45 protein-coding genes, 1 tRNA gene and 1 rRNA gene are annotated in these 51883 nt (G+C 37.4%); 6 read left to right on the top strand and 41 right to left on the bottom strand.

Going from position 1 to position 51883, the window contains the following annotated elements; all coding sequences use genetic code 11:
- Positions 1-378: 378 nt before the first annotated feature.
- From lysS to pth, 12 genes are all read right to left on the bottom strand, one after another.
- Entirely contained in the window at positions 379-1887 is a 1509-nt protein-coding gene (gene lysS, locus RZ55_RS01545) for a lysine--tRNA ligase (protein ID WP_034532490.1), read from the bottom strand.
- A 64-nt stretch (positions 1888-1951) separates the two neighbouring features.
- Positions 1952-2962 (bottom strand): tRNA dihydrouridine synthase DusB, encoded by a 1011-nt coding sequence (gene dusB / locus RZ55_RS01540; protein WP_034534372.1) that lies wholly within the window; start codon positions 2960-2962, stop codon positions 1952-1954.
- Between the two features lie 75 nt (positions 2963-3037).
- Positions 3038-3928, bottom strand: a complete 891-nt coding sequence (gene hslO / locus RZ55_RS01535) for an Hsp33 family molecular chaperone HslO (protein WP_057175592.1) — start codon at positions 3926-3928, stop codon at positions 3038-3040.
- A gap of 65 nt (positions 3929-3993) precedes the next feature.
- Complete coding sequence (gene ftsH / locus RZ55_RS01530) at positions 3994-5982, bottom strand: ATP-dependent zinc metalloprotease FtsH (protein WP_057175591.1); 1989 nt, start codon at positions 5980-5982, stop codon at positions 3994-3996.
- Between the two features lie 117 nt (positions 5983-6099).
- On the bottom strand, positions 6100-6642 hold the full coding sequence (gene hpt / locus RZ55_RS01525; protein ID WP_034532486.1) for a hypoxanthine phosphoribosyltransferase: 543 nt from the start codon (positions 6640-6642) through the stop codon (positions 6100-6102).
- Between the two features lie 21 nt (positions 6643-6663).
- The gene (gene tilS / locus RZ55_RS01520) at positions 6664-8031 is read right to left on the bottom strand and encodes a tRNA lysidine(34) synthetase TilS (RefSeq protein WP_057175590.1); all 1368 of its coding nucleotides are present in this window, start codon (positions 8029-8031) and stop codon (positions 6664-6666) included.
- A gap of 79 nt (positions 8032-8110) precedes the next feature.
- Positions 8111-8569, bottom strand: a complete 459-nt coding sequence (locus tag RZ55_RS01515) for a S1 domain-containing RNA-binding protein (protein WP_034532485.1) — start codon at positions 8567-8569, stop codon at positions 8111-8113.
- A gap of 95 nt (positions 8570-8664) precedes the next feature.
- Positions 8665-9042, bottom strand: coding sequence for an FtsB family cell division protein (locus tag RZ55_RS01510; protein ID WP_034532484.1), 378 nt, complete (start codon positions 9040-9042; stop codon positions 8665-8667).
- A gap of 87 nt (positions 9043-9129) precedes the next feature.
- Positions 9130-9402, bottom strand: coding sequence for an RNA-binding S4 domain-containing protein (locus tag RZ55_RS01505; RefSeq protein WP_034532483.1), 273 nt, complete (start codon positions 9400-9402; stop codon positions 9130-9132).
- The gene (locus RZ55_RS01500; RefSeq protein ID WP_057175589.1) at positions 9399-10976 is read right to left on the bottom strand and encodes a putative polysaccharide biosynthesis protein; all 1578 of its coding nucleotides are present in this window, start codon (positions 10974-10976) and stop codon (positions 9399-9401) included. Before RZ55_RS01500 ends, RZ55_RS01505 begins: the two co-directional genes overlap by 4 nt.
- The gene (mfd, locus tag RZ55_RS01495) at positions 10966-14496 is read right to left on the bottom strand and encodes a transcription-repair coupling factor (RefSeq protein WP_431354838.1); all 3531 of its coding nucleotides are present in this window, start codon (positions 14494-14496) and stop codon (positions 10966-10968) included. Before mfd ends, RZ55_RS01500 begins: the two co-directional genes overlap by 11 nt.
- An 18-nt stretch (positions 14497-14514) precedes the next feature.
- Positions 14515-15072: an aminoacyl-tRNA hydrolase gene (gene pth, locus RZ55_RS01490; RefSeq protein ID WP_034532481.1), complete on the bottom strand. Its 558-nt coding sequence runs from the start codon at positions 15070-15072 to the stop codon at positions 14515-14517.
- 190 nt (positions 15073-15262) lie between these two features.
- On the opposite strand from pth, the gene RZ55_RS01485 reads away from it, so the two are divergent.
- Entirely contained in the window at positions 15263-16213 is a 951-nt protein-coding gene (locus RZ55_RS01485) for an L-lactate dehydrogenase (RefSeq protein ID WP_034532480.1), read from the top strand.
- A 151-nt stretch (positions 16214-16364) separates the two neighbouring features.
- Positions 16365-17006: a cyclic di-AMP binding protein CbpA gene (gene cbpA, locus RZ55_RS01480; RefSeq protein WP_053792474.1), complete on the top strand. Its 642-nt coding sequence runs from the start codon at positions 16365-16367 to the stop codon at positions 17004-17006.
- Between the two features lie 57 nt (positions 17007-17063).
- Here cbpA and RZ55_RS01475 read toward each other — a convergent pair whose 3' ends face one another.
- The 4 genes from RZ55_RS01475 to RZ55_RS01455 all read right to left on the bottom strand — a co-directional run bounded on the left by RZ55_RS01475 (position 17064) and on the right by RZ55_RS01455 (position 22018).
- Positions 17064-17417: a type II toxin-antitoxin system PemK/MazF family toxin gene (locus tag RZ55_RS01475; protein WP_034532478.1), complete on the bottom strand. Its 354-nt coding sequence runs from the start codon at positions 17415-17417 to the stop codon at positions 17064-17066.
- A gap of 314 nt (positions 17418-17731) precedes the next feature.
- On the bottom strand, positions 17732-18850 hold the full coding sequence (gene alr, locus RZ55_RS01465) for an alanine racemase (protein WP_053792472.1): 1119 nt from the start codon (positions 18848-18850) through the stop codon (positions 17732-17734).
- A gap of 102 nt (positions 18851-18952) precedes the next feature.
- Positions 18953-20479, bottom strand: coding sequence for a DEAD/DEAH box helicase (locus tag RZ55_RS01460; protein WP_034532475.1), 1527 nt, complete (start codon positions 20477-20479; stop codon positions 18953-18955).
- 168 nt (positions 20480-20647) lie between these two features.
- Positions 20648-22018, bottom strand: a complete 1371-nt coding sequence (locus RZ55_RS01455; protein ID WP_057175588.1) for a UDP-N-acetylmuramoyl-tripeptide--D-alanyl-D-alanine ligase — start codon at positions 22016-22018, stop codon at positions 20648-20650.
- 201 nt (positions 22019-22219) lie between these two features.
- Between RZ55_RS01455 and RZ55_RS01450 the strand changes: the two genes are divergently transcribed.
- Complete coding sequence (locus RZ55_RS01450) at positions 22220-22681, top strand: low molecular weight protein-tyrosine-phosphatase (RefSeq protein WP_053792470.1); 462 nt, start codon at positions 22220-22222, stop codon at positions 22679-22681.
- Positions 22682-22724: 43 nt separating this feature from the next.
- On the opposite strand, the gene RZ55_RS01445 is transcribed toward RZ55_RS01450, so the two are convergent.
- The 5 genes from RZ55_RS01445 to RZ55_RS01425 form a co-directional block, all read right to left on the bottom strand.
- On the bottom strand, positions 22725-22970 hold the full coding sequence (locus tag RZ55_RS01445; RefSeq protein WP_034534394.1) for a type B 50S ribosomal protein L31: 246 nt from the start codon (positions 22968-22970) through the stop codon (positions 22725-22727).
- A gap of 102 nt (positions 22971-23072) precedes the next feature.
- Positions 23073-24347 carry a UDP-N-acetylglucosamine 1-carboxyvinyltransferase gene (locus tag RZ55_RS01440; RefSeq protein ID WP_034532472.1) on the bottom strand — a complete coding sequence of 425 codons (1275 nt, stop codon included), beginning with the start codon at positions 24345-24347 and terminating at the stop codon, positions 23073-23075.
- Between the two features lie 161 nt (positions 24348-24508).
- A complete protein-coding gene (locus RZ55_RS01435; RefSeq protein ID WP_057175587.1) occupies positions 24509-26125 on the bottom strand; it encodes a CTP synthase in 1617 nt (538 codons plus the stop codon).
- A gap of 188 nt (positions 26126-26313) precedes the next feature.
- Positions 26314-26850 carry a DNA-directed RNA polymerase subunit delta gene (gene rpoE, locus RZ55_RS01430; RefSeq protein ID WP_373301492.1) on the bottom strand — a complete coding sequence of 179 codons (537 nt, stop codon included), beginning with the start codon at positions 26848-26850 and terminating at the stop codon, positions 26314-26316.
- 88 nt (positions 26851-26938) lie between these two features.
- The gene (locus RZ55_RS01425; protein WP_051592206.1) at positions 26939-27379 is read right to left on the bottom strand and encodes a DUF1934 domain-containing protein; all 441 of its coding nucleotides are present in this window, start codon (positions 27377-27379) and stop codon (positions 26939-26941) included.
- Between the two features lie 163 nt (positions 27380-27542).
- Here RZ55_RS01425 and RZ55_RS01420 point away from each other — a divergent pair, with 163 nt between their 5' ends.
- Together RZ55_RS01420 and yidA are read left to right on the top strand one after the other, a co-directional pair.
- Positions 27543-28889: an HD domain-containing protein gene (locus RZ55_RS01420; protein ID WP_053792467.1), complete on the top strand. Its 1347-nt coding sequence runs from the start codon at positions 27543-27545 to the stop codon at positions 28887-28889.
- 17 nt (positions 28890-28906) lie between these two features.
- The gene (gene yidA / locus RZ55_RS01415) at positions 28907-29719 is read left to right on the top strand and encodes a sugar-phosphatase (protein ID WP_034532468.1); all 813 of its coding nucleotides are present in this window, start codon (positions 28907-28909) and stop codon (positions 29717-29719) included.
- 47 nt (positions 29720-29766) lie between these two features.
- Here the strand turns inward: yidA and RZ55_RS01410 are convergent, their stop codons facing one another.
- The 16 genes from RZ55_RS01410 to trpS all read right to left on the bottom strand — a co-directional run bounded on the left by RZ55_RS01410 (position 29767) and on the right by trpS (position 45203).
- On the bottom strand, positions 29767-30117 hold the full coding sequence (locus RZ55_RS01410) for a DUF3899 domain-containing protein (protein ID WP_051961162.1): 351 nt from the start codon (positions 30115-30117) through the stop codon (positions 29767-29769).
- Complete coding sequence (locus RZ55_RS01405; RefSeq protein ID WP_034532467.1) at positions 30117-31097, bottom strand: ribose-phosphate diphosphokinase; 981 nt, start codon at positions 31095-31097, stop codon at positions 30117-30119. Before RZ55_RS01405 ends, RZ55_RS01410 begins: the two co-directional genes overlap by 1 nt.
- Positions 31098-31230: 133 nt before the next feature.
- Positions 31231-32604, bottom strand: coding sequence for a bifunctional UDP-N-acetylglucosamine diphosphorylase/glucosamine-1-phosphate N-acetyltransferase GlmU (gene glmU / locus RZ55_RS01400; RefSeq protein ID WP_034534398.1), 1374 nt, complete (start codon positions 32602-32604; stop codon positions 31231-31233).
- Entirely contained in the window at positions 32604-33449 is an 846-nt protein-coding gene (gene purR, locus RZ55_RS01395) for a pur operon repressor (RefSeq protein WP_034532465.1), read from the bottom strand. Before purR ends, glmU begins: the two co-directional genes overlap by 1 nt.
- Before the next feature lie 120 nt (positions 33450-33569).
- Entirely contained in the window at positions 33570-34418 is an 849-nt protein-coding gene (gene ispE / locus RZ55_RS01390; RefSeq protein ID WP_034532464.1) for a 4-(cytidine 5'-diphospho)-2-C-methyl-D-erythritol kinase, read from the bottom strand.
- A 133-nt stretch (positions 34419-34551) separates the two neighbouring features.
- On the bottom strand, positions 34552-34803 hold the full coding sequence (locus RZ55_RS01385; protein ID WP_034532463.1) for a Veg family protein: 252 nt from the start codon (positions 34801-34803) through the stop codon (positions 34552-34554).
- A gap of 89 nt (positions 34804-34892) precedes the next feature.
- Positions 34893-35780 carry a 16S rRNA (adenine(1518)-N(6)/adenine(1519)-N(6))-dimethyltransferase RsmA gene (gene rsmA, locus RZ55_RS01380; RefSeq protein ID WP_034532462.1) on the bottom strand — a complete coding sequence of 296 codons (888 nt, stop codon included), beginning with the start codon at positions 35778-35780 and terminating at the stop codon, positions 34893-34895.
- A 3-nt stretch (positions 35781-35783) separates the two neighbouring features.
- The gene (gene rnmV / locus RZ55_RS01375) at positions 35784-36335 is read right to left on the bottom strand and encodes a ribonuclease M5 (RefSeq protein WP_057175586.1); all 552 of its coding nucleotides are present in this window, start codon (positions 36333-36335) and stop codon (positions 35784-35786) included.
- A complete protein-coding gene (locus tag RZ55_RS01370; RefSeq protein WP_057175585.1) occupies positions 36335-37102 on the bottom strand; it encodes a TatD family hydrolase in 768 nt (255 codons plus the stop codon). Before RZ55_RS01370 ends, rnmV begins: the two co-directional genes overlap by 1 nt.
- A 77-nt stretch (positions 37103-37179) precedes the next feature.
- Entirely contained in the window at positions 37180-39216 is a 2037-nt protein-coding gene (gene metG / locus RZ55_RS01365) for a methionine--tRNA ligase (protein WP_057175584.1), read from the bottom strand.
- A gap of 74 nt (positions 39217-39290) precedes the next feature.
- The gene (locus RZ55_RS01360) at positions 39291-40142 is read right to left on the bottom strand and encodes a DUF72 domain-containing protein (protein WP_057175583.1); all 852 of its coding nucleotides are present in this window, start codon (positions 40140-40142) and stop codon (positions 39291-39293) included.
- Positions 40143-40161: 19 nt separating this feature from the next.
- Positions 40162-40866 carry an NAD-dependent protein deacylase gene (locus RZ55_RS01355; RefSeq protein ID WP_171819650.1) on the bottom strand — a complete coding sequence of 235 codons (705 nt, stop codon included), beginning with the start codon at positions 40864-40866 and terminating at the stop codon, positions 40162-40164.
- 16 nt (positions 40867-40882) lie between these two features.
- Entirely contained in the window at positions 40883-41845 is a 963-nt protein-coding gene (locus tag RZ55_RS01350) for a hypothetical protein (RefSeq protein WP_057175582.1), read from the bottom strand.
- On the bottom strand, positions 41845-43110 hold the full coding sequence (locus RZ55_RS01345; RefSeq protein ID WP_057175581.1) for a hydroxymethylglutaryl-CoA reductase, degradative: 1266 nt from the start codon (positions 43108-43110) through the stop codon (positions 41845-41847). Before RZ55_RS01345 ends, RZ55_RS01350 begins: the two co-directional genes overlap by 1 nt.
- Before the next feature lie 109 nt (positions 43111-43219).
- On the bottom strand, positions 43220-44152 hold the full coding sequence (locus tag RZ55_RS01340; protein ID WP_034532451.1) for a Ppx/GppA family phosphatase: 933 nt from the start codon (positions 44150-44152) through the stop codon (positions 43220-43222).
- Between the two features lie 31 nt (positions 44153-44183).
- Positions 44184-45203, bottom strand: a complete 1020-nt coding sequence (trpS, locus tag RZ55_RS01335) for a tryptophan--tRNA ligase (RefSeq protein WP_057175580.1) — start codon at positions 45201-45203, stop codon at positions 44184-44186.
- A gap of 330 nt (positions 45204-45533) precedes the next feature.
- Between trpS and helD the strand changes: the two genes are divergently transcribed.
- Complete coding sequence (gene helD, locus RZ55_RS01330; protein ID WP_057175579.1) at positions 45534-47840, top strand: RNA polymerase recycling motor HelD; 2307 nt, start codon at positions 45534-45536, stop codon at positions 47838-47840.
- A gap of 76 nt (positions 47841-47916) precedes the next feature.
- On the opposite strand, the gene ppk1 is transcribed toward helD, so the two are convergent.
- The 4 genes from ppk1 to rrf form a co-directional block, all read right to left on the bottom strand.
- A complete protein-coding gene (gene ppk1, locus RZ55_RS01325) occupies positions 47917-50070 on the bottom strand; it encodes a polyphosphate kinase 1 (RefSeq protein WP_057175578.1) in 2154 nt (717 codons plus the stop codon).
- On the bottom strand, positions 50054-51445 hold the full coding sequence (locus tag RZ55_RS01320; protein ID WP_051961159.1) for a DUF2252 domain-containing protein: 1392 nt from the start codon (positions 51443-51445) through the stop codon (positions 50054-50056). The genes ppk1 and RZ55_RS01320 overlap by 17 nt, the downstream gene beginning before the upstream one ends.
- A 228-nt stretch (positions 51446-51673) precedes the next feature.
- Positions 51674-51746 (bottom strand) — tRNA-Thr (locus RZ55_RS01315).
- Between the two features lie 46 nt (positions 51747-51792).
- A 5S ribosomal RNA gene (gene rrf / locus RZ55_RS01310) occupies positions 51793-51883 on the bottom strand; the annotation flags it as partial.

The raw sequence follows: 51883 nt of genomic DNA, 5'->3' as shown, positions 1-51883 counted from the left end.
CTTCGCAATGTTTAATTCTTACAACCAAGTTGTAAGTTCCTTACACATCATCGATTATCAATCTTGTTCAGTTTTCAAAGATCTACCATTTATATGTCTAAATTACGACTTCTTAATTGTATCAAAGCTGTGAAACAATGTCAACAACTTTTTTCAAGCAATCAAATTTATTAACGTTATCTCTTAACGACAACAATAAATATTATGCCACGTAACCGTTGTTATGTCAACAACTTTTTAAATTTATTTTTTTCGAGCTGTTCGTCTTTCAAACAACATTTAATATACTATCAAGTTTGTGGAACATCGTCAACCACTTTCAACAAAAAAAGCGTAAAGAATTGAAATTAATCAATTCTCTACGCTTAGTTGTAGATCTTAGTCTTGTTCTGAGTTGTCTTCTGGTCTCATTGTTGGGAATAGTAGAACATCTCTGATTGATTCAGCGTCAGTTAATAACATAACTAGACGGTCAATACCGATACCTAGTCCCCCTGTTGGTGGCATACCGTATTCTAGAGCTTCAACGTAGTCTAAGTCGACTGGTTGTGCTTCATCGTTACCATTAGCCTTTTCAGCAGCTTGAGCTTGGAATCTTTCCTTTTGATCGATTGGATCATTTAGTTCAGAGAATGCGTTAGCATATTCCATACCTTCAACATATAGTTCAAAACGGTCAGTAAATCTTGGATCATCAGCGTTCTTCTTAGCTAATGGTGAGATTTCTACTGGGTGACCGTAGATAAATGTTGGGTTCTTAATTTCTGGTTGAACCTTTTCTTCGAAGAATTCGTTGATAATGTGGCCAACAGTCCAGAAATCTTGGTATTCAATGTTGTTCTTGTCAGCAAGTTTTCTAGCTTCTTCTAGACTCATTTCTTTCCAGAAATCAATTCCAGTAAATTCTTTGATTGCGTCTACCATGTGTAAACGTTCGAATGGCTTGTTAAAGTCTACTTCTTCACCACGGTAGTTAATAATACCGTTGTCAGTAACAACCTTAGCAGCTGCCTTGAAAATACCTTCAGTTTCATCCATGACATCATGGAAGTCGAAGTATGCAATGTATGATTCTAATTCAGTAAATTCTGGGTTATGGTTTTGATCCATACCTTCATTTCTAAATACACGACCGATTTCGTATACACGTTCCATACCACCAACGATTAAACGTTTTAAGTGTAGTTCTAGTGCGATACGTAGGTATAAGTCGATGTCTAATGCATTGTGGTGAGTAATAAATGGACGTGCACTAGCACCACCAGCTTGGTTGTGTAGTACAGGTGTTTCTACTTCAGTACAATCCATTTCGTTGTCAAGGTAGTTTCTGATTGCAGAAATAATCTTGCTACGTTTTTGGAAACGGTCAAAACTATCACGGTTTGAAATCAAATCAAGATATCTTTGACGGTATTTTTGTTCCTTGTTTTGTAGACCATGGTACTTGTCTGGCAATGGACGCAAAGCCTTTGATAAGAAAGTTACATGAGTAGCCTTAACAGTTAATTCACCCATGTCTGTCTTAATTAGTTCACCTTCGATACCTAAGTGGTCACCTAAGTCGGCACGCTTGAAGAAATGGTAGTTGTCTTCACCTACTTCATCTTTTCTTACGTATAGTTGAATTCTACCGGTACGATCTTGTAAATCACCAAAACCTACCTTACCTTTTCCACGTTTTGCAACCATACGTCCAGCGATAACAACTTTTAGATTTTCTTCCTCTAGTTCTTCTTTAGTACTATCGTTGTACTTATCGTGTAATTGTTTAGCTAAATGAGTACGTTCAAAACGGCTACCGAATGGGTCGACCCCTTCTTCTCGTAATTCATTCATCTTTTGGCGACGAACTCGCAATTGGTCATTCATTTGCTTTTCTTGTGCCACAGTAAAACCTCCATCAGAATAAATTATTTTATATTAACATAATACCATAAAATAATTTAAAAAATTACATTTCACTTAAATCTGCATTTTTTGCTGCTCTTTTATGAGTCTTTTCAAGGAAATTGTCGAAAATATCATCCATTTCTTCTTCAGTCTCTGCATTGTTTAAAGCTACCTTAGCTCTAGCTGAGTGAGAAATCCCCTTTAGGTAGTATGCAGCTTGGCCTCTAAATTCACGAGGACCAGTAAATTCACCTTTAACACCAACTAAACGGTGTAGATGTTCCTTAGCAGTTGCAATCTTTTCATCAACTGTAGGTTCCTTCAATAGTTCACCAGTTTCTAGGTAGTGTCTGGTTTGTTGTAGCATCCATGGGTTACCTTCAGCGGCACGACCAATCATTACGGCGTCTGCTCCAACTTCGTCTAACATCTTCTTAGCTTCTTGAGGAGTTCTAACGTCCCCATTACCCATAAATGGAATTGTTAAAGCATCAGCAACTTGTTTTAAAACATCCCAGTCAGCGCTACCAGTGTACATTTGTTTTCTAGTTCTACCGTGCATTGCAATCGCTGAAGCACCGGCCTTTTCTGCCATCAATGCATTTTGAACTGCGTATACGTGGTCTTCATCCCATCCAGTTCTCATCTTAACAGTAACTGGTTTCTTAACAGCGTCAGTAACGTATGAAACCATTTCGTATACTTTGTTAGGATCCAATAACCATTTTGAACCGGCATCAGTCTTAATAACCTTGTTTACAGGACAACCCATGTTGATATCAATGATATCGGCATCAGTTTCTTGGTCGATAAACTTAGCCCCTTCGACAAGGGTTTCCTTAGTACCACCAAAAATTTGAATACTCATTGGGTGTTCCTTTGGATCAATATCTAACATACTTAGAGTCTTCTTGTTCTTGTGCATTAGACCACGATCAGAAATCATTTCACAAACAACAAGTCCGGCTCCCGATTCTTTACAAATCATTCTAAAAGCAGTGTTAGTAACCCCAGCCATTGGAGCAACAACTACTTGATTGGGGATTGTAACATCTCCGATTTTCCATTCCATTTATATTCACCTCAATATTAAACACGTTTAGCATGATAAATATCATATCACACTAAAATTAAAACTGCATACTTACTATTCTTTTGAATCTGAATTATCGGACAACAATGCTCTCAAGTCGTCTTCGCTGTAGTTATATTCGGTTTCACAGAAGTTACAGATAACCTTTGCTCCATGGTCTTCGTCAATCATGGCTTGGATTTCCTTATCGTTTAAACCGGCAATCTTTTCACCGAATTTTTCCTTTGAACAATCACACTTAAATTCTACAGGCATGTTTTGTAGGATATCGATGTTATCTTCACCAAAGATTAGTTTCAAGATGTCTTCTGGTTTTTGTTTTGATAGGAATAGTTCTGAAATCATTGGAATTGACTTCAAACGTTCTTCTAGTTTGCTGATTGCATCATCTGATGCGCCAGGTAATACTTGAATTAAGTATCCACCGGCAGCACCAATGGTTCCATCTTCATTTACGTATACAGATACACCAACAGCTGATGGAATTTGTTCTGATTGCGCTAGATAGAAAGTAAAGTCATCTCCAATTTCACCTGAAACTAGTTGAACGTTACTTACGTATGGTTCATCGCCACCTAGATTCTTCATTACTTCTAGGCTACCTTGTCCAACGGCACCACCAACATCTAGTTTGTGGTGTTTGTTTAATGGTAAATCAACGTGTGGGTTGTGAATGTATCCCTTAACGTGACCATTTGCATCGACGTCAACCAAGACTGGGCCGGCAGGGCCATCACCCAATACCTTCACAGTCATTGTTTCCTTACCCTTTAATACTGATGTAGCTAATAATAAACTAGCTACCAATGAACGACCTAATACCGCTGAAGATACAGGCCATGTTCTATGATCTTTTTGTGCTTCGTCAACTACGCCAGTAGCTTCCATTGCGTATGCTCTAAACATACCGTCTTTAGTGACACTCTTTGTTAAATAGTCTGCCATTTTTTATTCCTCCATAATCACCTAAAAAAGCGTGAGTCAAATAAATTCAACCCACGCTCTATTAGTTAGTCTTCATCATTATCTTGATGTTGATTTTCTTTTTGTTCTAGTTGTTCTTTGCTTTCTTCAAAAGAAGCATCTTCGTTATCATTTGAAGTGTTTTCTTCTGGCATCTTACCAGTACGGTATAAACTCAAGATTTCCTTTTCGTCTAATGTTTCGTACTTAAGCAATGCGTCAGCGATTACCTTATGTTGTTCACGGTGTTGTTCAATAATGTCATGAGCTTGACCATGAGCTTCATCAATTAATCTTCTTACTTCTTCATCGATAACAGAAGCAGTCTTTTCAGAATATCTTCTTGCGTATGGGTCATCGTTTGGATTTTCCAATTGAACAGTTCCTAGCTTTTCACTCATACCATATTGAGTAACCATAGCGCGAGCTAAGTTAGTAGCTTGTTCGAAATCATTAGAAGCACCTGAAGACAATGAGTCGAAGATAATTTCTTCGGCAGTTCTACCACCCATTAGACCAGCAAGTTGTTCCATTGCGTTCTTCTTAGATAGCAATTGTTGATCTTCTCTTGGAAGCATAATTGCGTATCCGCCGGCACGTCCACGAGGAACGATAGTTACCTTGTGAACTACACGAGCATCGTTTAGAACTAAACCAACAATTGTGTGACCAGCTTCGTGGTTGGCAACAATGTTTTGTTCTTTTTGACTAACAACTTTATCTTTCTTAGCTGGACCAGCAATTACACGGTCTTCAGCTTCATCCAATTCTGATGGACCAATTTCAGACTTGTTTCTTCTAGCAGCTAATAAAGCAGCTTCGTTTAACAAGTTAGCTAAATCGGCACCAACAAAACCTGGAGTTTGTTTAGCAATTTCATGCAAGTCAACGTTATCAGCGATTGGCTTGTTCTTAGCATGTACCTTTAAGATTGCTTCTCTGCCCTTAACGTCAGGTCTACCGACTAGTACCTTACGGTCAAAACGACCTGGACGAGTCAAGGCAGGATCCAATACGTCAGCACGGTTAGTTGCGGCAATTACGATAACACCATCATTACCTGAGAAACCATCCATTTCAACCAATAGTTGGTTCAATGTTTGTTCTCTTTCATCATGGCCACCGCCCATGCCGTTACCACGTTTTCTACCAACAGCATCAATTTCATCGATGAAGATGATTGCTGGAGCTTCTTTTTTAGCCTGTGTGAATAAGTCACGAACACGACTAGCACCTACCCCAACAAACATTTCAACGAAATCAGAACCTGAAATTGAGTAGAATGGAACGCCAGCTTCACCAGATACGGCTTTAGCTAATAAAGTTTTACCAGTTCCTGGAGGTCCTTCTAATAGGACACCATGAGGAATTTTAGCACCTAACTTGGTGAACTTCTTTGGATCCTTTAAGAATTCAACAATTTCAACAAGTTCCTGCTTTTCTTCTTCTTCACCAGCAACGTCTGTAAAACGAACATCACTCTTGGTTGGTTTAGCCTTTGACTTGCCAACACCCATGATGCCGCCCTTGCTACCATTCTTACCACCCATTTGGTTCATCATAACGAAGAAGAAAATGATGATGATTAGCATTGGTAGTAATGATAAGATTAGGTTTGACCAGAAACCGCCGTCAGTATCGGCAGCCTTGGCACCCATCTTAACGTTATTCTTCTTAGCGTAGTTTGTAATTTCATTAATAGTACCGTTGTTCTTCAAAACCTTAGTCTTGAATGATGAAACCTTAGTTTCACTCTTGGTATTACTGAATAAAATGCTACCAGAATTGTTTGATTTAACGCTTTGGGCCTTTCTGTATTCACCAGAAACAGTGTAAACACCGTTTTCTGGTTGAATTGAAAAGCTCTTAATTTTGTTATCTTTTAGTTCTTGAACAAACTGACTAGATTGTAATTCTTTGTTTTGAGGTTGACCGTTCTTTGATGTGACAAAGAAAGTAACTCCCAAGACAATCAAGAAGCACACTATGTAGAACAGGCTGTTCTTGAATAATCCTTTATTATTGTTATTACGCATCAATTGCCTCCTGTGTTCAATGCTTGTTTATGTATTAAAAATAACATGGTGAGACCCGCCAATTTTTCAATACATTACACGAAGCATATATTATCATTTTTCAGAAGAATTAACCATTTATTTGTCTGAATAAACCTCTGGTTTTAATACTCCAACATATGGAAGGTTACGATACTTACCTTGGTAATCTAAACCATATCCAACTACGAATTCGTTTGGTACTTCTAGACCAACGTAATCGGCTTTGGCTTCGACTACTCTTCCTTCAGGCTTATCCATTAAAGTACATACCTTAATTGATTTAGCACCACGTTCAGCTAATAGGTCTTCTAAATATTTCAATGTTCTACCAGTATCGATAATATCTTCAATGAAAATAACATCCCTACCGTTAACATCCACATCAATATCTTTCATTAATTCAATGGTTCCGCTTGATGCAGTACCTCCATGGTAGCTTGAAACGTCAATAAAATCGATGTCCATGTATAGGTCCATTTCTCTGACAATATCTGTCATGAAGAAAATAGCACCTTTCAAAACACCAACCACCACTGGTTTTCTGTCTTTGTAATCAGTTGTAATTTGTTGACCTAATCTGCGACAAGCGTCTGTGATGTCTTCCTTACTGTATAAGGTTTTTAGAATGTCGTTGTTCATTAGTTTCTCCTTCCACATACTTTATTTAATGATTAATGTATAAACTCTAGCGTTAGAGTTATCGATAGATACAGATTCACTGTAGCCTAAAACGGCTAATAGCCTTCCCTGATCAGTCATCAAACTCTTGGCAGATTGCCTCTTATCAACAGGTACCTTCTTGTTAATAAAGAGTCGCTTAGCCGTTTGATGGCCACCATTTTTAAGCGTTATTCTATCACGATTTTGCGTCTTTTGTACAATCAATGGGAATTCTGAATCCAAAAGATTAAAACGAGAAACTCTTCTTGCTTCATCATCTGAAACATTGGAATTATCCGTAATCATCCACTGGATATCATCTTCGAAATACCATTTATTCAATGTTACCACAAAATAATCGTTTTTAAATCCAGTTATTTGGTTTTGATTGATATTTTCGATTAAAAATTTTTCATATTCCTTTTTTATGCTCAAATTGTTCGATAACTCAACGACACCCTGTGGCTTTTCATCATTATTAAGTAGTGAAGTTACCTGATTAACAATGTCGACGTTTAAACCATCAACCACTTCTTGATCAATTAGATAATCAATTAATCCGGTTTGAACGTATTTGGGCAGCTTCAAGAATGCACCTAACTCGAAAGTGCTGGTATCAACACTGATATCATTTGCTAACTTCTCAAAGAAGAAATCGTTTTGTTTCTTCATTGAGTTCAGTTGGTGTGAGAAGTCATTAATGTGTTCAATCCCACGATTGTTTTCTGATTCGATAAATGGAATCAACTGATGTCTAATTCGGTTTCTGGTGACATCTAGTTTTTGATTAGTGTCATCCTCGTACCATTTAATAGATAAGGTTTGCATGTATTGCGTTAGTTCTTGCTTGCTAAAACCCAGTAGTGGACGAATCAAGCGACCATTATTAAACTTACGACTTTCCTTAATCCCGACTAGGTCCTTTACAAACGATCCACGAATTAATCGCATCAAGACTGTCTCAGCTTGGTCATTGGCATGATGTGCTGTTAATAATATACGTGAATTAGTGTCTTTAGCGACATTTGAAAAGAAGTCATACCTATATTTTCTAGCTGCCATCTCAATTCCGTTACTTGGATGGAATTGTTCTTCCCAGTTACCAACTTCAATTTTGACGTTATGGCTTTGACAGAAGTTTCTGATATATTGTTCTTCCTCTGCGCTTTGTGCTCTTAGGTGGTGGTTCACGTGAGCAACGATAATTTCTGGTCGATTCATCTTTGGCAAGTTCATCATTAGGTTAAGCAATGCCATTGAATCGACGCCAGCGGATACCGCGACAACCACAGAGTCTGACTCATTAAACCAATTCTTACTCTCAATCAATCGATTAAATTTTTGCTGGGTCATATTTTGTTCCGGCATTAATACCGTCCCCTTTTAGTCTCTTTTTTGGTAAAAATAAAATGATTAAGGTAATCTACCCCAATCATTTTTTATTTGGTTAACTACGGCGACCGCCACGGCCTCCACGCTTACCTTCAGTATTTTTCTTGATTGTAGCTAGTCTGCTTTCACTTTCCTTTAGGAAACTGTCCATTAAGTCATCAAAACTAGCCTTGTTATTTTTATGGTTATCATTGTGATGACGGTTATCACCAAACTTACCATGATTTGAATGTCCATGGGCCATCTTTGGTTGTTCTCTTCTTTGTGGTTCGGCAGGCTTATCAACTGCTTTTCTGATTGATAAAGCAATCTTACCATCGTCACCAACACTTAGAATCTTAACTTTAACGTCATCGCCAACTTTTAATACATCTTTGATATCTTTGATATAGCCATCAGAAATTTCACTAATGTGAACCAATCCTGTTTTGTGTTCGCCTAGATCAACAAAAGCACCAAAATTAGTGATTCCTGATACTTTGCCGGAAACTTTTGCTCCAACTTCAATTGCCATAAAAAAATTTGTCCTCCTAATAATGATTAGTAACTTTAGTATAGCACCATTTAAATGATAATTGTATAAAAAAAATGGTATTTTTTCATACCATTTTAATTTTGAGTTACATCCTTTGAAACATCCCCTGGAAGGCTGTAAACAGTCTCTCCCGGCTTGGTGTAGTAATATTTTTCACGAATTACTTTTTGGATATAGTCCTTATCGTGTAACTGCTTAATATTTTGTTTTAGTTTTTGATTATCAATTTTACTCTTCTTAAGTTCTTTCTTAGTTTGAACCTGTTGTTCAGAAACGTTGCTAATCTTAGATTTAGTTATAAAGATTTGCGCAACCAACATTAAGATAACAACGAGGAAAAAGCTTACCAGGATAATTCCACGTTTTTTTCGACTGCGTAAAATTTCTTGATGTCGAGATCGCTTGATCTTCGTGTATTGATTATTCAATTGATGAACCTTATCAACATCCATGGTATCCCCTCCTCAATTTGCTACTTAATAGTATAGATGATTCTTAAAAAAAATAAATAGATAATTAATTTTGTAACTAAATTTTAATTATTCAGCGTTGAAATCTCTTTCGTATTGTTCATCCAAAACGGTGTACATTCTATCTGCATCAGCCTTTTTGGTGGTTTCAAACAATTGGTTAACTTGAATGGTTAGGGTCTTGTTACCAAACTTAATCACTAACTTATCATTTGAATTAACATTTGATGATGATTTTGCCACACGGTCGTTAATGGTAATACGACCTTGATCAGCAATATCCTTTGCTACCGTTCTTCTCTTGATAATTCTTGAAATCTTTAAAAACTTGTCTAATCTCATTTCGACATCCACCTATCTATAAAGTTATTTACTAATGGCACTGATTGCCATTCTTGATATGTTAATAGTTTCCATTTAATCGCTAAGACACCAAAGACGGCTGCACCGATTGGAACTAAGAAACATAGTGAGAAGATGGCACTCAATCTTTGACTGTGAACCAAATGAATTGATCCAAATAGGTTCATCAAAATCATTTCAACGACCAACATCACTATAGCAATCACAGTTAACTTCCATAAGAAGCTCCACTTGTTTTCAATTTTAACGATGTCAATTGGTGCAAACTTCACTTCCACGATTAGCATTAATAGCAAACTAATCACAGTGGAAATGCTTGCACCGGCGATTCCCATGTGGGCAACCATTTCCTTGGTAAGCAATATCTTAGCTGCTAACCCTAATATAATCGCGATAATGGTAATTTTAAAGTGATTTGCACTTTGCAAAATACTACTATAAATCGTAATCATCGTTGTTAGAACCACACTAATCATAAAGATACTAATTGTGGTGTTTTGTTGACCACTGTTAAATAGCAAACGGTTAATTAGTGGCATCAAGCTAATCATCCCTACTGCCACTCCGACGGTCATAAACATGCTGACCCTAAGCATTTCGGATGCTAGGTTATGAAACGACTTCATTTGTTTCTTGGAATAGGACAAACTTAATGATGGCAAGATGGCAGAAGCAAATGATGTAGCAATTACCAACCCTAATTGAACTAGTGGCTGGCCACGATCATAGATTCCCTTGACCGCCTGTGAATCAATCAAGTTCAATCCGTTTAATAACAATCCTTTACGGACGGTAAACGAATCAACTAGTTGCATTAAGACCATTAGCGATGAAAGCATGCAGATTGTGCCACCTTCAAACAATAATCGTTTCAACAATGATTGATACGACATTACCTTTTGACTCGGTAGTCGCTTAATATCCACCGCGTAGTAGCGAATTAATATAGCCACCGAGAAAATCTCAGCAACTGGCGTTGCCACCATTGCATACGTTCCAATTGTATATGGATCCACGTGGTGTCTAACCCCAACGTATGCAGCAGCAATGATTAACCCAACTCGAATCACTTGTTCTACTACCTGTGAATAAGCGGTTGGCTTCATAATCAATGTTGCCTGGAAGTAACCTCTTAAACATGCCAAGATTGGCATCATTAAAAACATCCAGCTGACTGCTCGAATCAAACTATCTAATCTGATGTCACCCATTAGAGCAGCAATCGATGTTGCCTTAATCTGGCAGATGATAAATATCAACCCACCAAAGATTGAAAGCACGATAAATAGCTGCCTTAGAAGTGCTTTTTTCTGCAATGTTGTTTCCTGCTCAGCGATAACACGTGAAATAATTATTGGCATCCCACTTAAAGCTAATACCATTCCAATTCCATAGATTGGATAAACCTGTTGGAAAACGTAGAATCCAATGTTTCCCACTAAGTTTTGAAATGGCACACGGTAAACGGCACTTAGTACCTTACTAATCAAAGAAGCGATTGATAAAATCATCGCACCCTTCATTATCACTGATAGTTTATTGTCATTTTTCATTTGTTAAGTTTCCTGTATGTTCTTTATCTAATGCTTCGACAAACTTACTCAATTCACCTAACCACTTTTGTTCATCCATATTAGGTTGAATGATTAAGGTAATTTGCATCTTGTTGTTAGCAGTACCAACCATTGATCTAAACTCTGTTTGCGCAATTGCCTTTAGCACTTGCTTACTGTCATAGAATTGAGTTCCAATCGTTGATAGAGTGACTGTGATTTGTTTTGGTGTTTGTCTAATCTTTTCAATTAACGATGAGTCGGCATACATCTTAATGCGACTGATTGTTAATAGGTTTTCAACCGCAGTTGGATAATCACCGAAACGGTCAATTAAATCAGACTGTAGTTCACGATATTGATCGTCGTTTTGCATTTGTCTAATTCGCTTGTATAATTCAATCTTTTGTTTTTCATCTTGAATATATTCACTAGGCAAGTATGCTTCCACGTCCATTTCGACTGTTGTATCAACTCGTTGTTCGGCACGACGACCACGTTTATTTGCCACGGCATCGGCTAACATTTGAGTATACATATCATAACCAACCGAATCGACGAATCCTGATTGTTGCTTACCTAAAAGGTTCCCGGCACCACGAAGTGATAAGTCACGCATGGCAATCTTGAAACCAGAACCCAGTTCGGTAAAGTCCCTGATAGCTTCCAAACGGTTTTCTGAAACTTCGGTCAACACTTTGTTTGGTTTATACATAAAGTACGCATAAGCGACACGGTTAGAACGACCGATTCGTCCACGAATTTGATACAACTGGGATAGTCCCATGTGATCAGCATCTTCGACAAACAACGTATTGGCGTTTGGAATGTCGACCCCAGTTTCGATGATTGTTGTGGTTACTAACACGTCGTATTCACCGTTAACAAAATCATAGAGGATAGTTTCCAATTGGTTTTCGGTCATTTGACCGTGAATGTAAGCAATTCTAGCATCTGGAACCAATGTTTGTAACTTCATGACGGTGTCTTCAATGTCTGAAACACGGTTGTGCATGAAGAAGACTTGGCCACCACGATGCATTTCACGGGTGATCCCCTCACGAATTGCTCCTGCATTTTCTTCCATTACGTACGTTTGAATTGGGTAACGGTTTGCTGGTGGCGTTTCAATAACTGAAAGGTCGCGAACTCCCATCATCGACATGTTCAAAGTTCTTGGAATTGGGGTTGCTGTTAGTGTCAAAACATCAACATTAGATTTTAATTGTTTAATCTTTTCCTTGTGTTTAACACCAAAGCGTTGTTCTTCATCGACCATCAATAATCCTAAGTCGGCGAACTTGATGTCATCAGATAGCAAACGATGAGTACCAACAACGATGTCGATTGATCCATCTAGTAAACCTTTTTTGGTTTCTTCAACCTGCTTCTTGGTTCTAAAACGAGATAGCACTGCTACTGAAACTGGGAAACCTTCAAAACGGTTCACCATTGTTTCGTAGTGTTGTTGTGCCAACACGGTAGTTGGTACCAAAAATGCCACCTGTTTACCTGCTTCGATCGCCTTAAAGGCAGCGTGCAATGCTACTTCGGTCTTACCGTAACCAACATCCCCAACTAGTAAACGATCCATTGGATGTGGTTGTTCCATATCCTTTTTAATTTCTTCAGAACTCTTGACCTGGTCAGGTGTTGGTTGGTATGGGAATGCCCCCTCAAATTCTTCTTGGTACTCGTCATCTTCTGGAAAGGCGTATCCTACCTGGTTGGAACGTTTAGCGTATAAGTCAATTAGGTCATCGGCGATATCTTCAATCTTTCCTTGAACCTTTGACTTCGTCTTTTGCCATTCACTTCCACCCAACTTGTTAACACGTGGGTGTTTGTCTTCGGATGAAACGTACTTTTGAATCAAGTTTAATTGAGTAACCGGAATGAATAACTTGGCATTCTTTTGGTAAGCAATGGTCATGTAGTCTTGGTGCTTACCATCGACTTCCATGGTCTTCATCCCTTCATACTTACCAATCCCGTGGTTAGCATGAACGACATAGTCGCCCGGTTTTAAATCAGCGTAGCTCTTGATTCGTTCCGCGTTAGAAAATGTTTGACGACGTGGTCGTTTCTTGTGGACGGTCGTAAACATTTCTGATTCGGTAATTACCGCCAATTGTTTGATTGGCAATTCAAACCCATTCTTCAAGCGTTCACTGACCACTTGGACTTGATGTTCTAAAATGTTGTCACTGGTGGTTTGAACGGATTCGATTTCAAAGTCAGTCAATGTTTGCGATACCTTTTGCATTCTGGCCTTGTCCTTCACCAAAATCACAACGGTGTCATCTTGTTTGTGCCATCTATCAATTTCAGTCTTCAATAGTGGCATTTGACCGAAGAACTTTTGCATTGGACGAACCTTAATATCATTTAATTGGGTTAACTTAAGGTTCCCAATCCCCTTTTGGAACAATGACATTAAAATTTCTGCCTGGTTAATTTTGTGGAAGTGTTCTCTAAAGTCCACGCTAAATAAATCGGTGGATGCAATTTCACCATGGTCAAACTTGTCATTAGCCCATGATTGTTCTTCTTCGACTAGTTGTTGGCTGTTTTCTAAGATACGACTGTAGTCATCGAATAAAACGACACCATCATCATCCAGATAGTCAAAGATGGTCGTTTCGTTTTCATACATTGCCTTAGCATACATTATCCAATCTGGATCAATAATCCCTTCATTGGCATCATCAATCATGGTTGAAACAGCATCACTTAGGCGTTGCTTTAGTTCGTCGTTATCCAGTTTGGCTAAACGTTTATCACGTAGTTGTGTTAAATTAGCAACTGCTTGTTGTCTTTGTGCTTCGTTTAATACCATATCAGTCGCTGGTAGTACCGATATGGTTTCAATATTTTCCAAACTTCTTTGATTAGATACGTCAAAATATCTCAATGAATCGACATCAGTATCGAATAAATCAATTCGAACTGGATATTCTGAGTTCAATGGATAAATATCGATAATTGATCCACGAAGTGAAAATTCACCTGGTGCTGCCACCATCTTTTCAGGTGTGTAGCCCATTTGAAATAGTTTGTTTCTTAATTCATCTAAATTAACTTCATCGTCGATCGAGATGGTTAAATTAGCATCAGAAAAATCGCCAGGTTCCGGCAAAATACGTTTGGTACCGGAAACAGACGTTACGATAATCTTAGGTTCATCGCTTAATAGCTTTGATAAAGCTTGCACACGAGTGGCCTTGTATTCAGGTGAACTGGTGGCAACTTCTGCGGCTAAGACTTCTTCGACTGGAAATTCTAATACATCATCTTCGGAGACAACATTTTGTAAATCTTCAACAATATCATCACATCTGGATAAAGTATCAGTAACAATCAAGAAGTTTTTCTTTGTTGACATAAACAATGCAGCAATCATCATTGTCTTCGCAGAACCTGATAAACCAGTCACTAACTGACGATGTTTGGGTGCTAAATCATTAACAATCTCATCATATTGTGGCAGTTGTGTGAAAAATTGACTTAATTCCAAAATAGTTATCCCCTCTAAATATTAGTTGTACTTGTTTTCTAGCTTGTTGAATTCTTCCCCATCGATAAATTCTTCTAGTGCTGAAACACTGTTGTCAATTGCTTGGTTTAATCCTGGTTTTTGGTCGTCTGTAAAGTGACCTAATACATAGTTAACGACGCTTTCCTTGGTTGGGTGGTCTGTTCCCACCTTTATACGGTTAAACTTGTCGGTGCCTAAATGAGCAATTAAACTCTTAATTCCATTGTGGCCACCGGCTGATCCATGGTTTCTCAATCTTATTTTACCGATTGGTAAATCCATATCATCATATATTACTATTAAATCACTTAAATCTAACTTAAAGAACTTCATTAAAGGTCCAACTGAACGACCTGATTCGTTCATAAATGTTAGTGGTTCAACTAGCATAACCTTCTCCCCGTTAATGTTAGTTGATCCAATCTTTGCTTCCATCTTTTGTGTTGATAGTTCAACGCCATGCTTGTCGGCAAACTCATCTACTACCATAAAACCAGTGTTGTGTCTGGTTTCCTTATATTGTGGTCCAACGTTTCCTAATCCCACAATCATCTTCATAAAAAATCCGCTCCTTTTTTCGCTCAATTAATATGTAAATTATATCATAGTATGCAATTCGATATTTATCCCGTCGCTTATAGAAATATAGAAAACTATTCGTTTTTTTAGCGCTTTGTAATTACTAATTTCCAAATTAATGATATAATTCAGATGTAGATTTAAATATGTTTTTGAAGGGATGATTATTGTGGCTTTAAAACATCAAAAAGTTGTTTTAGTTGGTGACGGTGCCGTTGGTTCTTCATACGCATTTGCTATGATGCAACAAGGACTAGGCGAAGAATTCGTCATCGTTGATATTATTAGAGATCGTATCGAAGGAGACGCACTTGACTTAGAAGATGCTCAAGTATTTACTGCTCCTAAGAACATTTACGCTGGTGATTACAGTGACTGTGCAGATGCTGACTTAGTTGTTATCACTGCCGGTGCACCTCAAAAACCAGGTGAAACTAGACTAGATCTAGTTGGAAAGAATCTAAAGATTCTTTCATCAATCGTTCCTGAAGTTGTTAAGTCAGGATTTAAGGGTATTTTCTTAGTTGCTGCTAACCCAGTTGACATCTTAACTTACGGTGTTCAAAAACTTTCAGGTTGGCCAAAGGAAAAGGTTGTAGGTTCAGGTACTTCATTGGACACTACTCGTTTCCAAGTTGCTGTTGCTAAGAAGTTAGGTGTTAACCCTGCTGACATTAACGCATACATCATGGGTGAACATGGTGATTCAGAATTTGCTGCTATTGACGAAGCAACTGTTGGTTCACGTCCTCTATTAGACGTAGCTAAAGATGCTGGCGTAAGCAAAGATGACTTACTACAATTAGAAGATGAAACTAGAAACAAGGCATACACAATCATCAACAAGAAAGGTGCTACTTTCTACGGTGTTGCAACTGCCCTAATGAGAATTTCACGTGCTATCTTACGTGACGAAAACTCAGTACTACCTGTTGGTGCTCCAGTTAACGGTGAATATGGTTTAAGCGATATCTACATCGGTACTCCAGCTGTTGTTAACGCATCAGGTATTAAGCAAGTTATCGAAGTTCCTCTAAGCGATGAAGAAAAAGCTAAGATGGAAGCTTCAGGTAAGACCTTAAAGGAAACTGCCGAAAAAGGTATGGAAGCTTTAAAATAATCGATTAACTTGATTAGATATTAAGTCGAGGTGCACTTTGCTCCCCGGCTTTTTATTTTGGGCAATTGTTGATTTATCGCCACAAAGTCATCAATTTATGTTAAAATTAGATTATGAGAAAAATTCTAATAATTAAAAAGGAGGTTATGTTATGCTATTGAAGTCATTGGTTAAACCTAAAGGCAGTTTAGTTACCGTTTCAGAAAACGTTTCATTAGAACAAGCTCTTGAAACGTTGGAAGAATCTGGTTACAGATGTATTCCTATCTTAGACGAAACTGGAACAATCTTTAGAGGTAACATCTACAAGATGCATATCTACCGTCACAAAGCTAACGGTGGTGATATGTCTCAACCTGTTACCACATTATTAAAGAATGCCACTAAGTTCATCAATGTTAATTCAGCCTTCTTCCACATTTTCTTTTCGATTAAGGATTTACCTTATATCGCTGTATTGGATGATAATAATCGTTTCTACGGTATCTTGACCCACACCCGTTTATTGGACATGCTTTCACAATCATGGAACGTAAACGTTGGCAGCTATGTTCTTACAGTTCTAGCTCCTGGTAACCGTGGTGATCTAGAATCAATGTCTAGAATCATCACTAAGTACACCGCAATCGCCAGTGTTATCAGTTTAGACGGTCAAGAAGGTGAATTGGTACATAGAGTTATGTTCACCCTTCCCGAAGAGGTAGATAAGAAATTGTTAAAACGAATCACTGCTGCGTTAGAACGTAAAGGTTTTAAGATTGCAGAGATTGAAGATTTAGCGGACGAGAAATAACATTATCGAAACAAAAAAGGATGCGAATTAAATTCGCATCCTTTTTTTATGTATGTTTTACTGTACACCAATACTTAATTTCAATGACTCGTCCACTCGTTTCATAAACTTATCACTTAAGTGATCTACTCGATCATGTAATCGTTGTTTATCAATTGTTCTAATTTGTTCTAATAGGATAACTGAATCTTTTTCGATTCGGGTCTTATCAGCACTAATAGCTACGTGAGTAGGCATCTTTGGCTTTGAAATTCTAGCAGTAATTGCGGCAACAATCACGGTAGGACTGTAGTGATTCCCGATATTGTTTTGGATGATTAATACCGGTCTCATTCCACCCTGTTCGGAACCAACAACTGGTGATAGGTCAGCATAAAAAACGTCGCCACGTTTAATTTCAACGTTAGCCATTCTAACATCCCCTATCTATAATGAATTCATCTGAATTCTAAAACGTAATGTGATGCACACTTGAGGTTTCACAAAAAGTGAACTCCTTTGAAATAGCACGATTAATATCGGTCATCTCAGTGTACCCAGCAATTAAATTCTGGACTATCAAATAATCGTTAAAACATGGATTAACCACAATCCTAGTATGTGTATCAATTGAAACATTCATTCTAGGATGTGATATTTTTGCTTCGTTACTTGATGTAGCTGTGCTTAGAAGTGAATAAACATATCGATTCTTAGATTGCATTGATTAATCCTCTTAAAACGGGTTATTCTACCACAATGCGTGGTAGTCTATCAGTGAGTAAGCAAGCCACTTCATAATGAATTGTATCACAATATGACGCAATGTCTTGTAAAGTAATCTTTTCTTTACCGTCTTGACCCACAATTGTAACTTTTGTGCCCGGCTTCACTGGTTCGTCTAGTTTAATCATTAATTGATCCATGCAAACTCTACCAACGATTGGGCAGAACTTGCCGTTCACTAATAGTGAGAAGCCTTGTAATGCACGCACGATTCCATCGGCATAACCAACTGGAACTGTGGCAATCCATTCAGGTTCCTTGGATGTGTACGTCGCGCCATATCCAACTGAACGGCCTGCATCAATTTTCTTACAGTAGACAACTTCTGTTGTTAAACTAAGTGCTGGTTTTAATTCGTATGGTAGGTCTAGTTCCCCACCAGATGGATTTAAACCGTATCCAGCAACACCAAATCTAATCATGTTGCAGTTAAACTCACTATGCCACAAGCTAGTAGCTGAATTAGACACATGTATATACTTTGGTAATGTATCTATAACAGAAATTAAATCATTAAATCGTTCAACTTGCAAATCAAAATACTTTACGTTATGTGTATCAGCGGTTGAGAAGTGTGTAAAGATTCCTTCAAAGTTCAAGTTATCCGATTGATTCAAGAAAGCAACCGCTTCTTTAAGTGAATCTTTGTCTTGAAAACCAATTCTCCCCATTCCAGTATCCAAACCGATATGAACATTTAGCTTTGGTAGATCTTTTTGAGCTAATTGTTCATCGGCTGCTCTCAACCAATCAATGGATGAGACAGTGGCCGAAATGTTTCTTTCTGCCATTAATGATGCATGTTCTACATCGGTGATTCCTAACACTAGGATGGGTTCGTCAAAACCAGCATCCCTTAGTTGTAATGCTTCATCTAAAATGGCTACACAAAAACCATCGGCGCCGGCCTTCTTCGCTTCGTGTGCTACTGCGACCGCCCCGTGGCCATATCCATTGGCCTTTACGACCATGAATAAGTATTCGTTATTTTTTAAACGTTTCTTTTCGTTACTAATATTATGATATAAAGCACTCTTACTAATTAGTATTTGTGCATTTCTATGAGTTCCTACTACCATATTAATCTTTCCTCCAATTAATAATGGGCATTTCCTTTTATTGTAGTTCTTTATGTAAAAAAAAGCTATTGACAAATTTTCATATCAACAGCTTTTTTGTTATTAATCTTTGTTTTTAATTGTGAATGACTTGTTTGGGCGTTTGTGGTTTGATGAACGGTTACCCTTCTTGTGATCATCTCGGTGGTTGCCACCGCCATTACCATTGTAACGACGACGGTTGCCGCCACCATTTCTGTTACCACCACGTTTGAAACCGCCACGACGGTTGCCACCACCACGGTGATATCCACCACCATGACCGCGCTTATTCTTGTTAGGAAGTGGCTTTTCAGCAGTGATGTGAACCTTAACTTGGTTTCTAGTCATCTTGCTTAATAGCACTGATACTAATTCCTTAGCATCGTATTTTTCTAACAATTCGTCAGAAGCTTCTGAGAATGGTTCCATCTTAGTCTTTTCGATTAATGAACCAATTTCCTTAGTGGCTACTTCTAGTTGACCCTTCAATGCTTCATCAGCTGAAGGTGGCTTAAGAGGTAACATTCTAACCTTAGTTAGCTTTTCAATATCTCTTAAGTAACTAGTTTCGTTTGGTTCAACAAAAGTCATTGAAACACCATGACGTCCAGCACGACCGGTACGACCAATTCTGTGAACGTAACTTTCTGAATCTTGAGGAATATCGTAGTTGTATACGTGAGTAACACTTGAGATATCAATACCTCTAGCAGCAACGTCGGTTGCAACTAAAACGTCAACCTTGTCATGCTTGAAGTCCTTCATGATTTGTGAACGACGGTTTTGAGTTAAGTCACCATGAATTCCTGCTGCACGGTATCCGCGTAGTAGAAGTCCCTTAGAAACTTCGTCAACACGACGTTTAGTACGACAGAATACGATAGTTACCTTAGGTGCTTGGATATCAAAGAATCTAGTCATGATATCAAACTTTTCAAATTGTTTTACTCTGATGTAGTATTGATCAACTAAATCAGTAGTTAATTCTTTAGCCTTGATAGTAACTTGTTGAGGGTCCTTCATGAATTGAACACCAACACGTTTGATTTGTGGTGGCATAGTTGCAGAGAATAACAATGTTTGTCTTTCTTCTGGAACTTGTTTTACGATGCTTTCAATATCATCTAGGAATCCCATGTCCAACATGTCATCGGCTTCATCTAGAACCAATGTCTTAACATGGTCTAATTTTAATGTACGTCTGTTGATATGATCCAATAAACGTCCAGGAGTACCCACAACAACTTGTGGTTTACGCTTTAAGCTTTGGATTTGTCTTCTGATGTCAGAACCACCAAAAACCGATACAGCCTTAACGCCCTTTTCTTTTCCGAAACGACTAATTTCGCCTTGAGTTTGAATAGCTAGTTCACGAGTTGGTGAAATAACTAAAGCTTGCACGTTTGGATTGTCTAAATCAACGTGTTCAATAATAGGAAGAGCAAAAGCAGCTGTCTTACCTGTACCTGTTTGTGCTTGTCCTAAAACATCCTTACCTTGTAGGGATAAAGGAATTGTTTCTGCTTGGATTGGAGTGGCTTCCTTAAAACCCTTGTCTTCAATCGCTTTTAATAGATCTTCTGAAAGACCTAATTCTCTAAACTTCAAATATGTTTCCTCCTAAACGAAACATTCAATATAATACCGTCATTAGCTAAGGAAGAGTCCGTTCCCGTTAATGCGCTAATCACTTGATTATAAAAATTCCGTGTTCTAAAAAATGTAACTAGACTAATATAACCCTTTTGGGTCAAATTAGCAAATGAATTACCTATATTAATTTGTTAGTTTATCTAATAGTTTTTCTAAATGAATTCCGTGACTAGCTTTCAATAGTACTTGGTCGCCTTCATAAATTTCAGCATTTAATTGATCGTATAAATCATCCAATTGGTCGGACTTAAAGTAGAAAAGGTTTTCTGATGGATAAACTGAGCTTAACTTGTCGTACAAGTACTTCATATCAGGACCAATTAAGTACACACTTTGCACTTCTTTTGGATCTAATACTTCGGCTAATGATTCGTGTAATTGAATTGATTGATCACCTAATTCCAACATGTCACCTAAAACGGCAATTTTACGGCCATCAATCTTTTCTTGAGTAAATGCGTTCACTACTTCTTTAACAGCAGTAGGATTTGAATTATAAACGTCTGAAAGGATCATTTCGTGTTTACTTCCTTCAATCCATTCAGTACGGTTATTAGTCAAATTAACATTCAATAATGCCTTTTGAATGTTTTCTTCTCTAATTCTGTAAAGGTCACCAATGGTAATGGCTACCAATGCGTTGTTAACATTGTATTCACCAATCATTGGAATCTTGAATTCAACATCTGAATACTTATTAACCTTAAATGTGGTTTGTACTTCTGTTCCAGCAATATCGTAAGCATAAAAATCATCATCTTTATTCAAACCAAAAGTGCGTTTGAATGGTAGTGATTCGCTGCGACTTGCTAATAGTGGTTCGTCACCGTTATAAACGAAAATACCATCTTCCTTTAATCCGTTGACGATTTCCATCTTGGCATCAGCAATCTTATCACGAGTACCAAAGAATTCAATGTGAGCTTCACCAATCATTGTGATGGCTGCAACGTCTGGTTCAACTAAGTGACTCAAGAAATCTAGTTGCCCCGGACGATCCATGCCCATTTCAACAACCAATACTTCGGTGTTTGGTTCCATATCTAAAATGGTCATTGGCACACCAATTTCGTTGTTGAAATTGGCATGAGTCTTAGTGACGTTGAATTGAGTGGATAATACTGAAGCCACCATATCCTTGGTAGTAGTCTTTCCATTACTTCCAGTAATTGCGACAACCTTAGGATTAATTTTAGCCAAGTAGTATTGGCTTAATCTTTGTAGTGCTTCTAATGTATTATCTACAACGATAATTGGAAAATCTGTTGGATCATTTTCGTGGTCTTTTTGGCAGAAAGTTGCTACGGCACCATTATCAATTGCACTTTGAATGTAGTCGTGACCATCGTTTTGACTAACAAGTGGCACAAATAGTGCCCCGTCTGTTAGTTCCCTGCTATCAAAAGCAACACTAGTAATATCAATATCTTCATATTCGCTAATATCATTTTGCGCAGAAACAGCACGAGCAACTTCTGTAAGTGACATTTTCATATCTAATAAATCTCCATTTCATCAGTTCGATAAGTGTTACACATATTATAACATGAAACGAGAAATTATTTTAAACCCGTTTTGCCAATCCATTATGAGACAATCCTTTGTTTTTAATGAGGTCTTATAAAAACTATTAACTAATTGTCAAAACACTGTTAATATGTTTAATGGATAATAATTAATGGGGACGTGACTACTTTGAAAAAAGTCTTATTTGTGTGCCATGGAAACGTTTGTCGTTCTGCAATGGCTCAGGCCATTTTTAGCAAGATCGTAAAAGAGCGTGGATTGGAAAATGAAATCGCGGTTGATTCTGCTGCGACAAGTACCGAAGAAATCGGTAATCCGCCACACCCAGAAGTTCGTAAATTGTTGGACCAAAAGCAAATTAGCTATGCAGGTCAACATTCAAGACAAATCGAATCATCTGATTTCCAAAAATATGATTTAATCATTGGAATGGATTACGAAAACATGAACAACCTGCTTCACTGGGCTCCTAAGGACCAAGCCCACAAGATTCATCTTTGCTTAGATGTTATCGATGGAATGCAGGGTAAAGAAATCGCAGATCCTTGGTATACCGGTAACTTTGATTTAACCTTTAATCAAATTAACGAAGCGATGCCAAAATGGATTGACTATGTGTTAAATATGTAAAAAAAAAAAGACATATCCGAAACGGATATGTCTTTTTTTATCTTTACTTGAAACCGTATTTCTTGTTGAAACGATCCACAGCACCATCGGCTTGAGTGAACTTTTCACGGCCAGTGTAGAATGGATGAGAATCTGAAGAAATTTCAAGACGTACTAATGGGTATTCATTACCATCATCCATAGTGATAGTTTCAGCTGAGTTCATAGTTGAACCAGCCATGAATTTAAAACCAGTACTTGTATCTTGGAATACCACTTGGTGGTATTCTGGATGAATTCCTTGTTTCATTATAAATCGCTCCTTTGCCCTGTATCATATGTTGATTCAGAGATTATCGTTTAGTCGACTTGATTATAGTAACACTAAATAGAAGTTAATTCAACACGAAAATTAACTTTCGTCGTTAACTAATTCAACGACAGCATTTAGATTAGTTAGCTTATCAATGATGTTGTCATAGCCTCGTAAAATGTTGTCTGCATTATCAATCACAGTGGTTCCTTGTGCCATTAAACCAGCAATCATTTCTGATGCTCCGGCACGGATTTCCCCCGCTTCAATCTTTGAACCAACAAGTGCGTCAGTATGACTTACGATGATGGTACCGTTACCTTCATCGTATCTAATCTTGGCACCCATCTTCTTTAGTTCTGAGATGTGCTTGGTTCTCTTTGGATAAATAGTGTCAATGATTGTACTATCACCAGCGGCCATTAGTAGTAGTGGCGTAATTGGTTGTTGTAAATCAGTGGCAAATCCTGGATATGGCATTGTCTTAATTTCGATGTTCTTAAGTTCTTCAGTCTTTGGAACGTAGATACTATCTTCATTAATTTGTAGATCAATACCCATCTCTTGTAACTTAGCAATGAATGATTCCAAATGTTCTGGAATCACGTTTTGAATTTTCACACCGTCACCGTAGGCTGCAGCCATGGATAGGTATGTACCTGCTTCGATTCTGTCAGGGATAATGATGTGAGTGTTCTTGGCACGAAGTGATTCAACCCCTTCGATTCTAATCACATCTGTACCAGCTCCCCTAATCTTGGCACCCATGTTATTCAAGAATGTAACGACATCAATAATTTCTGGTTCCTTGGCAGCATTTCTGATGACAGTTGAACCCTTGGCTTTAACGGCAGCTAAAATAGCATTGATGGTTGCCCCCACTGACACAACATCTAAAAAGATTTGTGCTCCGTGTAAACCATCTTCGTCGGTTGTGATGATGATTTCATCCCCATCATTTTCAACCTTTGCCCCCATTGCTTCGAAAGCCTTGATGTGTTGGTCAATTGGTCTAGGACCGATGTTATCTCCACCAGGGAAAGTAATCTTAGCACGACCAAAGCGTCCTAATAGTGCTCCCATGAAGTAGTATGATGCTCTTAAACTTTTAATTGCCTTACTTGGTAAGGCACTTTCATTTATTGTTGTTGGGTCGACGTTTAATATTCCATCGGCAAAATCTGATGAGACATTCATTGATTCCAAAATCACCATTAGATTGTGTACATCTAAGATGTTTGGCACCATGTCGAATTGCACTGGTGTGTCGGCTAGAATAGCTGCTGGAATTAATGCAACAGTACTATTTTTAGCTCCACCAATGGTCACATTACCAGATAAACGATGGCCGCCCTTTATTATCATTTTATTCATTGTTTAAATTCCTCGCTTACAGTTTCACTAAATAATAGTGAACAATAACAATATTAAATAATAAATATTAAAAATACAATAGTTTAGGCTAAATTAAACATACATTTAATAAAATCAACAAAAAAGGCCGGAAAATTTCCTGGCCTTTTCTGTAAAACATATTATTTGTTGTTTTCTTCATGTTGTTCGTGTGCAGCTGCAACGAATGCCTTGAATAATCCTTCAGGTCTAGTTGGACGTGATAGGAATTCTGGGTGGTATTGAGCAGCAACGAAGAACTTGTTAGTAGGAATTTCAACAACTTCTACCAAGTGATCATCTGGAGAAGTACCGGCAATAACTAGACCGTGAGCTTCCATTTCTTCTCTGTATTCGTTGTTGTATTCGTAACGGTGTCTGTGACGTTCTGAAATTTCAGCTTTGTTACCGTAAGCTGCAGCAGTTACAGTACCAGGTTTTAGCTTACATGGGTAAGAACCTAGACGTTGAGTACCACCCATACCATCGATATCAGCTTGGTCAGCCATTAAGTCAATGATCTTGTGTGGAGTCTCTGGGTCAATTTCAGTAGTGTTAGCATCTTTGTAACCTAATACATCACGAGCAAATTCGATACTTGCAATTTGCATACCTAAACATACACCTAGGTAAGGCACGTCGTTTTCACGAGCGTACTTAACTGCAGTAATCATACCTTCGATACCACGGTCACCGAAACCACCAGGAACGATAATACCGTCAGCATCGCCAAGTAATTCTTCAACGTTATCTTCAGTAACTAGTTCTGAATTTAACATCTTTAGGTTAATCTTTGCATCAACTGGGTAACCAGCATGACGTAATGATTCAGTAATTGAAATGTAAGCATCCTTTAGTTTTACGTATTTACCAACTAAAGTAATGTTAACAACATTCTTTAAGTTTTGTACTTTTTGTTCTAGTGCCTTCCATTCAGTCATGTCAGCCTTAGGAGCATCAATACCAAAGTGGTCAACAACTTGTTGATCCATACCTTGAGCTTCTAGCATCAATGGAACAGTGTAAAGTGTTGGAGCATCTTTTGATTCAACAACAGCTTCTGGCTTAACGTCACAGAATAGAGCAATCTTTCTCTTCATTGCATCAGTGACGTCTTGTTCAGTTCTAACAACTAATAGGTTTGGTTGGATACCTAAACCACGTAGTTCTTTAACTGAGTGTTGTGTTGGCTTAGTCTTCATTTCGCCAGCAGCACGTAAGTAAGGAATTAAAGTGGTGTGGATGTAGAATACATTTTCATCCCCTACTTCGCTCTTCATTTGACGAATAGCTTCTAGGAATGGTAGTGATTCGATATCACCAACAGTACCACCAATTTCAGTAATTACGATATCAGCGTTTGATACCTTAGCTGCACGCATGATTTTTTCTTTAATCATACCAGTGATATGAGGAATAACTTGAACAGTTGCACCCAAGTAGTCACCGCGGCGTTCTTTTCTCAATACTTCTGAATAAATTTTACCAGTAGTTACATTTGAGTATTTATTTAAGTCATTATCAATGAAACGTTCATAGTGACCTAAATCAAGGTCAGTTTCAGTACCATCATTAGTAACAAACACTTCACCGTGTTGGTATGGGCTCATAGTACCTGGGTCGACGTTAACGTATGGATCAAACTTTTGAATAGTAATGTTGATTCCACGGTTTTTTAATAAACGTCCTAGTGATGCAGAAACAATTCCTTTTCCTAGTGAAGAAACAACCCCACCAGTAACAAAAACATATTTAGTCATGTAAAAAAACTCCTCATAAAATCTATTAGGGTAAAAATTAAAAACTCCCTATTCATTGAGAATAGGGAGTCATTGATTACTATAATCGATCAATTGTCCTTACAAACTCTTTTGTAAGGAGCCCAAAAATAATATTACATTGTTCTAGGTTTATAGTCAAGAAATATAATTATTATTTCTAGGAAAAATTAATCTTTAGAATCATCGTCGATGTCATCGTCATCATCGTGTAATTCTGACAATTCGCCTTCGATACCATCAGGGATGTTATCGTCGTCAACATCGTTCTCTTCGTCAATTTCATCTAAATCTTTGTGATACTTGTCGGTTTCGTCGACACCTTCATCGGCATCTTCAAATTCGTCGTCTTGGTCTTCTGGATCATCATCATCGTAATCGATAACATCATCATCATCAGAAGCATCAGCTAAGAATGCGTTAACCTTACGACGCTTTTTCTTTCTAGGACGATCGATATCTTCGTCTTCAGGATGAACTGTAGCTTCATCGATTGAATCATATGGATACCAAGTTCTTAGTCCCCAAAGATTATCACCTAAAGAAATAAAACTACCATCAACGTTCATATCTGTGTAGAACTGTACCAATCGTTTACGAATTTCTTCATCAGAATCACCCAAGTATTTTTGGATTTCGTTGGCGATATCAGCAAAGGCCATTACTTCCCCACGTTCAGAAAGAATTGCGTGAGCAACTTCGACCATTGATAATTCTTTTTTGTCTTTACCTTCTAAGGCTTGTAATTTCAAATCGGTGCACGTCCTTTCAAAATACTATTAATATCATACCTTTTTAAGCAGAAAATTGCAATGTAAGATTGTATTCTCCTACAATCATTCCGCCAGAATGTAATTCATAGTCAATCCCAAGCTTACCATTCATTATATCTTCATTATAATCGTAGTTTAACTCTTTTGTTTTGACCAAAATTTTTATTGGACCATACTCAGTTTGGTAAATTGTGTCGTGATCTTTGTTTTCATCAAAAATCATTCTAGAGTGATGTCCACCATTGGCTTGGCGAGTTAATTGAACATGTTCATCGGTAATTTTCAAAGTAACGTTTGCTACTGCTTGATTATCTTGATGTTCGGTGAAGCGAAGGTATAGTCCGTTGTTCATTTGAACCAGGCTACCCACTTCTTCAAATATAAAGTCTTCGCGCTCTGCATCTTGGAAAATAGTTGTCTTTAAGTTCACAACAACCTTTTGAGCATTTTCATTTTTATCCATCACACTGACTCACCTTCCCTCATTTCATATATCACAAACTAATATTATATACGGACATGTCCATAAATGCATTAATTAATGGTCGGAAAATTAATTATTTCATTTAAAACTTTGTTATAATAAGCATAAATAACTTATATATAGATAGTAAGGAGGTAAGAATTTGGAATACCAAGAAAAACTACTACCTCGAGAAAAGGTTTTTCGAGATCCGGTTCTTAACTACATTTACGTACAACACCAAGTCATTTTGGACTTGATTAATACTAAAGAATTCCAACGATTAAGACGAATTAAACAATTAGGTCCTGCTTCATACACATTCCATGGCGCAGAACATTCAAGATTTACCCACAGTTTAGGAGTGTACGAAATTACCCGCCGCATCTGTGATGGTTTCCTTAGAAACTATCCTAGTAAAGTTGCCGGCGATGGCCTTTGGGATGATTCTCAAAGATTAGTTGCACTATGTGCGGCATTGCTTCATGACATCGGACACGGTGCCTACTCACATACCTTTGAACACATCTTTGGTACCAACCACGAAGCAATCACCCAAGAAATCATCACTTCTGAAAAGACAGAGGTTAACCAAGTGTTGAGTAAGATTAGTCCTAGTTTTCCAAAAGAAGTCGCTAGTGTAATCGACCACACTTATCCAAACCAACAAGTGGTCCAAATGATTTCTAGTCAATGCGACGCCGATAGAATGGATTACCTACTAAGGGATGCCTACAACACCGGTGCCAACTACGGTAACTTTGACTTAACCAGAATCTTACGTGTGATGAGACCTTACGAAGGTGGTATCTGTTTTGAAATCAACGGGATGCATGCCGTCGAAGACTACATCATCTCCCGTTTGCAAATGTACATGCAAGTGTACTTCCACCCAGTATCACGTTCAATGGAAGTTATCCTAAGTCACCTACTTCAAAGAGCCAAGGAACTAGCCAGTCAATTGGATAAAAACGACCGACTAACTCCACATCTATTAATGCCCTTCTTCAAGAATGACTTTACTATCGATGACTATTTGAAACTAGATGATGGTGTTCTAAACACCTACTTCATTAACTGGATTGATTCAGATGACAAGATTCTATCTGATTTAGCTGATCGTTTTATTAACAGAAAGCCACTTAAATCTGTAGAATACAATAATGAAACTGAATCATTAATTCCAACCATGCAAAAATGGATTCAAGAAGCTGGTTTCGAAACCACCTACTACACCGCCGTTAACAACAGTTTTGATTTGCCATATGATGCTTACGATCCAAATAAAAAGCATCATGCTACACAAATTGAACTTAGAAGAAACGATGGTACAATGATTGAACTATCCAAGATTTCCCAACTAGTTAGCGCCGTTACCGGTAAGCACTTGGGGGATGAACGATTCTTCTTCCCTAAGGAAATGTTATCCAAGGATAGTGATATCGATTTATTCGAACCAGTTTATCAAGAGTTTCAAAAACACATTAAAAACGATGAATTAATTAAGTAAGTAAGGAGGATTTCTCCATGAGTGAAATCAAATTAATTGCCATTGATATCGATGGTACCCTTTTAAACGAAGAAAACATTTTAGCTCAAGAAACAATCGATGCTGTTACTGAAGCAAGAAACAATGGCATCAAAGTAGTTCTATGTACTGGTCGTCCTTTAACTGGTGTTAAACCATACCTAAAGAAACTAAACATTTCTGGTAACGACGAATATGCCATTACTTTCAACGGTGCGCAAGTGCAAGATGCAGACGCTAACATCATCGAAAAATTCGATTTAGATTACAACGACTTCGTTGGACTAGAAAAACTAAGTCACAAGCTAAACACTAACTTCCAAATCGAAACTACCGACTACATCTACACCACTAACCGTGACCTAAGCCCTTACAGTGTGGCTGAAAGTTACCTTGTAAGAATGCCAATTCGTGTGCGCGAACCACAAGAAATCACTGATGAAACTGAAATCGTTAAGGCAATGCTAATCGCTGATCCAGATATCATTGATAAGGCTATTCCAAACATTCCAGAAAACTTCTTAGACCACCTAACAATGGTTAGAAGTGAACCAGTATTCCTAGAATTCGTTAACCAAAAGGCTTCAAAAGGTGCTGCTCTAAGCAAACTTGCTACTCGTTTAGGTTTCAACGCTGAAAACGTAATGGCTATCGGTGATCAAGGTAACGACATTAGCATGGTTACCTACGCCGGTACTGGTGTTGCTATGGGTAATGCTGCTGACGACTTGAAGAAAGTTGCCAACAAGGTTACTAAGACAAACAAAGAAAACGGTGTTGCATACGCCATTCGAAACTTTGCTTTAAAATAATTAATCATAAACAAAAAGAACTCACTTCAATGAAGTGAGTTCTTTTTTTATAGTGTGATAATGATTGCAAAAGCAATCCAGATAATTCCAATTATCAACGTTAACTGTGCAAATGGACGTACCACAATTTTGGCATTCTTAATGCCACCAATTTTATCGGCCGGAATCTTTTCGTTTTCAAAACGTTCATCGTCTCCCTTGCGGTGAAAAATGCGCCATCCAGTGAAAAGATGTCCCTTGGATAATACTCCAATCAAGCCAATGACTGTGAATAGTAACCCTATCAAGAATAGGTAGTTACTAATCGTAATAGCACTAACTTTAAGCACCATTGCTATTAAAGCAACGACGATTCCAGCTAACGCTATTAGCAGTCCTAATCTTTTTGGTTTATTCATTATTCTGCATTACTTCTGAAACGGTTGCTGAATAATGGACTAACGGCACGATCTTCGTTAATACGCTTAATTGCGTCACCGATTAATGGAGCAACTGAGATTTGTTCAATCTTATCAATTTGCTTTTCTTTTGGTAAGCGAATTGTATCAGTAACAACTAGCTTCTTAATTGGTGATTGTTGGATACGATCAATTGCAGGACCTGATAATACAGGGTGTGTACAACATGCGTATACTTCTTTAGCTCCAGCATCCATCAATGCTTGAGCACCTAAAGTGATAGTACCAGCAGTATCAATCATGTCATCAACCATCAAACATGACTTACCTTTAACATCACCAATGATGTTCATGATTTCAGCAACGTTTGCCTTAGGACGACGCTTGTCGATAATGGCAATTGGTGCCTTTAGGAATTCGGCCAATGCACGGGCACGAACTACACCACCATGGTCAGGTGAAACTACGACTGCGTTTGAGTCCCAGCCGTGGTTAATAAAGTGATCAGCTAATAATGGTGCACCCATCATGTGATCAACTGGAACATCGAAGAAACCTTGGATTTGAGCAGCATGTAAGTCCAATGCAACTACACGGTCAATTCCAGCAGTTTCTAGCATGTTAGCAACTAGCTTTGCTGTAATTGGTTCTCTAGAACGAGCCTTACGGTCTTGTCTAGCGTAACCATAATATGGGATTACCACATTAATTGTCTTAGCACTTGCACGTCTAAGAGCATCAATCATAATCATTAATTCCATTAAATTATCATTAACGGGAGCTGATGTAGATTGAATGATATAACAGTTATCCCCACGGATACTTTCTTCAATGTTAATTCTAATTTCGCCATCGCTAAATCTGTCAACGGATGTTTCACCTAAATCAACACCAACACGATCAGCAATTTTTTCTGCCAAAGGAATGTTAGAGTTTAAAGCGAAAATCTTCAATTTAGGATCAGAATATCTTTCAGCCATAAGTCCTCCACCTAACAATAAATTCTATAATTCGTAACTATATTCTTAATTCACAGTTAATTTTACACTATAATTGATAATTTTTCATTCAAAAATTATACAAATAATAAATAAAATATCATTGGATTATCTCTTAATCAGCATATGGAAGCTTTTTGAAATATCCTGGTTTGTTGGTTTGACGTTGTCTAGCAATCGCCATATCGTATTGTTTTACATCGTCTGTAATAGTTGAACCAGCAGCAATAAATGTGTGGTCATCAATGTGTAATGGCGCAATCAAGTTAGCATTGCTTCCGATAAATGAGTTGTCACCCACTTCGGTATTGTGCTTGTTCTTACCATCGTAGTTAGCAAAGATAACACCACAACCAACGTTGATGTTCTTGCCTAGATGAGCGTTACCAACGTAAGTTAAGTGACCTACCTTAGTACCTTCATCAATTTGGGCCTTCTTCACTTCGACGAAGTTTCCAAGATGAACGTTTTCACCAATCTTAGCTTCTGGACGAAGATGTGAGTATGGTCCAATGTTTGATCCTTCCATCATTTCTGATTCTTCAAGTAATGATGATGTCACAGTCACGTTGTCGTGAATGATACAGTCTCTGATTTCTGAGTTAGCACCAATCTTACAGTCACTACCAATCTTAGTATGACCACTGATGTGAACACCAGGTTCGACGATTGTGTCTTGACCAATTTCAACGCCAAAGTCGATGTATGTGTCATTTGGATTTGGCATAGTAACACCGTTTGACATGTGGTATTCATTAATGCGTTGTTGCATCACTTGATTAGCCTTTGAAAGTGCAATCCGATCGTTTACACCCATTGATTCATCAAAGTCTTTCATTTGGTAAGCACCAACGTTCTTACCTTCTTCTTTGAAGATACCAATAACGTCTGGTAGGTAGTATTCGCCTTGCGCGTTATCGTTTTTAACCTTCTTTAGAGCTTCGAATAATTCATGGTTGTCGAAAACGTAAACACCGGTATTAATTTCATCGATGTTTTGTTCGGCAACTGAGGCATCTTTTTGTTCAACAATCTTGTTAACGTTACCCTTGTCATCTCTAACAACACGACCATAACCAAATGGGTTAGGTGCTTTTGAAGTTAGTACTGTTGCAACTGCACCACTTTCTTCGTGTTGAGTAAACAAGTGATCAAAAGTTTCAGCGGTAAATAATGGAGTGTCTCCACTAACAACCATTGTTGATCCATCAACGTCTTCTAGAATGTCAGCGGTCTTTTTAACTGCATCCCCAGTTCCTAGTTGTTTTTCTTGTAATGCATATTGGCTTCTGTCACCTAGTTGAGTTTTAACGTCTTCCGCACCAAAACCAACAACAGTAACAATGTTATCCATATGAATTTTTTCAACTTGTGTTAATACACAATCAACCATTGTACGACCACAAACTTGATGCAAAACTTTGTATAGTTTTGACTTCATTCGCGTACCTTTACCGGCAGCTAAAATAATTGTATTTCTAGTCGTCATTATTCTTCCTCCTTGGTGATGTCACTGAAGTTATCGTAGGTAAAGTTACCCAGGTCAACTTTAATATCACCGTTATTAGTATCAATCTTGAATAATGAAGTGTAATCGTCTTCGCTAATCTTACGTTGACCTTCGTAGTCACGTTCAGCAACGAATGCAATTCCGGCAACTTCACTATCGAATTCTTTGATTAAACTACATAGTCCATCGGCTGATCCCCCACCACGTAGAAAATCATCTACGATTAAGACGTTGGAATTAGCTGGTAAACTACGTTTTGATAGAACCATCTTTTCGATTCTCTTTTGGGAACCAGAAATATAGTTCACACTAATAGTTGAACCATCGGTAATTCTAGAATCATGTCTAGCAATAACGAATGGAACGTTTAATAAGGTTGCAACACTTTGTGCAACCGGAATTCCCTTAGTGGCAACAGTTAGGACAGCATCAATCTTCTTGTCACTGTATAATGTCGCAATAATTCGACCAATTTGTCTCAAAATTGATGGACGGTTAAGTAGGTCGTTCATATATACGTATCCACCAGGTAAAACTCTTGAATTGTCAGCTAATGCTGATTGAACTTCGTCAATAAATTGACTAGCTTCTTGTTTTTGAATGCCGGGCATGAACATACTTCCACCAGCGGCACCGGGAATGGTTTCCAATACACCAGTTCCTGTTTCCATAAATGTTTTTCGTAAAATGGTTAGGTCTTCACTAATAGATGACTTAGCAGAATCATAACGATTTGCAAAAAAAGTCAATGGTACTACCGTATTAGGATTCTCCATTAAGTAGCGAGTCATATCTACTAGACGCGCACTACGCTTTGCTTTCATTCTTTCACCTCATTAAGTAAAAACTACATCTAAATTTTATCATAATGTTCGGGTTTAAGATACTTTTTAATCTAAATAATCAAAAAATATCCGTTTAAGTTTTCACCTAAACGGATATTTTTAGACAGGTCTTACAATATAGACCTCAGAACAGAAACCACGAATGCTGTTAAAAATGTGTTTTGCTTGGCTTTCTGTCCTACAAATTCCAAAGACAGTCGGTCCAGTTCCACTCATTTGGGCACTGTCAGCACCGTATTTCTCGAACTTCTCTTTAATCTTTTTAATCTCACTGTGATGCTTTGAAGACAATGGCTCCAAGACATTTCCCATGTGAGAAACGATTTGATCATAGTCTTGTGTCTCAACCGCTGCTGCCAATTCATTAACATTGACATGTTCTAGTTTATCATAATCAATCTTGTTTAAGATTTCCGGTGTCGAAACACTAACTTTTGGTTTCACAATTACGAAATACATCTTTGGCAGTTTTGGCATTAACTCAATGTTATCACCCTTACCGGTTACCATCGCAGTCTGACTGTATACACAATAAGGAACGTCTGAATCAAGTTGCAATCCGAATGTTGCCATTTCTTGATCGGTCATATGTAGGTCCCAGAGACGATTCAGGCCTCGAATAACAGCCGCAGCATCAGATGATCCTCCACCCATTCCGGCAGCAACAGGAATATTCTTTCTGATATGGATATCCACTTTTTGTTGGATTCCAAATTTCTTTTTAAGTAGAAATGCTGCTTGATATGCTAAGTTGCGATGATCTTGCGGTAAAAACACACGATTACAGTGAACGGAAATCCCGTTTCCCTTTTCGGTAACAATCTCGACGTAATCAGATAATTCAATCGAGGTCATTATCATATTCCACTCAATTTTGCCGTCTTTGTGACGATACGGCGTATCCAAGCCTAGGTTAAGTTTGGCGCATGCTTTCTCTACGGTTCTCAAGTATCACACCCCCAATTTAACTAAATTATTTAATAACATTATACTAAAGTTAAAATGAAAAGTCAGTGAAACTTTCGGATTTTGTCAAAACTGCAAAATAAAAAGAGCTAATAAACATTATTAGCTCTTAGTTTTAAGCTTCTTCACTTACTTCGTCGGTAAAATCCATTTCGATGTTCTTGGTTAGAATATCAGTGTAACTGTAAGATACTCTCTTAAGATTTTCATCTTCCTCTAACTCAACAACAAACACTGCAGGGAATGTTTCGGCTAGCATCCCATGTCGTTCTAATGTTTTGTTTCTTCCTACTTGAACAGTTACAACAACTTTTTCGCCTAGGCGAGTGTCCAAGTGGCTCTTAATGTCAGTCAAACTGGTTGGCATAATATTCACCTCTCTAGTAGGTTCATTATACCACGGAAAATATTAAAAATCAAAATTATATCACAGTGTTTTTTAATAATCAAATAATATTATACCAATTTTATTGAATGGAATTTATTCGTTAAATCGACGTATTGATCAACGGTTAGTTTTTCAGGACGAATGCTTGGTTGAATGTCGAATTCATCTAAGACACCTTGGACCTTTTCCTTGGTTTCGGCGTCCTTACCGAACAATCCTTGGAGGTTATTCCATAGAGTCTTTCGACGGTGGGCAAAGCATCCCCTTACAAAACTAGCAAATGTCTTTTCATCGAAGACTTCGTTTTCAATGGTTTCTTTTCTTTCCAAAGTTACGATTGCTGAATCAACATTTGGTGCCGGGATAAATGATTTTCTTGATACCTCAAACGCTAGTTTCACATCATTTAGGTATTGGATAATCACTGATAGTGAACCGTAATCCTTGCTACCTGGTTTAGCTTCTAGGCGTTGAGCAACTTCTTTTTGCATCATAACGGTAATGTTGTCGAATTCAGCATTTCCCTTCAATAGATCCAAAATGATTGGAGTTGTGATGTAGTAAGGTAAGTTAGCAACAACCTTAATTGGACGTTCGTTGTTGAACTTTTCTTCGATAATAGCGGGTAAATTAGCTTGTAGAATGTCTTGGTTAATCACTTCGACATTATCATAAGGACTAAGTGTTTCATCCAATACAGGCAATAAATTTTGGTCAATTTCAAACGCTAAAACACGTTTTGAACTGCGAGCTAGGAATTCGGTTAAACCACCGATACCTGGTCCAATTTCGATGACATTATCTGTATCTGTTAAATGCGCAGCATCAACAATCTTAGTTAAAACGTTTAAATCAGTTAGGAAGTTTTGACCTAAACTCTTCTTAGCTGATAAGTGGAAACGATTTAAGATTGCTTGTGTTCTAGCTGGGCTAGCGATTTCTGGATTATTTGGCATTGTTTACTCCTTAATATGACTTAGTGCTTCGTTAAATTGTTCTTTAGTAATTCCAAACATAGATAGTCGTTTCAATAGTTGTTTCCCATTAACGTATCCAATCTTTAGTTCATTGCATAGTTGAGTTCGTCTGATCTTGGCCTCAGAATCATTAATGACTCTTGCAGCATTTAAATCAGCAACTGATATTTCACTCTCGTGATTAGTATCTGCAGTATAGACGTTTTTTAACGCCTCTCTGATGGTTTCGACGCTGGCGTGTTCAACACCCAGTGAACCATCACTCTTTGTTGGTACCGACTTCTTACGGTCGACAAACGCATGTTTAGCGTTGGGTACCTCTTGAGTAATAATCTTTCTGATGCGTTCACCAGAAAAGTCTGGGTCAGTGAAGACGATTACCCCACGTTGCTTGTCTAGTTTCTTAATCAACGCAAGTGTCTTGTCATCAATTGCTGATCCCCTGGTTTCAATGGTGTCACAGTCGATCGCCATTTTAATTCTCTTGGTATCGTCGCGGCCTTCTACCACGATTACTTCTTTGATTTTTTCCATTATTCATCCAATCCGAAAATTCGTAGTGCGTTTTGATAAGTTGCATCGGCAATCTTATCTGGGGTTGTATCTCTAAAACGAGCAACCGCTTCGACGGTGTATAGAGTATAACCTGGTTCATTTTGGTGACCACGTAATGGTTCAGGTGCTAAATAAGGCGCATCTGTTTCCACTAGCATTCGATCGATTGGTGTCTTTGAAACGGAATCATGGATTTCCTTGGTCTTTTTGAAACTGGCAACACCAGAGTATGAGACGTACATCCCTAAGTCCATAATCTTGTTTAACCATTCAGCGTCTCCATTGAAACTATGAATGATACCGTTGTTAACACCTTTTTCCTTTAAGATGGCGTATGTGTCTTCAAAGGCATCACGGTTATGCACAGAAATTGGCATTCCTAGTTCTTGAGCAATATCGATTTGGCGTTTGAACACGTTGAATTGGGCCTTCTTAGGTGCGGTACTCTGATTGTAATCAAGACCAATTTCACCTAATGCAGCCACCTTTTCATCCTGTAGTTGCTTGTATAGAATGGCTTCTTCTTCATCGTTATAGTTCAACGCGTCTTCTGGATGAAAACCAACGATTGCGTATAGGTTATCGTATTGATGCGCTAATTCAATCGCCTCTTCGTTCATTTGACGGTTTGATCCAACAATTGCCATCTTGGTAACACCCAGCTTTTTGGCGTGTTCAATGTATTCTGGTACTTGTCCTCTAAAAGCATCATCGTTTAAATGCGTATGTGAATCGAAAATTTGCATTATATTTGCTCCTATCGTAAAAATAGCCATCAATTCATTTTGAATTAATGGCTATTTTTTAGTTTGTTATCTCACCATTATTCCAAAGTGGCACCATTTTCAAATTGGCTACCAATTGTAACTAATTCAATGTTGCCATCGTCATGTTCAACAGATAGTAACATTCCTTGGCTCAATTGGCCACGCATCTTTCTAGGTTTCAAATTGGAAACTATGATTACTTTCTTACCAATTAGTTTTTCGAAGTCAGGATACCACTTAGCAATTCCTGAAAGGATTTGAGTAGTTTCTTCCTTACCTGCATCTAAGGTAAACTTCAATAACTTGTCTGCCCCTTCAACACGTTCAACGTTCTTAACTTCGGCAACTTTTAGTTCTACTTTTTCAAAGGTATCGAACTTGATTTCTTTCTTATCAGCAGCACTTTCAGCACCCTCTTGGGCAACTTGAGCTTGTTTCTTAGCTTCTTCTTTGGCTGCACGACCCTTTTTCTTGTCTGACTTAGTCATTTGGTTCTTGATAAAGTCAACTTCTTCTTCCTTGTCTAGACGTGGGAAGATTGGAGTTCCCTTAGCAACCACTTTGCCACCTGTTGGTAAGTCTTCAATTGCAATGTTAGTTAAATCAATTGCTTGATCGCTTAAACCTAATTGAGTGAAGATTTCCTTTGGTGCATGGGTCATAATTGGGCTAATTAATAGACCGATTACTCGTAAACTGGCAGCTAAATGAGCCATTACATCAGCAAGCTTTTCAGCGTCACCATCGTTTTCATTCTTAGCTAAAATCCATGGTGTAGTTTGGTCAATGTACTTGTTAGTTTGAGAAACTAATTGCCAAACAGCAGCTAAAGCATCTGAGAAGCGTGATTCATCCATCTTAGTCTTGTATTCAGTAATAACGTCCTTGCTTAGTGCCTCTAGTTCCTTATCAGGTTCTAAGAAGTTTGACTTGAATTCTGGAATCACACCGTCTTCGTACTTGTTAATCATTGAAACAGTACGGTTTAATAAGTTACCTAAGTCGTTTGCTAGGTCGTAGTTGATACGATCAACGAAGTCTTCTGGTGTGAACACGCCATCGTTACCAAATGGAACGGCCTTTAGTAAGTAGTATCTTACTGCATCCAAACCGTATCTTTCGGCTAAGACTTCTGGGTAAATAACGTTACCCTTTGATTTAGACATCTTTCCGTCTTTCATGGTTAACCAACCGTGACCGATAACATGTTTTGGTAATGGTAAACCTAAAGCATGTAGGATAATTGGCCAGTAGATAGTATGGAATCTAACGATTTCCTTACCAACCATGTGAACATCAGCCGGCCAGAATTTTTGGAATAGTGAATCATCATCAGTATCGTATCCTAATGCACTAATATAGTTTGATAGCGCATCAATCCATACGTAAACTACGTGTTCTGGATTTGATTTAACAGGAATTCCCCAACTAAATGATGTTCTAGAAACAGCTAAGTCTTCTAGACCTGGTTTGATGAAGTTATTAATCATTTCGTTCATTCTTGATTCTGGTTGAATAAAATCAGGATGATCTTTGTAGTATTGTAATAACCAATCAGCGTACTTGCTCATCTTGAAGAAGTATGACTTTTCGTTCACTAGTTCAACTTCGTGTCCTGATGGAGCCTTTCCACCAATAACGTTACCGTTATCGTCTTTGTATACTTCTGCTAATTGTGATTCGGTGAAGTATTCTTCGTCGGATACTGAGTACCAACCAGAGTATTCACCTAGGTAAATGTCACCTTGATCTAATAATTGTTGGAAAATCTTTTGAACAACTTCTCTGTGTTGTGCATCAGTGGTTCTGATGAACTTGTCGTTTGAGATGTCCAATTTCTTCCATAAGTCTTTAATTTGAGCAGCCATTTTGTCCACGTAAGCTTGTGGAGTTGTGTTCAATGATTCTGCCTTTTCTTCGATTTTTAGTCCGTGTTCATCTGTTCCTGTTAGGAAGAACACGTCAAAACCTTCAGCACGTTTGTAACGAGCTAACGCATCACAAGCAATAGTTGTGTATGAGTTCCCGATATGTAAACGTCCTGATGGGTAGTAGATAGGCGTTGTAACATAAAAAGTATTGTTATCAGCCATGTAAATCATCCTTTCAACCAGTAATTAATATTAACTATTAGTATATCATACTTGAATTGTCAATAATATTGCTCTTAGAACAAATCTAATTGCATCGGTGCCAAATCGTTAAATGACACGTGCAACATCTCTTTTAATTGTAATGCGTTCGGTGCGGCATCCCTACCTGAGTTGTTGTTAAAGATGACACACACCTCATCGACTTCTTTGTTTAACTTAGTGACAATGTCGGCGAATTGCTTTAGTTCTTCTTCACTGTATTTGTACAATGTTCTTTGACTACGCCAGTTCTTGTCTTGGTTAAACCATCCCTGGGCGTTTCGACCGTGCAGTCTTAACATCGCCATCTTAGAAGTAGTCACCATTGGTAATAACTCAATCCCGTCGTTTAGGTTATGTGGTTCATCTGCAATCACAAAGGTCATCCCTAAACGTTTCAAATAATTCTTAATTGAGTTTTGCATCGACTTTTCCGTCCATGTCGGATTTCTAAACTCGACCGCAATTGGCACCTTTCTGCCCATTAATTCACGGATGGTCATTAGATAGCGAATGTTGTCGTTATTGCGTTGGAAATATGGTGGAAATTGAAATAAGACCGTCTTTAATTGATTGGTTTCCATTAAAGGTTGAAGCATTTTGACGTAATCACTAAACGCCTGTCTTCTCTGATCATCATCGGCAGCCATTTGAGAACGCATGTCATGCTTGGTCATTAATTGGTTGGCTTTTAAGATAAATTGGAATGATTCTGGCACCTGGCGCATCCATTGACGCACTGTTTTTTCCTGTGGAATGCCGTAAAACGGATTATCAACTTCCACGACTGGAAAATAGGCAGCATACTCGTTTAACTTAACAGGTCGTTCTTCCCCATTAATCAATGCTGGATGTTCGCTCCAAGTTGTTACTCCTAAAGTTATCATTAAACCATCATCTTCCTTCTTATTTCAATTCACTAAAGAATTTCGTTGCATCCTCTTGAATCATTGTAAAATCGATTCCTAAGTTTAACTTTTCCTGGTTAACCGCAATTACTTTGGCACCCGGATTTCTATAATCTAATAGTCCGGCAAATGGGTAGACACGCATGGAAGTTCCAACGATCACTACCAAGTCCGCCTTTTCCATTAGTTGAACACTGTTAACCACCTTGGCTTGGTTAAGTCCTTCATCGTATAAAACGATTCCTGGACGAAGTGTTCCACCGCAATCAGCGTGCTTGTCGCTTTGCATATATTCGTGCCAATCAACTCGTTGATGGCACTTTTGGCAATATACGTCGTATAGATTGCCGTGAAATTCAATTAAATTCTTGGTGTCGGCAGCACCGTATAATCCATCAACGTTTTGAGTGATTACACTGGCCCTACCTTTCCTAGTAAGTTCAGCTTGCTTTTCGTGAATTACATTGGGTTTGGCATCTGGATAGTACATATTTTCTTTCACAAATGTGTAAAACACATCTGGTTCATTAACTAAACATGCATGACTTAAATAATATTCAGCTGGTTTTCCAGTTGTATCAGTTGCGTATAGTCCATTCTTAGAACGATAGTCTGGAATGTTGGAAGCTGTCGATACCCCGGCTCCTGTCAAAAATACAATGTTTTTTGCATTATCAAATAATGATTGAATTTCCTTATCCATCAGATTGCCTCCTGCCTTATTTTCTAATGATATATGGCATTTTTAGTTCTTTAAATAATTCTTGAACAGTCATAGCGTATAACTTCTTGAAGTATTCTGGACTGTCATCCATACCGGTTGGCGCAGGAATCACGAATGAGTTTTGATCATCTGACTTGTTGAAACCAACGTATGCACGACGACCAGTTTCCTTATCATGTAATTCTGAATGAAAGATTTCAAATTGTTGTTTTACGTTTAAGTTTAGTTGTCTTTCTGAAACAACACTGGAGATAGTTGCAAATTCTGAGTTATGCAATGTAGGTAGTCCCCACTTCTTTAGTTGTTCATCAAAGGCCTTGAATAACTTAACAACGTTTCTTCTAAAACCAAAAGGTGAATCAGTTGGTTTTTCAGTGATAATCTTGTAGATTTCATCAGCAGCCTTTAGTGCAACTGGGTAATCTTTTTTCAGAGTTGGACGAGCAAATGAATCGAACTTGTCACCGTAGAATACGTGAGCGTCGATTAGGGTCAATAGACGTAATTCCATGGCGTTATCTAATTCTTCTGGTTCTGGTTCAATTGTGTTTTGAATACCCTTTAGGTACATCTTTTCGATGTCTTCGTTGATTAGACCGTGTTTTCTTTGTTCTGAAACAACCACAAAGTGAGCAACGATATCAAATAGTTCAGTTCCAATTACTTCTAGTTGTTCGTCTAATTCTTCTTGACCCGTTGATAGTGAGAAGAATACTTGTGGAAAACCACGAAGTGTCATCAACAAGTGAATTAGTTCGTGTGAAGCAGTGTAGTTAGGAGCTGACATGTCTGAGATTTGAACGAATAAGTTCTTACCGTCTTGCACCACTTGTGCTTGATCATGTCTAACATATCCTGATTGAAGTTGGCCGATAAATTGAACTTCAATTTTACCTGGGAAAAATTTGTTTACAACGTTAATTAAACTTTGTGTGTCTTGATTTAATTCGATTTCCATTAAAATTCACCTTCATTGTTATTTCTAATTTGGTTTAAGATTTTTTGTGCTGACTTTAAGTCATTTAAATGATTTGCTCTCATTTCTGAAACCACTTGTTTTACTTCTTCGCCCTTGGCTCCGGCACTCATCACTAATGAATTCAATTGAAGGTTCATGTGACCCTTTTGAATTCCATCAGTGACTAAAGCCTTTAGAGCAGCTAGGTTTTGGGCTAACCCAACTGAAGCAACCACTTGGCTTAACTCTTCCTTTGAGGTTACTTGAGATAGTTGTTGGTTGATTTTAACCTTTGGTAATACCTTCACGGCACCACCGATAAATCCTAATGACAACGGAATTGTCATCTCACCAACTAAATTGTCACCATAAATTGACCAGTTGGATAATCCCTTGTATTGGCCATCTTTGCTGGCGTATGAATGAACACCAGCTTCAACCGCACGCCAATCGTTACCCATTGCCATTACCACAGCATCGATTCCATTCATGATGCCCTTGTTATGGGTAGCAGCACGATATGGATCTATTTGAGCGATGTGTGATGCTTCAACAATTCTATTTGCCACATTCATACCGTTCGTATCAGGGTTTCCCAATTGGCTAACTGGAATGGATCCGGATACCTTAACCAGGTTATCTTCACCGTAGTTAGATAGGATGCTCATCAACACATCCCCACTAACACGTTCTTCAATAAACTCAGAAGTAGATTCTAGCATTGAGTTAATGATGTTTGCGCCCATCGCTTCACCAACGTTCACAAACAAGTCAACTGATGCATAGTCATCATCTAGTTTTCTAACGCGCACCTTCTTAGCACCGCCACCGTATTCTAGAATTGATGGATGTGATTGGTTTGCGATATCAATAATTTCTTGTTGATGAGTATTGACGATTCCAATCAATAGGTTAATATCGTGTGTTTTAACAACAATTTGGCCCATTAGATTACGCCCCAATACTTCGGCAGTAATTCCTGTTCCCTTTGTAAACAAGCGGGCACCATTACTAGCCGCCGCAATCACGGATGGTTCTTCTGTTACCATTGGAACAATTTTTTCAGTACCATTAATCATAAAATTAACGGCCACTCCTTCTGGAATGGAGTAATCAGTTACATAGTTTTCAACTAAACTATCACTTGATTGGTGATAGTCGCCAGTTATTTCATGTTTTTGATTCATGTCTAATCCAGCAAATTCACTGATTAGTTTCATTCTATCATCATAATTACGATGGTAGAAATGTTTGAAAGTTCCCATTATTAGTCCCCCCCCGGATGCGGTATTTATATCTGATATTTATGATAACATTATTTAAATTTCAAGCATTTAAAAAGGTTTTTAACCCGTCAATGGATTAAAAACCTCTTTAATAGTTTCGATAGTGCTTCTTTATATATTCAGCAATAAGTCCTTCTCTTACGCCACCTTCTGAAAACACGATCCTTCTTGAATCAATTTCATCAATGACTGTAATAAGAGGTAATAGACCACCTAGTATAATATCAGCTCGCTCGTTTTCTAATCCGTGAATTTCTTTTCGATTGTGTAAGTTCTTACGTAAAAGTAATTCATACGTTCCCATCACTTGGCGTTGATTTAGGTGATAGCCATTTAGGTTATCAGAGTTCTTGAAGTGTTGATGACTGCGATTAATTCTCGCTAAACTTCTGGCAGCTCCTCCCAAAACAACTAATTGATAGTGATCAGCTTTTTTTAGCCAAGGAACACGATGTATGTTTTCCTTTAAGAAACGTTGTGCGTTGAATAAGTCAGCTGCGTGAACTGAGTTATTCAATTTAAAACGTTCTGAAATATTAACGGCACCAATTGGTAAACTAATTAAGTCTCGACGTTTCTTACCTTGAACGCGGACCAATTCGATACTGGCACCACCAATATCCATCACCATGTAGTCGTTCATCTTAATCTTATTAACGACACCTAAATAATCGTAATAAGCTTCTTCACGACCTGATAGTACTCTAACGTCTAAGCCAACTTTCTTTCTTACCTTGCGAATAAAAGCTTTTTGGTTTTCAGCTTGTCGAACCGCAGCAGTTGCAATGGTAATCACAGTGGCATTATTCATTGAGCTATAAATTCTTTTGAAAGACTTTAAAGCATTAATTGTCCGATTAATTGCAACCGGTTGTAGAATCTTTTCTTTTCCCATCCCTTCGGATAGACGACTATCACTCTTACTACGTTTTAGCTCAACGCAATAACCGTCATTTTCAATCCGATAGATGGACATTCGAGCAGAATTCGAACCGATGTCAACAATTACTAAGTTCTCCATCCGATTCACCCTAAACTCCTAAAATAGTTTTTTATTTAAAGTAATTAATACCAATAGCATCCCTTACTTCATCTAGGGTTTGGTTGGCTACCTTATTCGCTTTATCACTACCAGCCTTTAGAATGTCATAAACATCTTGTGGATCCTTTTCGAATTGTTCACGACGTTCTCTGATTGGTGCCAATTCAGCTTGTAATACTTCGTTTAAGTAACGTTTGATTTTCACATCACCTAGACCACCGTGTCTGTATTGTTCCTTTAATTCGGCAACCTTTTGCTTGTCGTCAGCAAAGATGTCTAGGTAAGTAAATACAGTGTTTCCTTCAACTTGACCAGGATCTTCCACGTGAATGTGGTTAGGGTCAGTGTACATTGACATTACTTTCTTTTGAATGGTATCAGCATCGTCTGCTAAGTAGATGGCGTTGTTCAAGGATTTACTCATCTTAGCGTTTCCATCTAAACCAGGAATTCTACCCATTCCCTTTGGTGGGAAGTAGCCTTCTGGTTCAACTAATACGTCCTTACCATAGATACCGTTAATGCTTCTAACGATTTCTCTAGTTTGTTCTAGCATTGGTTCTTGGTCTTCACCAACTGGAACAGTGTCGGCCTTAAATGCAGTAATATCTGCAGCTTGACTGACTGGGTAAATGAAGAATCCAGCAGGAACACTTTCACCAAACTTCTTTTGTTGAATTTCAGTCTTAACAGTTGGGTTTCTCTTCAAACGGTTAACTGAAACTAAGTTTAAGTAGTGCATTGTTAATTCGTTTAGTGCGGGAATTTGTGATTGAACCAAGATTGTTGATTTTTCTGGGTCAATTCCGACAGCTAAGTAATCCAAAGCTACTTGTAATAGTGAGTTTCTGATTTTTTCTGGGTCACGCGCATTATCAGTTAATGCTTGCATGTCCGCAATCATGATATTGGTGTCGTAGTCACCTGAGTTTTGTAGTGCAACTCTGTTCTTTAATGATCCAACGTAGTGTCCGATATGTAGTTTACCAGTTGGTCTATCACCAGTTAGAATTACTTTTTTATCTGCCATTTTGTTACTTCCTTTCCAAAAAAAGCGCCCCATTGTTAAAAAAACAATAGGACGCTTGAGCGCGGTACCACCTAACTTGCAAATGTATTATCATTTGCCACTCTGCGATAAGGGCGCAATCCCATAAATTCATCCATTTCGCTAGTCGTGATTACTTTCAGTAATACATAATCTCTCTGTAAATGACATCGCTACTTACTTTAATATTAACTATATTTTACTGGATTTAAATTGACATGTCAAAAAGGATATTAATTGACATGACGGCCAAATCTAATTAGAATTATTGAGCATAAATGAACGGATTTAACAATAAATCAGGAGGTAAAAATGGCTAATAACGATCTTACAAATGAACAAAATCGTGTCGATAAAGTTGTCGCCAAATTACACAAACGAATCGACAAGACAGAAGCCGAATACCAAAAGGCACACAATGAAACAAAACGTGTTCAACAAAACTACGGTAATAATACTTCTGTTAACTACGTCGAAGTCGATGATAGAATTGAAACTTCCGCTGACCTCCAACAACAAAGAGGACTAGTTAATAAGGTAGTCCAAAGCGAAGCAATTATTAAAAACCAACTTGAAACATACAAAAAATTAGCTGATTCTCCATACTTTGGTCGCATTGACATCAAAGATGATGGGGACGATGATACCGAAAGCTTATACATCGGTACCGCTTCATTCGTTGACGATGATGAAAACTTCTTAGTCTACGATTGGCGTGCTCCAATCTCTAGCATCTATTACAACGGAACGTTAGGAAAAGTTTCATACCAAACTCCAGCCGGTAAACAAAGCACCGACCTAGAAAAGAAACGTCAGTTCCAAATTAGTCACGGTGAAATCAACAACATGTTTGATACCAACGAAACTGTGGGTGATGAAATGCTTCAATCTGTGTTAGGACAACAACATGATGAAGTGATGCAAAACATCGTTTCGACAATTCAAAAGGAACAAAACGATATCATCAGAGATACCTACAGCGACCTACTTGTTGTTCAAGGGGTTGCCGGTTCTGGTAAGACTTCTGCAATTCTTCAACGAATCGCATTCTTGTTGTACCACAGTAGAAGTTCACTTCAAGCTGATCAAATTATTTTGTTCTCCCCTAACCGTTTGTTCTCACATTATATTTCTGACGTTTTACCTAGTTTAGGTGAACGCAATATGAGACAGGTTACCTTGCAAGAATTTATCGATCACCGACTCGAAGGTGTGAAGGTCCAAAGCTTATTCGACCAATATGAAACCGAACAAGCATACACCGATGATGAAAAAGCAATTCAATCATTCAAACGAAGTCATCAATACATGACTTCAATTGAGAATTATATCAATACCGTTTTCAACGATGACATTGCCTTTCAAAGCATCTTAATCGACGGCAAGGTTTTCTTCGATGCCGATGTGATCAAGGACATTTACGCTTCTCAACCTAAACAAATGAAACCTGCTGACAAGTTCTTAAAGACTAAGAACCGATTGATTGAAATCTTGAAGAAACGAATTGAAGTCGAAGTATATAAACCATGGGTTGATGATGCAATCGACCAACTTAACTCTGAACAATATCATGATTTAATGGAAGGTCACCAACTAGGTAGTTTCCAGGATGAAGATGACGAAAGATACTTCATCGCTAAACAAATTGTGACTGAACACTTCAGAAAAGTATACGATGCTTTGTATAATGGTTCATTCTTTGATCCATATCTTCAATATCAACGCTTCATGCAACAAGTGGTTCTACCTAAGGATGTTAATGTTGATGCATGGAACGATGACGTCGATTCATTTGCTGATTCAATCGAATTACATCAAGTTCGTTTGGATGATGCTGCACCACTTTTATACATGCGTGATTTAATGATTGGTGGCGGTCAAAACCAAACAATGCAATACCTATTCGTCGACGAAATGCAGGACTACTCAATTGCCCAATTGATTTATATCAAGCACGCCTTCCCACAAACCAAAATTAACTTAATTGGTGACAGTGAACAGGCATTGTTCAAGGCGGTTGAGGCTCCGCAAGAATTACTAAACAAGTTAAACGAAGCATTTGCTACTAAGAAATCAAGATTGATTACTTTAAACCGATCATATCGTTCAACTTATCCAATCACTAACTTCGCTAAATCATTATTACCAAATGGTGATGAGATTGAAGCATTCAACCGTCCGGGTAAATCACCTGAAATTTTCATTCGTCATAACGAACAAGAATGCATTGATGCTTTAATTGAATGTGCCAAACAAGAGTTAAAAGATGAGGGTACCGTAGCAATCGTTACCAAGAACTTAAATGAAGCAAAACAACTTCATCAGCATACCTATAACCAACTTAATCCAACATTATTAGCTGATACGGATAGATCACTTCCAAAGGGCGTTGTAATCATGCCAATCTATCTAGCTAAGGGATTAGAATTTGATTCTGTCATTGCTTGGAATGTTTCGAAAGACAACTATCCAAACGCTGATTATGTCGGAACACTTTACACGATTGCCACTCGTGCAATGCACCACCTAACATTAATTAGTAATGGTACTGTTTCACCAATTATTGCAAACGCCAACCTACCAATTAATGAAGTTAAGATTAATAGAAAAATTCAATAACCAACGAAAAAGACCAATCCGTAACGATTGGTCTTTTATTTTATTATTAATTTTGAAGAACCATACCTAATCAATATTAATCATTTCTACTTTTTCTTAGGAGATCCTTCAATTTGCTTATTTTTTCAATAATCCATTTATAAATATTATTTGGCTTTGAAGATTGTTCGGATAATCTTAAGCTTTCCTCGATAAATGTTTGTTGAGCAGAGCGATTCTTAGAATTTTCATATTTGAAATAGTTTCCTTCTTTGTCCAAGAAGAAACCATCAACATCATCTTCGGAATAGCTATCAATAATTTTTTTAATCTTATTGATATTATATTTATCCATAATTTTAGCTGCTAATTCGACACGGTTAACCATGTTTCTTGTCATTAAATCGGCTGAGGAAATCCAAAAGGATGGCTTGTCTGTATAAAAAGCATATATTCTGCTGTGTTCGAGAAACTCTCCGACGATACTAGAAACAACGATGTTTTCTTTTTCACCACAAATGCCTAGTTTCAAACAACATGATCCTCTTATAACTAATCTAAATGGAACCCCCACCTTAGCAGCATCATAAATTGCTGCTATGACATCAATATCTGTTAAAGAATTTACTTTAAGGAAAACTTTTCCTTTACCATATTTTTGATAATATTCTTTAACTCTATTTATATTTTGTATAACCATGTCTTCGATTCGATTTGGCGACGATACAATGGAATTATATTTTGGTGAACGTGAACAATCGCCATTGTGTGATAGATAATCAAAGAAGGAGTTTACGCAGTTTACGTATACATCTGAACTAGAATATAAACTTAAATCAACAAATCCCTTCGCTGTTTGTTCGTTATAATTTCCAGTTCCAATTTGCACATAACCTTTAACACTACTTTTATCATCCATTATGACTAAACATGCTTTGCTATGGACTTTCATATATTTTTTTCCAAATATAATTTCACATCCAGCATCTTCCAATTCATCAGTCACTTTTAGGTTGTTTGTTTCGTCAAACCTAGCTCTCAGTTCAACTACCACTGTCACTTTAATCCCTTTTCTTGAAGCCCTTTTCAAAAGCTCTATTACTTCAGAATTATCCGCGACTCGATAGATTGTTTGTTTGATTGCTATCGTTTGAGGATTATCAACTGCTTCTTTTAAAAACTGAATAAATTGATCAAATGAATCATAAGGATATTGTAAAAGTAAATTGTGCTTATTTAGGTACTCCTGCATTGATTTTTTATAATTCCACTTTGTTCCTGAAAAATCTGCGTATGATAGTTCAGGATATTTCTTAGTCCACGAATTTATCAAAGGAAACATGAAAGTTAAATCTAATGGTGTATCGATTTTAAATACATCATTTGGTTCAATCTTAAATTTTTTTATAAAAGTATTAATGAATTTTTCATTGGTATTGGGTAAATTTTGTATTTCTAACATTGTAATTTTACCCTTTTCCCGATTTGCTAGATAGTGGCGTACATTTTGGATAGTTTTCTTACTACCGTTATTTTTTTCTAAATCAATTGATGCATCTAAATCTCTGCTTAATCTAAATACGATTACATCTTTGATTTCGCCATCGTCATATAAATTTTCCAAATTATTAATGATGAGATCTTCCATCATCAAATATTGTTTTTTCCCATCGACCTTCAAACTAACTGTTCTTCTGATATATGGTGGTATCGGCATAATACGAATCGAAGTATCATTTTTTATTTTGACCAATGTTGCAATTGCCATCCATTTATTTTTCATAAAATCTAAATTATATTCCGAATTAAAGGTTGTGCTTGTTAGAAAAGGTAAAATTTTTTCATCAAATTTTTGGTTAGCTTTTTGCTTCATTCGATCGCATAAATCATCATACTTAACAAATTCACCAATACCAAAATCAGGTAATTGTTTAATTATCAATTTGAAATAGTTAGATTGTATTTTAAAGTTATTATTATTTGTTTCATGGAGTCTTTTTAATATTTCTGAATACTTTAACATTGTTTTTGGATCATGTCCGTCATTTGTTAAAGCTTCTTGGCTCTTAATACTTGGAACTCTAACACTATAGAATTCATCTAAATTATTTGAAGCTATAGATAGAAATTTTAATTTATTTAAATATGGGACATTATAGTTGTTTGCTAATTCAATTACTCTGCGATTAAAAAGTAGCCAACTTAAATCTCTATTATATAGATCACCTTTATATTTAGATTTTATTCCCATGCTTGTCGCCTCCGGTGAAGGACTTAAAATCTAATTCTACTTGTTTAACATATCGCGTTGAGTACTTTACTAAGGCTTCAGGTATCCAATCTTTGCTTTCTAAATAACCAATGATTTTGTAAAAAGTTGGTGATTGACTGTGTGCTCTTGCTAATAAACTAATACATACATTCACATAATCGCAAAAAGCTGGATAATCTAATTTTTTTAGTTTTACTGATCCTTTCATATCTTTAAATTGACGTACATAAAAACTATTATTGCCAATATTAAAGTAACCTAGGAATGGGTCTGATGCACTTTGTAGTATCAATTGACAATTCATAATGTCCTCACCTGTTGAATGCTTGTCATCGATATAAATTCCATCATTTTGATAAAGTGGTAATCCTTGTTTTACTTGTAAAACTAAATTATCACCGGAGGAATTCTCTAGTAAAATTAGATAACAAAGTGTACCTACACTTCCGACCCCAACCGTATGTCGTACAATATCTACGATATGAAATTGTAGCAAGAACTGCTTAATATCGCTGCTTGAATGATGAAGGTACTTAGTGTAACCTTTTATTAATTTTTCATAATCATCATTTCCTACATGCACTGTAACAGGATCATTTTCAATAAACTGTTTTTGTCCTTTTACGGTGGTCGTATATTTTTTAACTGCATAATCAGAATTACTATTAATAGCCTTATCGATAGTTTTACTGACAATTTTTTTAAATGATTTATCAAAAGTATTTTTGGATTCATGGATTTTAGAGAAACTACTCGAAATATTTTTTAATGTGTTTGGCGTTATAAATCTTTCCATTGCTGTTAAATTACTCATATACTTCAATGTCTTAAGATAAGTTTTAACAGTTTTTTCTAGGAAAGGTTCTACTTTTTTCTTTAATTTAAAGTCCTGTTGTTTGGCTACTAGCAATGCGCTAACCAATAAACGTTTAACATCATATTCCCAGTAATCAATGTGTGATTCATCAAAATCGTTCATGTCGAACAGTAACTGTCCTTCTGACGATCCGTAGTAACCGAAATTACCTAAATGAGCATCTCCACCGATCAAAGTCTTAATGCCTGTATTACTATAATGATTTAAATCATAATTCATAATATCTACTGAACCTCTAAAAAATGAAAATGGAGATTTAGACATGCGCTTTCTTTTTGTCTCAAGTAAATCTTTATATAGCAAATCATTCTTCGGCTTCATTATTTTCAAAACATCGCGTTGCTTAACTTTATAATTCGCAATGTCATCAAATTTAGTATCAATTGCTAATCGATTACCTTCGACAATTAATTCTGCTGGTGTCTTCATCGAAATATCTGTGAAATCAAAATTATAGGGTAATTTTTTGTTATTCATATGTTATCCCTCCTTTTCAAAGAATGTTATATCAAAATAAATTATGACGTTCAATTTTTCAAAAAATGGCTTAAGAGTTCATTTTTACGTTTCGGCAAAAAATAAAAAAAGCAGCGAAAATGATTGATATAACAATTGTTTTCGCTGCTTGAATATAGTCGTTAATTTTCAATATAATGAACTCTCTATTATATATATATTAACTAATATTATATTTTCTTAAAATTAAGCCGTTTCCGGGATTTGAACCCGGGACCTCTTCCTTACCATGGAAACGCTCTACCTCCTGAGCTAAAACGGCAATATTAACAAAAAGCCTTCGATTTACATCGAAGACTTTTTTATTCGCGCGGCGACTTCCTACCCTTGCAGAGGGCGATCCCTCAACTACTATCGGCGTTTAGAAGCTTAACTTCTGTGTTCGGCATGGGAACAGGT

Origin of the sequence: Apilactobacillus kunkeei, from assembly GCF_001421115.1 — a bacterium.
GTDB classification, from domain to species: Bacteria; Bacillota; Bacilli; order Lactobacillales; family Lactobacillaceae; genus Apilactobacillus; species Apilactobacillus kunkeei_F.
The sequence above is the reverse complement of the archived record's forward strand: the minus strand, read 5'-3'. Positions and strand labels throughout refer to the sequence as shown.

Coding starts and splice junctions, on each gene's coding strand:
- trpS (WP_057175580.1), bottom strand. CDS start 45,203: ATGGCAGATAAAAAAGTAATTCTAACTGGTGATAGACCAACTGGTAAA.
- RZ55_RS01475 (WP_034532478.1), bottom strand. CDS start 17,417: ATGGCTAACGTTGAAATTAAACGTGGCGACGTTTTTTATGCTGACCTA.
- RZ55_RS01355 (WP_171819650.1), bottom strand. CDS start 40,866: ATGGATAAGGAAATTCAATCATTATTTGATAATGCAAAAAACATTGTA.
- hslO (WP_057175592.1), bottom strand. CDS start 3,928: ATGGCAGACTATTTAACAAAGAGTGTCACTAAAGACGGTATGTTTAGA.
- RZ55_RS01410 (WP_051961162.1), bottom strand. CDS start 30,117: ATGAATAAACCAAAAAGATTAGGACTGCTAATAGCGTTAGCTGGAATC.
- yidA (WP_034532468.1), top strand. CDS start 28,907: ATGAGTGAAATCAAATTAATTGCCATTGATATCGATGGTACCCTTTTA.
- RZ55_RS01505 (WP_034532483.1), bottom strand. CDS start 9,402: ATGAGATTAGACAAGTTTTTAAAGATTTCAAGAATTATCAAGAGAAGA.
- hpt (WP_034532486.1), bottom strand. CDS start 6,642: ATGAACAACGACATTCTAAAAACCTTATACAGTAAGGAAGACATCACA.
- RZ55_RS01345 (WP_057175581.1), bottom strand. CDS start 43,110: ATGGGAACTTTCAAACATTTCTACCATCGTAATTATGATGATAGAATG.
- dusB (WP_034534372.1), bottom strand. CDS start 2,962: ATGGAATGGAAAATCGGAGATGTTACAATCCCCAATCAAGTAGTTGTT.
- rsmA (WP_034532462.1), bottom strand. CDS start 35,780: ATGCCAAATAATCCAGAAATCGCTAGCCCAGCTAGAACACAAGCAATC.
- alr (WP_053792472.1), bottom strand. CDS start 18,850: ATGGTAGTAGGAACTCATAGAAATGCACAAATACTAATTAGTAAGAGT.
- rnmV (WP_057175586.1), bottom strand. CDS start 36,335: ATGGAAAAAATCAAAGAAGTAATCGTGGTAGAAGGCCGCGACGATACC.
- RZ55_RS01445 (WP_034534394.1), bottom strand. CDS start 22,970: ATGAAACAAGGAATTCATCCAGAATACCACCAAGTGGTATTCCAAGAT.
- RZ55_RS01500 (WP_057175589.1), bottom strand. CDS start 10,976: ATGAAAAATGACAATAAACTATCAGTGATAATGAAGGGTGCGATGATT.
- RZ55_RS01370 (WP_057175585.1), bottom strand. CDS start 37,102: ATGCAAATTTTCGATTCACATACGCATTTAAACGATGATGCTTTTAGA.
- RZ55_RS01320 (WP_051961159.1), bottom strand. CDS start 51,445: ATGAATAACAAAAAATTACCCTATAATTTTGATTTCACAGATATTTCG.
- RZ55_RS01405 (WP_034532467.1), bottom strand. CDS start 31,097: ATGGCTGAAAGATATTCTGATCCTAAATTGAAGATTTTCGCTTTAAAC.
- RZ55_RS01510 (WP_034532484.1), bottom strand. CDS start 9,042: ATGGATGTTGATAAGGTTCATCAATTGAATAATCAATACACGAAGATC.
- RZ55_RS01340 (WP_034532451.1), bottom strand. CDS start 44,152: ATGGAGAACTTAGTAATTGTTGACATCGGTTCGAATTCTGCTCGAATG.
- cbpA (WP_053792474.1), top strand. CDS start 16,365: ATGCTATTGAAGTCATTGGTTAAACCTAAAGGCAGTTTAGTTACCGTT.
- rpoE (WP_373301492.1), bottom strand. CDS start 26,850: ATGGTCGAAGTTGCTCACGCAATTCTTTCTGAACGTGGGGAAGTAATG.
- RZ55_RS01425 (WP_051592206.1), bottom strand. CDS start 27,379: ATGGATAAAAATGAAAATGCTCAAAAGGTTGTTGTGAACTTAAAGACA.
- pth (WP_034532481.1), bottom strand. CDS start 15,072: ATGAAGATGATTGTGGGATTAGGAAACGTTGGACCACAATATAAGGAA.
- RZ55_RS01360 (WP_057175583.1), bottom strand. CDS start 40,142: ATGATAACTTTAGGAGTAACAACTTGGAGCGAACATCCAGCATTGATT.
- RZ55_RS01350 (WP_057175582.1), bottom strand. CDS start 41,845: ATGGAAATCGAATTAAATCAAGACACACAAAGTTTAATTAACGTTGTA.
- ftsH (WP_057175591.1), bottom strand. CDS start 5,982: ATGCGTAATAACAATAATAAAGGATTATTCAAGAACAGCCTGTTCTAC.
- RZ55_RS01385 (WP_034532463.1), bottom strand. CDS start 34,803: ATGCCAACCAGTTTGACTGACATTAAGAGCCACTTGGACACTCGCCTA.
- tilS (WP_057175590.1), bottom strand. CDS start 8,031: ATGCCGGAACAAAATATGACCCAGCAAAAATTTAATCGATTGATTGAG.
- RZ55_RS01515 (WP_034532485.1), bottom strand. CDS start 8,569: ATGGCAATTGAAGTTGGAGCAAAAGTTTCCGGCAAAGTATCAGGAATC.
- glmU (WP_034534398.1), bottom strand. CDS start 32,604: ATGACGACTAGAAATACAATTATTTTAGCTGCCGGTAAAGGTACGCGA.
- metG (WP_057175584.1), bottom strand. CDS start 39,216: ATGGCTGATAACAATACTTTTTATGTTACAACGCCTATCTACTACCCA.
- RZ55_RS01455 (WP_057175588.1), bottom strand. CDS start 22,018: ATGAAAATGTCACTTACAGAAGTTGCTCGTGCTGTTTCTGCGCAAAAT.
- purR (WP_034532465.1), bottom strand. CDS start 33,449: ATGAAAGCAAAGCGTAGTGCGCGTCTAGTAGATATGACTCGCTACTTA.
- RZ55_RS01440 (WP_034532472.1), bottom strand. CDS start 24,347: ATGAATAAAATGATAATAAAGGGCGGCCATCGTTTATCTGGTAATGTG.
- RZ55_RS01435 (WP_057175587.1), bottom strand. CDS start 26,125: ATGACTAAATATGTTTTTGTTACTGGTGGGGTTGTTTCTTCACTAGGA.
- ppk1 (WP_057175578.1), bottom strand. CDS start 50,070: ATGGGAATAAAATCTAAATATAAAGGTGATCTATATAATAGAGATTTA.
- helD (WP_057175579.1), top strand. CDS start 45,534: ATGGCTAATAACGATCTTACAAATGAACAAAATCGTGTCGATAAAGTT.